This is a genomic window from Streptomyces sp. NPDC041068 (assembly GCF_040647455.1).
Lineage (GTDB): Bacteria > Actinomycetota > Actinomycetes > Streptomycetales > Streptomycetaceae > Streptomyces.
Window position 1 is genome coordinate 1 of sequence record NZ_JBEZCG010000008.1, and the last position, 57,671, is coordinate 57,671.

General features: G+C 70.4%; 41 protein-coding genes and 1 pseudogene (1 of these 42 running past the window's edge). 21 read left to right on the forward strand and 21 right to left on the reverse strand.

What is annotated here, in order from left to right:
• Together AB0B50_RS19260 and AB0B50_RS19265 are read right to left on the reverse strand one after the other, a co-directional pair.
• A partial coding sequence (locus tag AB0B50_RS19260; RefSeq protein ID WP_362332842.1) for a condensation domain-containing protein occupies nucleotides 1-1,178 on the reverse strand: 1,178 nt, incomplete at its 3' end.
• A 73-nt stretch (nucleotides 1,179-1,251) separates the two neighbouring features.
• Nucleotides 1,252-22,326: a non-ribosomal peptide synthase/polyketide synthase gene (locus tag AB0B50_RS19265; protein ID WP_362332845.1), complete on the reverse strand. Its 21,075-nt coding sequence runs from the start codon at nucleotides 22,324-22,326 to the stop codon at nucleotides 1,252-1,254.
• 323 nt (nucleotides 22,327-22,649) lie between these two features.
• Here AB0B50_RS19265 and AB0B50_RS19270 point away from each other — a divergent pair, with 323 nt between their 5' ends.
• Both AB0B50_RS19270 and AB0B50_RS19275 read left to right on the forward strand, forming a co-directional pair.
• The gene (locus tag AB0B50_RS19270; protein ID WP_362332848.1) at nucleotides 22,650-23,372 is read left to right on the forward strand and encodes a class I SAM-dependent methyltransferase; all 723 of its coding nucleotides are present in this window, start codon (nucleotides 22,650-22,652) and stop codon (nucleotides 23,370-23,372) included.
• The gene (locus AB0B50_RS19275) at nucleotides 23,365-24,948 is read left to right on the forward strand and encodes an MBL fold metallo-hydrolase (protein WP_362332851.1); all 1,584 of its coding nucleotides are present in this window, start codon (nucleotides 23,365-23,367) and stop codon (nucleotides 24,946-24,948) included. Before AB0B50_RS19270 ends, AB0B50_RS19275 begins: the two co-directional genes overlap by 8 nt.
• Nucleotides 24,949-25,041: 93 nt before the next feature.
• On the opposite strand, the gene AB0B50_RS19280 is transcribed toward AB0B50_RS19275, so the two are convergent.
• Nucleotides 25,042-25,656: an LmbU family transcriptional regulator gene (locus AB0B50_RS19280; RefSeq protein ID WP_362333907.1), complete on the reverse strand. Its 615-nt coding sequence runs from the start codon at nucleotides 25,654-25,656 to the stop codon at nucleotides 25,042-25,044.
• A 381-nt stretch (nucleotides 25,657-26,037) separates the two neighbouring features.
• Between AB0B50_RS19280 and AB0B50_RS19285 the strand changes: the two genes are divergently transcribed.
• Nucleotides 26,038-29,253: an amidohydrolase family protein gene (locus AB0B50_RS19285; protein WP_362332854.1), complete on the forward strand. Its 3,216-nt coding sequence runs from the start codon at nucleotides 26,038-26,040 to the stop codon at nucleotides 29,251-29,253.
• Between the two features lie 86 nt (nucleotides 29,254-29,339).
• Here the strand turns inward: AB0B50_RS19285 and AB0B50_RS19290 are convergent, their stop codons facing one another.
• From AB0B50_RS19290 to AB0B50_RS19305, 4 genes are all read right to left on the reverse strand, one after another.
• Complete coding sequence (locus AB0B50_RS19290; RefSeq protein WP_362332857.1) at nucleotides 29,340-29,960, reverse strand: L-threonylcarbamoyladenylate synthase; 621 nt, start codon at nucleotides 29,958-29,960, stop codon at nucleotides 29,340-29,342.
• A gap of 137 nt (nucleotides 29,961-30,097) precedes the next feature.
• Nucleotides 30,098-30,583 carry an SRPBCC domain-containing protein gene (locus AB0B50_RS19295; protein WP_362332860.1) on the reverse strand — a complete coding sequence of 162 codons (486 nt, stop codon included), beginning with the start codon at nucleotides 30,581-30,583 and terminating at the stop codon, nucleotides 30,098-30,100.
• Between the two features lies 1 nt (nucleotide 30,584).
• The gene (locus AB0B50_RS19300; RefSeq protein ID WP_362332863.1) at nucleotides 30,585-30,998 is read right to left on the reverse strand and encodes a metalloregulator ArsR/SmtB family transcription factor; all 414 of its coding nucleotides are present in this window, start codon (nucleotides 30,996-30,998) and stop codon (nucleotides 30,585-30,587) included.
• 90 nt (nucleotides 30,999-31,088) lie between these two features.
• Nucleotides 31,089-31,970: an alpha/beta hydrolase gene (locus AB0B50_RS19305; protein WP_362332865.1), complete on the reverse strand. Its 882-nt coding sequence runs from the start codon at nucleotides 31,968-31,970 to the stop codon at nucleotides 31,089-31,091.
• 249 nt (nucleotides 31,971-32,219) lie between these two features.
• Here AB0B50_RS19305 and AB0B50_RS19310 point away from each other — a divergent pair, with 249 nt between their 5' ends.
• The gene (locus AB0B50_RS19310; RefSeq protein ID WP_362332868.1) at nucleotides 32,220-32,945 is read left to right on the forward strand and encodes a DJ-1/PfpI family protein; all 726 of its coding nucleotides are present in this window, start codon (nucleotides 32,220-32,222) and stop codon (nucleotides 32,943-32,945) included.
• Between the two features lie 30 nt (nucleotides 32,946-32,975).
• Here the strand turns inward: AB0B50_RS19310 and AB0B50_RS19315 are convergent, their stop codons facing one another.
• Nucleotides 32,976-33,323 (reverse strand): DoxX family protein, encoded by a 348-nt coding sequence (locus AB0B50_RS19315; RefSeq protein ID WP_362332870.1) that lies wholly within the window; start codon nucleotides 33,321-33,323, stop codon nucleotides 32,976-32,978.
• A 521-nt stretch (nucleotides 33,324-33,844) separates the two neighbouring features.
• On the opposite strand from AB0B50_RS19315, the gene AB0B50_RS19320 reads away from it, so the two are divergent.
• Nucleotides 33,845-34,555, forward strand: coding sequence for an N-acyl homoserine lactonase family protein (locus AB0B50_RS19320; protein ID WP_362332873.1), 711 nt, complete (start codon nucleotides 33,845-33,847; stop codon nucleotides 34,553-34,555).
• Here the strand turns inward: AB0B50_RS19320 and AB0B50_RS19325 are convergent.
• On the reverse strand, nucleotides 34,548-35,090 hold the full coding sequence (locus AB0B50_RS19325) for a DUF6368 family protein (protein WP_362332876.1): 543 nt from the start codon (nucleotides 35,088-35,090) through the stop codon (nucleotides 34,548-34,550). The two genes, AB0B50_RS19320 and AB0B50_RS19325, sit on opposite strands and share 8 nt — an antisense overlap.
• Before the next feature lie 54 nt (nucleotides 35,091-35,144).
• On the opposite strand from AB0B50_RS19325, the gene AB0B50_RS19330 reads away from it, so the two are divergent.
• On the forward strand, nucleotides 35,145-35,567 hold the full coding sequence (locus AB0B50_RS19330; RefSeq protein ID WP_362332879.1) for a nuclear transport factor 2 family protein: 423 nt from the start codon (nucleotides 35,145-35,147) through the stop codon (nucleotides 35,565-35,567).
• On the opposite strand, the gene AB0B50_RS19335 is transcribed toward AB0B50_RS19330, so the two are convergent.
• On the reverse strand, nucleotides 35,561-36,727 hold the full coding sequence (locus AB0B50_RS19335) for a serine hydrolase domain-containing protein (RefSeq protein WP_362332882.1): 1,167 nt from the start codon (nucleotides 36,725-36,727) through the stop codon (nucleotides 35,561-35,563). The two genes, AB0B50_RS19330 and AB0B50_RS19335, sit on opposite strands and share 7 nt — an antisense overlap.
• A gap of 122 nt (nucleotides 36,728-36,849) precedes the next feature.
• On the opposite strand from AB0B50_RS19335, the gene AB0B50_RS19340 reads away from it, so the two are divergent.
• A complete protein-coding gene (locus tag AB0B50_RS19340) occupies nucleotides 36,850-37,413 on the forward strand; it encodes a hypothetical protein (RefSeq protein ID WP_362332885.1) in 564 nt (187 codons plus the stop codon).
• Nucleotides 37,414-37,448: 35 nt separating this feature from the next.
• On the opposite strand, the gene AB0B50_RS19345 is transcribed toward AB0B50_RS19340, so the two are convergent.
• From AB0B50_RS19345 to AB0B50_RS19365, 5 genes are all read right to left on the reverse strand, one after another.
• A complete protein-coding gene (locus AB0B50_RS19345; RefSeq protein WP_362332888.1) occupies nucleotides 37,449-38,990 on the reverse strand; it encodes a carboxylesterase family protein in 1,542 nt (513 codons plus the stop codon).
• Between the two features lie 211 nt (nucleotides 38,991-39,201).
• Nucleotides 39,202-39,618 carry a VOC family protein gene (locus AB0B50_RS19350; protein WP_362332890.1) on the reverse strand — a complete coding sequence of 139 codons (417 nt, stop codon included), beginning with the start codon at nucleotides 39,616-39,618 and terminating at the stop codon, nucleotides 39,202-39,204.
• A gap of 10 nt (nucleotides 39,619-39,628) precedes the next feature.
• Nucleotides 39,629-40,003: a helix-turn-helix transcriptional regulator gene (locus tag AB0B50_RS19355; protein WP_362333909.1), complete on the reverse strand. Its 375-nt coding sequence runs from the start codon at nucleotides 40,001-40,003 to the stop codon at nucleotides 39,629-39,631.
• A gap of 97 nt (nucleotides 40,004-40,100) precedes the next feature.
• Complete coding sequence (locus AB0B50_RS19360) at nucleotides 40,101-40,652, reverse strand: YciI family protein (protein WP_362332893.1); 552 nt, start codon at nucleotides 40,650-40,652, stop codon at nucleotides 40,101-40,103.
• A gap of 12 nt (nucleotides 40,653-40,664) precedes the next feature.
• Entirely contained in the window at nucleotides 40,665-41,432 is a 768-nt protein-coding gene (locus AB0B50_RS19365; RefSeq protein ID WP_362333911.1) for a maleylpyruvate isomerase family mycothiol-dependent enzyme, read from the reverse strand.
• A 439-nt stretch (nucleotides 41,433-41,871) separates the two neighbouring features.
• Here AB0B50_RS19365 and AB0B50_RS19370 point away from each other — a divergent pair, with 439 nt between their 5' ends.
• Entirely contained in the window at nucleotides 41,872-42,468 is a 597-nt protein-coding gene (locus AB0B50_RS19370) for a vitamin K epoxide reductase family protein (protein ID WP_362332896.1), read from the forward strand.
• Nucleotides 42,469-42,483: 15 nt separating this feature from the next.
• Here AB0B50_RS19370 and AB0B50_RS19375 read toward each other — a convergent pair whose 3' ends face one another.
• A complete protein-coding gene (locus AB0B50_RS19375; protein WP_362332898.1) occupies nucleotides 42,484-43,344 on the reverse strand; it encodes a LysR substrate-binding domain-containing protein in 861 nt (286 codons plus the stop codon).
• A gap of 69 nt (nucleotides 43,345-43,413) precedes the next feature.
• Between AB0B50_RS19375 and AB0B50_RS19380 the strand changes: the two genes are divergently transcribed.
• Nucleotides 43,414-44,316 carry an EamA family transporter gene (locus AB0B50_RS19380; protein WP_362332901.1) on the forward strand — a complete coding sequence of 301 codons (903 nt, stop codon included), beginning with the start codon at nucleotides 43,414-43,416 and terminating at the stop codon, nucleotides 44,314-44,316.
• On the opposite strand, the gene AB0B50_RS19385 is transcribed toward AB0B50_RS19380, so the two are convergent.
• Entirely contained in the window at nucleotides 44,300-44,797 is a 498-nt protein-coding gene (locus AB0B50_RS19385; RefSeq protein ID WP_362332904.1) for a hypothetical protein, read from the reverse strand. The genes AB0B50_RS19380 and AB0B50_RS19385 overlap by 17 nt on opposite strands.
• Before the next feature lie 181 nt (nucleotides 44,798-44,978).
• Nucleotides 44,979-45,974 carry a WYL domain-containing protein gene (locus AB0B50_RS19390; protein WP_362332907.1) on the reverse strand — a complete coding sequence of 332 codons (996 nt, stop codon included), beginning with the start codon at nucleotides 45,972-45,974 and terminating at the stop codon, nucleotides 44,979-44,981.
• 184 nt (nucleotides 45,975-46,158) lie between these two features.
• On the opposite strand from AB0B50_RS19390, the gene AB0B50_RS19395 reads away from it, so the two are divergent.
• From AB0B50_RS19395 to AB0B50_RS19405, 3 genes are all read left to right on the forward strand, one after another.
• Nucleotides 46,159-46,554, forward strand: coding sequence for a RidA family protein (locus tag AB0B50_RS19395; RefSeq protein ID WP_362333914.1), 396 nt, complete (start codon nucleotides 46,159-46,161; stop codon nucleotides 46,552-46,554).
• A gap of 93 nt (nucleotides 46,555-46,647) precedes the next feature.
• Entirely contained in the window at nucleotides 46,648-46,860 is a 213-nt protein-coding gene (locus AB0B50_RS19400; RefSeq protein ID WP_362332910.1) for a hypothetical protein, read from the forward strand.
• A 104-nt stretch (nucleotides 46,861-46,964) separates the two neighbouring features.
• Nucleotides 46,965-48,569, forward strand: a complete 1,605-nt coding sequence (locus tag AB0B50_RS19405) for an amidase family protein (RefSeq protein ID WP_362332913.1) — start codon at nucleotides 46,965-46,967, stop codon at nucleotides 48,567-48,569.
• A 93-nt stretch (nucleotides 48,570-48,662) separates the two neighbouring features.
• Here AB0B50_RS19405 and AB0B50_RS19410 read toward each other — a convergent pair whose 3' ends face one another.
• On the reverse strand, nucleotides 48,663-49,310 hold the full coding sequence (locus AB0B50_RS19410; protein ID WP_362332915.1) for a dihydrofolate reductase family protein: 648 nt from the start codon (nucleotides 49,308-49,310) through the stop codon (nucleotides 48,663-48,665).
• Nucleotides 49,311-49,509: 199 nt separating this feature from the next.
• On the opposite strand from AB0B50_RS19410, the pseudogene AB0B50_RS19415 reads away from it, so the two are divergent.
• Nucleotides 49,510-50,396, forward strand: a pseudogene (locus AB0B50_RS19415) (molybdopterin dinucleotide binding domain-containing protein).
• Here AB0B50_RS19415 and AB0B50_RS19420 read toward each other — a convergent pair.
• Nucleotides 50,387-51,073, reverse strand: a complete 687-nt coding sequence (locus AB0B50_RS19420) for a TetR/AcrR family transcriptional regulator (RefSeq protein ID WP_362332918.1) — start codon at nucleotides 51,071-51,073, stop codon at nucleotides 50,387-50,389. The pseudogene AB0B50_RS19415 and the gene AB0B50_RS19420 overlap by 10 nt on opposite strands.
• Nucleotides 51,074-51,290: 217 nt before the next feature.
• Here AB0B50_RS19420 and AB0B50_RS19425 point away from each other — a divergent pair, with 217 nt between their 5' ends.
• The 8 genes from AB0B50_RS19425 (at nucleotide 51,291) to AB0B50_RS19460 (ending at nucleotide 57,632) form a co-directional block, all read left to right on the forward strand.
• Nucleotides 51,291-52,238, forward strand: a complete 948-nt coding sequence (locus tag AB0B50_RS19425) for an MBL fold metallo-hydrolase (protein ID WP_362332920.1) — start codon at nucleotides 51,291-51,293, stop codon at nucleotides 52,236-52,238.
• Between the two features lie 184 nt (nucleotides 52,239-52,422).
• A complete protein-coding gene (locus tag AB0B50_RS19430) occupies nucleotides 52,423-53,376 on the forward strand; it encodes a PstS family phosphate ABC transporter substrate-binding protein (protein ID WP_362332923.1) in 954 nt (317 codons plus the stop codon).
• A 3-nt stretch (nucleotides 53,377-53,379) separates the two neighbouring features.
• The gene (gene pstC / locus AB0B50_RS19435; protein ID WP_362332926.1) at nucleotides 53,380-54,330 is read left to right on the forward strand and encodes a phosphate ABC transporter permease subunit PstC; all 951 of its coding nucleotides are present in this window, start codon (nucleotides 53,380-53,382) and stop codon (nucleotides 54,328-54,330) included.
• Nucleotides 54,327-55,229, forward strand: a complete 903-nt coding sequence (gene pstA / locus AB0B50_RS19440) for a phosphate ABC transporter permease PstA (RefSeq protein ID WP_362332929.1) — start codon at nucleotides 54,327-54,329, stop codon at nucleotides 55,227-55,229. Before pstC ends, pstA begins: the two co-directional genes overlap by 4 nt.
• 7 nt (nucleotides 55,230-55,236) lie before the next feature.
• On the forward strand, nucleotides 55,237-56,067 hold the full coding sequence (gene pstB, locus AB0B50_RS19445) for a phosphate ABC transporter ATP-binding protein PstB (RefSeq protein ID WP_362332932.1): 831 nt from the start codon (nucleotides 55,237-55,239) through the stop codon (nucleotides 56,065-56,067).
• A 4-nt stretch (nucleotides 56,068-56,071) separates the two neighbouring features.
• On the forward strand, nucleotides 56,072-56,836 hold the full coding sequence (locus tag AB0B50_RS19450) for a response regulator transcription factor (RefSeq protein ID WP_362332934.1): 765 nt from the start codon (nucleotides 56,072-56,074) through the stop codon (nucleotides 56,834-56,836).
• A gap of 50 nt (nucleotides 56,837-56,886) precedes the next feature.
• A complete protein-coding gene (locus AB0B50_RS19455) occupies nucleotides 56,887-57,219 on the forward strand; it encodes a metalloregulator ArsR/SmtB family transcription factor (protein WP_362332937.1) in 333 nt (110 codons plus the stop codon).
• 50 nt (nucleotides 57,220-57,269) lie between these two features.
• Nucleotides 57,270-57,632 carry a hypothetical protein gene (locus AB0B50_RS19460; protein ID WP_362332940.1) on the forward strand — a complete coding sequence of 121 codons (363 nt, stop codon included), beginning with the start codon at nucleotides 57,270-57,272 and terminating at the stop codon, nucleotides 57,630-57,632.
• A gap of 25 nt (nucleotides 57,633-57,657) precedes the next feature.
• On the opposite strand, the gene arsB is transcribed toward AB0B50_RS19460, so the two are convergent.
• A protein-coding gene (arsB, locus tag AB0B50_RS19465) for an ACR3 family arsenite efflux transporter (RefSeq protein WP_362332943.1) crosses the window boundary here: on the reverse strand, nucleotides 57,658-57,671 show its 3' end. 1,060 nt of this gene lie beyond the right edge of the window; 14 of the gene's 1,074 nt are visible here — the last part of the coding sequence; the start codon falls outside the window, past its right edge — the gene reads right to left on this strand; the stop codon is at nucleotides 57,658-57,660.

The window sequence follows — 57,671 nt, forward strand, 5'->3', positions numbered from 1 at the left end:
ACGCCGCTGCCCAGGGGGATGTCGGTGCCGGCGCCGAGGCGGGTGAGGAGCGCTGCCATGCCTGCCTGGAGGACCATGAACACGGTGCTGCCCGACTGCTGCGCCAACTCCACCATGCGCCGATGGAGTTCACCGTCCAGGTCGAGGTCGAGGCGGGCGCCCTCGTAGGTGGGCACGGCGGGCCGGGGGCGGTCGGTGGGGAAGGTGACCTCGGAGGGGAGATCCCGCAGAGTCTCCTGCCAGTAGGAGACCTGCCGTGCGTAGGCGCTCTCGGGGTCCGACGCTTCGCCCAGCCGCTCGCGCTGCCACAGGGCGTAGTCCGCGTACTGCACGGTGAGTTCGGACCACTTGGGGGAGCGGCCCTCGGTGCGCGCGGCGTACGACTCCATGACGTCCCTGGCCAGCGGGGCCATCGACCAGCCGTCGGCCGCGATGTGATGGAGCAACAGCAGCAGTGTGCTCTCGTCGGGACCCGTGTGGAACAGCTGGGCCCTGAGGGGGATTTCGGTCGACAGGTCGAAGCCGTGGCGTGCCGCGTCACGCAGCACCCGGGGCAGTTCGGGGCCAGGGATCCGCTGCTGCTCCCAGTGGAACTCTGCCTTCGCCGCGTCCAGTACGAGCTGGTGCGGCTCACCTTCGACCTCCGGGAAGACCGTGCGCAGCGATTCGTGCCGGGCGACCACGTCGCACAGAGCGGCGTGCAAGGCGGCGGTGTCGACAGTGCCCGACATGCGCAGTGCCAGCGGCACGTTGTACGTGGCGGAGCGGCCCTCCAGCTTGTGCAGGAACCACAGCCGCCGCTGCGCGAAGGAGAGCGGCACCCTGGCCGGACGGGGCACCGGCACCAGCGTGTTGTGGGCCGTGTCCTCCTCCCCACCGTCCGCGCCGCCGCCGAGAAGCATGGCGAGGGCGGCCGCGGTGGGTGCCTCGAAGATCTCCTTGATCTGCAGCGTGACGCCGAACTCGCTGCGGATCCGGACGAGCAGCCGGATCGCCGACAGCGAGTGTCCGCCGAGCTCGAAGAGGTCGTCGTGCGGACCGACCTCCGGCACGTTCAGGACCTCGGCGATCAGACCGCGCAGCACCTGCTCGTACGTGCGGTTCGACTGCTCACCCTCTCCAGGAGCGCTGGGGGAGGGGTTCGACGGAGACGCCTTGGTGTCCAACTTCTTGCTCACTCTCCTGAAAGTGCCGGTTCCGAAAGTGCCGGTTCCGATGCTCGGCGGCTGATGGTGCTCTCGAAGGAACGGGTCAATCCAGGGCGTCCTGGATCGCGACGCGCAGCTTCTCGGCGATGATCGGCCCGATTTCATCGAGCGGTTCGGGGTTGAGCATGTGTGTGTGCTTGCAGTCGATTTCCCGGAAATCGACGGTGCCCTTGACGTACGGAGTCCACTCGTCGGGTTCGAGCCGGCGGTTCAGTTCGTCATCGATCGCGGCGAACACCAGCGCGGACGCGGCAACGGGACGGTGTGTCACGTCCAGCCCGAGGCGGAGGTTGTTGATCGTCACGTGCATCATGGCCCGGGCCTCGGACTCCCTGATGCCGGCCAGCGCCGTGTTCTCCGTGCTGAGCAGCCGAGCCGTCGTCTCGTCGGTGAGCCGAGCGGCCTCCTCGTCGCTCAGCTCGATGTCGAAGATGCCGAGCATGGCGCGGTACACATCGGTCACCCGGGCCTTGCTGCGGGCGTTCTCCACTTCCTGCCTGGTGACGTCGGGCGTCGGATTGCAGTCGAGCAGGGTGAGAAGCCCGACTCGCTCACCGCGCCGCTCCAGGATTTCCGCCATCTTGTGCGCGACGACGCCGCCGAAGGAATAACCGAGGAGGTGGTAGGGCCCTTCGGGCCGGATTTCCGTGATGCGGGCCACGTAGTCCTCCGCCATCTCCTCGACGGAATCCGCCAGTGGTTCGTCACCCGAGAGCCCACGTGCCTGCACGGCGTAGACGGGTGTGTCCTGGTCGATGTGGCGGAGCAGTCCGGAGTATGTCCAGCCGAGGCCACTGCCGGGGTGGACGCAGAAGACCGGCGCGCGGTCTCCCTGGGCCCTGAGCGGCAGGACGACCGCCAGCGCGCTCCCGGCGGAGTCGCCTGCCACGCGCCGCGCGAGACCGGCCACCGTGGGGTTCTCGAGTATGGCCCTGACCGGGAGTTCGACACCCAGCACGGCACGCACCCTGACCAGCAGCTTGACCGCCGAGAGGGAGTGGCCGCCCAGCTCGAAGAAGTTGTCGTCCACGGAGATCCGTGGCGCGTTCAGGAGCTCTTGGAAAAGGGCGCAGAGTTGTTCCTCGACCGGATTCCGCGGCCCCTGGCCGAAGCCCTCGGCCGTCGCGGCGCGGGGCACCGGCAGCGCCTGCCGGTCCAACTCCCCGTGAACGGTGAGCGGAAGGCGGTCCAGCGGGATCACGGCTGCGGGTACATGGTTCTCCGAGAGCCGCTCGGCCACGTACGACCGCAGCTCTTCCGGAGTGGGCCTGTGCTCAGAGCTCTGGTCGGTTTCCGCATTCGTGCGCTTGGTCACCACGTATGCGGTGAGGACCTCGTCTTCCGTGGCGTCCTCCCGTACGAGCGCGACGGCCTGCGACACCGCGGGGTGCGAGGTCAGTGCGTCCGCGGTGTCCCGCGGTGTGCGGCGCGGCCCGCGTGCGACAGAGCAGTCCCTGGCATGCGCGACGAACTCCAGCTCCAGGCCGCGCTCGCCCGCACGATGGCGCACCAACTCTCCTGTGGCATACGTCGATTCGTCGCCGTGGTGCGGATCGCACGTCACATGGAGTTCGCCCACCACTCCGGGCGCCGTGGGGTGCGATGCCGTGTCGAGCACGTATGCCCTGGTCCCGGCTACCGGACGGCCGAGTACGGGTGCCTCGGTGTCCTTGAGGCGGGCGGCGAGCGCCGCTCCGCCGTGGCCGTCGGGGCGATGGATCGCGTACGTCTCGACCTCCTGCCGCTCCGTCAGCCGCCGCCACAGCGCCGTGTCGACCGGGTCCCCGGACAGCACAACCGTGGTCGGCCGGTGCTCACCCGCCGACAACAAGCCGACGGACAGCAGCTCTTGGGCGCGGAGCGGGGTGGTGCCCAGCAGGTCGACACCCGCCGACCGGACGGCCCGCACGGTCTCCTCGGGGCTCTGCTGTTCCTTGGTGCCGAGCACCTGCAGTTCGTGACCGGCGACCAGAGCCGACAGCGCGTCCCAGGAGTGGGCGGTGGAGAGCGGCAGGGTCGTGGCCGCCCGCAGACGCCGACCGGCTCCTCCCGTGGCCCGCTCGCAGATGGTGTGCCGGTGCTCCGCGATCAGCGCGGCCAGCACGGTGTGCGGGACGGGCCGGGCGGAGGGCTCCGCGAAGGCCTGCGCCGGGTGGGTGGGCAGGAGAGGCTGCGAACGCTCCTCGTCGGTCACGTCACCGTGGACCGCGTCTGTCCCGGCAGGCTGCGTGTCGTGAGGCAGCAACGACCGGCTCGCTCCGTCCCCGGTCGGCCCGTAGAGGCCGGCCTCCGTGACGACCAGGAGCGCGGCGGCCGACTCGGCGGTCTCCGGGCACCCCTCCTGTCCCGATGCGACGTCGAGTGCCAGGTAGGCGGCGCCGGTCTTGAGCACCGCGAGCAGGCCGACGACGGCCCGCGCGGACGGCGGCACCGCGAGAGCGACCACCTGGCCCGGTGCGGCTCCGTGGCCGATCAGACGACGGGCCAGTCCGTTGGCCTGCGCGTTCAGCTGCGCGAACGTGAGCGATGCGTCGCCTGCGACCACGGCTGTCTCATCGGGCGTCGCCGCGGCCTGCTCCTCGAACATCTGGACGACGGTTGCGGCCCCGCCGGGGCCGTGGTCCGTCGAGAGCCCGGTCTGTGCCGCGTACGTCTCCAGGGCCCGGTGTTCCTCGACAGTGAGCACATCCAGCCCACTGACTTTCCGCGATGGGTCGACCATGGCCGCGGTCAGCAGCGCGACCAGGCGATCGGCGACGGCCAGTACCGTCGAGTGGTCGAACAGCTCGGTGGCGTAGCGCAGGGAGCACTCGACCCCATCGGGTGTTCCGTCCTCCGCGAGACGTTCGTTGAAGGAGAACTCCAGGTCGAACTTGGCCGTGTCCGCCTCGAGGGGGATCCACTCGGCATCGAGGTCCCCCGAGCCCTGAACCGCGCTCTCACCCCTGACACCGAAGCTCACAAGCACCTGGAACAGCGGGTGCCGTGCAACGGACCGGTTCGGATTGATGATCTCGACGAGTCGCTCGAACGGAAGGCCCTGATGCTCGTACGCGGAAACGTTCGACTCCCGCACCCGCTGGACCAGTTCGTCGAAAGTGGGGTCTCCGGAGAGATCGGTCCGCAGCACCAGCATGTTGACGAAGAACCCGATCAGGTCCTCCAGCGCCTCGTCGACCCGGCCCGCCGTGTCCGTCCCGAGGACGATGTCGTCACCGGCCCCCAACTTGGACAGCAGCACCGCAACGGCGGTCTGGAGCACCATGGCCGGGCTCGCATCGGAGCGCGCCGCCAAGGAGACGATGGCGCGGTGCAGTTCCGCGGGCAGCTCGCGCCGGACGGTCGCGCCTGCGTAACTCGGCTCCGCCGGGCGGGGCCGGTCGACCGGCAGGGGCAGTTCCTCCGGCGCCCCCGCCAGCACCTTGCGCCAGTGGGCGATCTGCTGCCCGGCCGTGCTGTCGGGGTCCTCCTCGTCGCCGAGGAAGTCCCGCTGCCAGAGCGTGTAGTCGGCGTACTGCACCGGCAGGTCGGCCCACTGGGGTGACCCGCCTCCGCGCCGGGCGTCGTACGCCGTGGAGAGGTCACGGAGGAATCGCAGCAGCGACCAGCCGTCGCTCGCGATGTGGTGCATGAGCACCATGAGGACGCGCGAGGACACGGCACCGTCCTCGTCCTCACCGCTGACCTGCCACAGCTCGGCCCGGACCGGGATCTCGCAGGACAGGTCGAACGCGTACCGCGCGGCGCTCGCCAGCCGCTGCGGCAGCTCCGATCCGGTGGTGCGGCGAACCCGCCAGCCGAAGTCGGCCCCGGTGATGTGCCGCACCTCCTGTCGGGGCTCCCCGTCGCTCTCGGGGAAGAGCGTGCGCAGAGCCTCGTGACGAGTGATCACGTCGGTGAGCGCCGCCCGCAGGGCCTCTTCGTCGACGGGGCCCGTGAGGCGCACCGCGAGCGGGACGTTGTACGTGGCCGAACGGCCCTCCAGCTTGTGCAGGAACCACAGGCGCCGCTGGGCGAAGGACAGCGGAACCTCATCGGGCCGCGGGCGAGGCGCCAGCGTCGGACGTACCGCGCCGTCCGCGTTGAACCGGGCGGCGAGACCGGCGACGGTCGGGGCCTCGAACAGCGTTCCGAGCGGCACCTCGACACCCAGCGCTCTGCGCACCCGCACCAGCAGGCGCATGGCCGAGAGGGACTGGCCTCCCAGGGCGAAGAAGCTGTCGTCGATGCTCACCCGCTCCACCCCGAGGACCTCGGCGAAGAGACCGCACAGCGTCTCCTCCTCCGGTGTCCGGGGCCCGCGCGCCGCATCGGAGTCCTCGTGGCCGGGGGCCGGGAGCGCCGCGTGGTCCAGCCTGCCGGCCGGGGTCAGGGGCAGGCTGTCAAGGGTCACGAACGCTGCCGGTACGAGATGCTCCGGCATCCGTCGCCGCAGGCGCTCCCGCAGGTCGGAGAGGTTCGGGCCGATGCCTTGGCGGGCGGGTACGACGTGCGCGACCAACTGCGCCGCGCCGCCGTCCTCCCGCACCTGGACGGCAGCGGCGGCGATGTCGTCCTCCGCTTCGAGGGCGGCCTCGATTCCGCGCAGGTCCATACGGACGCCGCCCACGGTGACGGGCCTGTCCGCCCTGCGGACGAACTCGATGCCGCCTCCGGCCCGCCACTTCACCAGGTCACCTGTGCGGAACATCCGACTGCCGGCACCGTCGTACGGGTTCGCGACGAACCGTGCGGCGGTGAGCCCGGGCAGGCCGAGGTAGCCGCGGCCCAGCAGTGGGCCCGCCACATACAGTTCGCCCACGACACCGTCCGGCACCGGCCGCAGCCGGGAGTCGAGCACGTACACCCGGGCGTCGCCGAGCGGCGTCCCGAGCGTCGGCCGGTCCGTGGCGGCGAGGGCGGTGGCCCCGGGCCGGGCCGGGGCACCGACGGCCACCCAACCCGTGGTCTCCGTCGTTCCGTAGAGACCGACCGCATCGCTCTGCGAGGCGTGCGGGGTCTCGCCGCCGATCAGCAGGCGCAGGCCGGAGAGGGGCGCGAGGTCGTGCCCGAGGTGGTGCGTGGACATCAGCGAGCGATGGACGGAGGGCGTCGTCGGGAAGACCGTCGCGCCGCTGTCCGTGATGAGGCGGCTCAGGGCCGCCGCGTCATGCAGGGCCCCGGCCGGGGCGACGATCACGCTGGCGCCCGAGAGGAGTGCGGCGAAGAGCTCCAGTGCCGCTGTGCCGTGACCGGTCGCCGTGGCGGTCAGGACGCGGTCGTCCTTGCCCACCGGCACGCGTTCGTGCAGCGAGTCGAGCGCTCCGGTCGCGTTCGCGTGGGAGAGCACGACGTGCGTTCGGCTCTTCGATGTGCGCGCGATGTATGCCGCGCTGTGGGGGCGCACCGGTGTGACCCGCTCGGCGTCGCCGAGGTCGTGCGGCGCGTGGGCCGTCAGTTCCGCCTCGGTGTCGGCTGCGCCGAGGCACACGATGACAGGCGGCAACTCGGGGAAGCCGCCGCGGATGTCCGCCGTGGTGATCAGGGCGGCCGGCACGGGGATGCCGAAGCCTTCCAGCGTGCCGGGACGGTCGTCGTCGGCATCGATGCACAGGAAGGCCGCACCTGCCTTGAGGACGGCGAGCATGGCGACGGCCAGGTCCACCGACCGGGGGAGTGCCAGCGCCACGACGTCCTCGCCGCCGATCCCTCGGCCTGCGAGCAGGCGGGCCAGCCGGTTGGCGCGCTCGTTGAGGGCGGTGTAGTCGACCGTCTCGGCTCCGGCGTGCACGGCCTCGGCGGCGGGCGTCAGTGCCGCCTGCAGCTCGAAGCGCTCGTGGAGCGTGCGTGCCGGCGCCGGGGCCGCGGAGGCGTTCGCAGCGTCCAGCGCCCGTACCCGTTCGTCCGCGGAGAGCAGTTCGGCCTCCGAGATCCGCGCGGTCGGGTCGAGTGCCACGGCGCGCAGCAGCCGTTCGTACCGGAGGGCGATCCGCTCCACCGTGGCGGCGTCGAACAGTTCCGTGGCGTACTCCAGGGCGCCGGCGATTCCGGCGGGCCCGCCCTCGTCCGACTCGACCTCGACCAGATGCAAAGAGAGGTCGAACTTCGCGCTGTGGTGGTCGAGGGGGTAGTCGGCGACTTCTTGGTCGTGGAGGTGAAGCGTCGGCATGTCCGTGTTCTGCAGCGCGAACATCACCTGGAACAGGGCGTTGCCGGACCGCGTACGCACCGGGTTCAGCGCCTCGACCAGATACTCGAACGGCAGGTCCTGGTTGGCGTACGCCGCGAGCGAGCGCTCCCTGACGTCTGCGAGGAGCTCGTCGAACCGGGGGTCGCCCGAGGTGTCGGTCCGCAGCACCAGGGTGTTGACGAAGAATCCGACCAGGTCGTTGAGAGCCTCGTCGGTGCGGCCCGCGATGGGCACGCCGACAGGGATGTCGTCCCCGGCACCGAGCCGGCTGAGCAGGGCGGCAAAGCCTGCCTGGAGCACCATGAACATGGTCGAGCGGGAGTCGGCCGCAAGGCCGCGCAGCGCGGCGTGCAGGTCGGCGTCCAGGGCGAAGGAGACGGTGTCGCCCCGGTAGCTCGAAACGGTCGGCCGGGGCCGGTCCGTGGGTAGTTCGATCTGGAAGGGAATACCGTCGAGAGCGTCCTTCCAGTACGCCAACTGCTGCGACATCAAGCTGTCCGGATCGTCGGTGCCACCGAGAAGCTCGTGCTGCCAGAGCGAGTAGTCCGCGTACTGCACCGGCAGCGGCTGCCAGGTGGGGGCCGTTCCCGCGAGCCGTGCCTCGTAGGCCGTCTTGAGGTCTTTCATCAGAGGAGCCCGTGAGGCGCCGTCGCTGGCGGTGTGGTGCATCACGATCACCAGGACGGGCCCTTCGGGTGCGCCGTCCGCGGACTCCGTGTCAGGTACGAACAGCGATGCCCGAACAGGCGGAGTGCTGTGGAGGGAGAACGGGCGGCCGATCTCCTCCTGCACCGCCTGGTGCAGACGGTCCGGCGCCACTTGCTCGACCCGCAGGTCGAGCGGGGCGTCGGCCGCCGCAAGCACTACCTGGTGCGGCTCGCCGCCCACTTCGGGGAAGACGGTGCGCAGCGGTTCGTGCCGCTCCACCAGATCCCGCAGTGCCGTTCGCAGCGCGTCCTCGTCCAGCGACGGCGACATCCGCAGGGCAAAGGGCCAGTTGTAGGCGGCCGTTGGGCCTTCGAGGCGGTCCAGGACCCACAGCCGACGCTGTCCGAAGGAGAGCGGCACCATATCGGGACGGGCCATGGGCGCCAAGGGCGTGCGGGCGGTGCCGCCCAGCTCCAGGTGGGCCGCGAGCCCGGCCACGGTCGGGGTGTCGAACACCACGCCGATGGGGATCTCCACGCCCAGCTCCGTGCGGATGAGACTGACAAGGCGGGTCGCCAGGAGCGAGTGCCCTCCGAGGTCGAAGAAGCTGTCGTCGATGCTCACCCGGTCCAGATGCAGGACGTCGGCGAACAGAGCGCAGAGCGTCTCCTCCTGCGGCGTGCGCGGCGCGCGCCCACCTGCCGTGCCGAAGTCCGGGGCGGGCAGCGCCCGTCGGTCCACCTTGCCGTTGGGCGTCAGCGGCACGGCGTCGATCGCCACCACAGCCGCCGGGACCATGTGCTCGGGCAGGCGGCCGGCGAGGTACGCGCGCAGTGCGGCGTTGTCGACGGTGCCCTGTTCCGCGGCTCCGTGCGCGTCCGCGGCCACCACGTAGCCGATCAGCTGGGCATTCGCTTCGGTCTCCCGGGCCACGACGACGGCCTGGTCCACCGCGGGGTGCGTCAGCAGGGCCGCGGCGATCTCGTCGGGCTCGACGCGGAACCCTCGTATCTTGACCTGCTCGTCGCTGCGCCCGACGTACTCCAGCTGGCCGTCGGGGCGCCAGCGGGCCAGGTCGCCCGTCCGGTACATGCGCGCGCCGGGCTCGAAAGGGTTCGCCACGAAGCGCTCGGCCGTGAGGCCCGCACGGCCCAGATAGCCCCGTGCCAGCTGCCCGCCGGACATGTAGAGCTCGCCGACTGCGCCGGTGGGCACCAGGTTCAGGTGGGCGTCGAGGACGTAGGCCCGCATGTTCCAGAAGGGACGGCCGATCGGGACCGGCCCGGACGGCACCTTGTCCCGGGGGCCGATGCGGAACTCCGTGCAGTTGACGGTGGTTTCGGTCGGTCCGTAGGCATTGACGATCGTGACCCGCTTGTGGTCCTTGCGCCACTGGGCGATGGCTTCGCCGGTCAACGCCTCGCCGCCCAGGATCAGCATCTCGCCGGGCGACCACGCCTTCGGCAGCTCCGCCAGCATCGGCAGGTGCGAGGGAGTCGCCTTCAGCAGGGCCACGGGGACGTCGGCGTTGTTCGACGGGGCGTCCTGCAGCGTGGACAGGTAGACGCGCCCACCCACGGTCAGTGTGGTGTACAGGCCGGTGACCGTGAGGTCGAACGCCATGGACGTCGGCACCAAGGTGGCGCCACGAGCCGCGGGGTAGTGGTGGGTGGACCAGTTGAGGTAGTTGACGACGGACCGGTGCTCCACCACGACGCCCTTGGGAGTGCCCGTGGAGCCCGAGGTGTAGATGACGTACGCCGAATGCTGTGGCTCGATGTCGCGCTCGGGGTCGGTGTCCGGGAACGAGGACACGTCGCGGCGCATCGTCTCCTCGTCAAGGACGACGACCGGTGCCGAGTCGGCGAGGACGAACGCGCGGCGCTCGGCCGGGTAGTCCGGGTCCACGGGTACGTAGGCACCACCGGACTTGAGCACCGCGAGGGCGGCCACCACCATGTCGGCCGACCGCGGCAACACCACCGCCACCAGATCCTCGGGCCCCACGCCCTGAGCCATCAGCCAGTGGGCCCAGCGGTTGGCGCGGGCGTTCAACTCGCCGTACGCAAGGACGTCTTCGCCGCATACCAGGGCCACGGCGTCGGGCGCTCGCCGCACCTGGATCTCGAAGAGCTCGGCCAGCGTCGCCTCGGGCACCTCGACGGCCGTGTCGTTCCACACGGTCAGCATCTGCCCGCGCTCGGCGTCGCCCAGCAGGTCCACCTGCCCGATGCGCAGTGAGGGCTCCGCGGCGACCTGTTCCAGCAGCCGCACCCACCGCGCCAGCAGCCCCTCGACCGTCGAACGGTCGAACAGGTCCGTCGCGTAGCGCATCGCGCCGGAGATGCCGGCGGGCCGACCCGCCTCGTCGTGCTGCTCCATCAGGTGCGCGGCGAGATCGAACTTGGCCGTCTCGGTGTCCGCCTGTTCCGCGCCCACCCGCAGGCCGGGGACGTCGAACTCCGAGGCGAGATCGGGCTGGAGGACGAGCATGATCTGGAAGAAAGGGTGCTGAGAGGCGGAGCGCGGCGGATTGAGGAGCTCCACCAGGTGATCGAACGGCACGTCCTGGTGCGCGTAGGCGGCCAGGTTCGTGCTGCGCACGCGTTCGAGGAGCTCCTCGAAGCAGGGGTCGTCGGAGGTGTCGGTGCGCAGGACGAGCGTATTGGCGAAGAAGCCCACGAGGTCGTCCAGCGCATCGTCGAGCCGACCCGCGATGGAGGAGCCCAGGGCTACGTCGGTGCCCGCGCCGAGCCGGGTCAGCAGGGCGGACAGCCCTGCCTGCAGCACCATGAAGAGGGTGGTGTTCGTCCGCCGCGCCAGTGCCACGAGCCGCTGGTGCAGCTCCGCGTTCCACTCCAGACGCACGGAGTCCCCCAGGTGCGAGGGGGTGGCGGGACGCGGCCGGTCCACGGGAAGGCTGAGCTGCTCCGGAAGACCGGCCAACTGCTCGCGCCAGTAACCGACCTGGCTGTTGTAGATGCTGTCCGGGTCGTGCTCGTCGCCGAGCAGTTCGCGCTGCCAGAGCGTGTAGTCGGCGTACTGGACCGGCAGCGGGGCCCACGAGGGGGCCTCGCCCTGTGCACGGGCGGTGTACGCGGTGAGGACGTCGCGCACGAGTGGGCTGACCGACCAGCCGTCGCCGCCTATGTGGTGGAGCAGCAACAGAAGGACGCCGTCGTCGGGCCCGACGTCGAAGTAGCAGGCCCGCACGGGGACTTCGGCTGCCAGCTCGAACCCGTACCGGGCGGCCTCCGCCAAGGCCGCGGGCAGCTCCGCCTCCGCCACGGAGCGACGTTCCCAGGCGAGCTCTGCGTCCTCCGCGTCCATGACGAGCTGGAACGGCTCGTCGTCGAACTCGGGGAACACCGTGCGCAGCGACTCGTGCCGGTCAAGCACGTCGAGCAGCGCCGCGCGCAGCGCCTCGATGTCCACAGGACCGGTCATCCTGAGCGCCACCGGCATGTTGTAGGTCGCCGTCCGGCCATGGAGCTTGTGCAGGAACCACAGACGGCGCTGCGCGAACGACAGCGGCACGATGCCCGGCCGTTCGGCGGGGGCCAAGGGCGCACGGCGCCTTCCGCCGTCGCCCAGGCGCTCGGCCAGCAGGCGCACCGTCGGCGCTTCGAAGACGGCCTTGATCGGAAGTTCCGTGCCGAGCACCGTGCGGATGCCGCTGACCAGGCGGGTGGCGAGGAGTGAGTGTCCGCCGAGGTCGAAGAAGCTGTCGTCGGCTCCGACCCGATCCACCCCCAGTACGTCGGCGAAGAGTCCGCCGAGCAGTTCCTGTTGCTCGGTGCGCGGGGCGTCGCCGTCGGCGTCCGTGGCGTACTCGGGCATGGGCAGGGCCCTCCGGTTCAGCTTTCCGTTTTCGGTGAGCGGCAGTCGGTCCAGCACGACCACGGCCGACGGCACCATGTACTCGGGGAGTTGTTCGGTCAGGCGGGCCAGCAGGTCAGCCGGCGCGATCGGGTCCGGTTCTCCGGACCCGTGTTCGTCTGTGTCTTTGCCCCTTTTGTCTTTGTCTCTGTGCTCGGGTCCGACGACGTACGCCGTCAGTCGCTGACGGCCCGAAGGGTCCTCGTGGAGGACGACGACGGCCTGGCGCACTCCGGGGAGTGCGGTGAGCCGGGCCTCGATCTCTCCCGGCTCGACGCGGAAGCCGCGCACCTTCACCTGGCCGTCGGCGCGCCCGAGGTACTCCAGCGCGCCGGAACCGTCCGGCTGCCACCGGACGACGTCCCCGGTGCGGTACATCCGGGCTCCGGCCGGGCCGAAGGGGTCTGCCACGAAGCGCTCACTCGTCGAACCCGGCCGTCCGAGATAGCCCCGGGCGACTCCCGAACCGCCGACGTACAGTTCGCCCGCGACACCGGCAGGCACGGGGCGCAGCCATGCGTCCAGGACGTACGCGCGGGCACCGTCCAGCGGCTTTCCGATCGGCACCTGGTCCGGCACCGGGTCGGCGGCCGTCATGCGGTGGCAGGAGACGAAGACGGTGGTCTCGGTCGGGCCGTAGCCGTCGATCACCGTTGTCGCCGGGCACGCCACAAGCAGCCGCCGCACGCTCGCGGACGGCACCACGTCGCCGCCTGTGTACACCTCCCGCACCGTTGCGAAGAGGCTCGGACGCTCGTCCACCACCAGTCGGAACAGCCCGGCCGTCAGCCACAGCCCAGTGACGCGGTGCGCCAGGACGGTCCGCTCCAGGTCCGCGACGCTCAGTTCACCGGGGGGCGCCACCACGACGGTGCCGCCCTTCAGGAGCGGCGCCCACACCTCGCGGGTCGACGCGTCGAAGGCGTGCGGGGAGTGCATCAGGAAGCGCATGTCCTCGTCGGCCGCGAAGCCGCTGTCGAGGGCCAGTGATGCCACGTTGCGGTGGGTGACGGCCACGCCCTTGGGGATGCCCGCCGAACCGGAGGTGAACATCACGTACGCCAGACCGTCCACCGAAGCGGGACCCCGGACAAGGCCGTCCGTGGGCCGGTCCTCGTGGTTCTCCTCCTCGCGCACGGCCAGTTCCCGCACGCCCGGGAGACTCTCCGTGCCGCTCGTGCCGTGGTCGACCAGCAGCAGTTGCGTCCCGGTGTCCCGCAGCACCGCGTCGCGCCGCTCGGTGGGCCAGCGCCCGTCGAGCGGCACATAGGCAGCTCCGGCCGCCGTCACCGCGAGCAACGCGGTGACCAGGTCGGCCGAGCGCTCCATGGACAGCGCGACCCGGCTCTCCGGGCCGACTCCGTGGGCCGCGAGCCGTCCGGCCAGCTGTTCAGCCCTCTCTGCCAACTCTCCGTATGTCAGCGACAGTTCACCGTCCACGACGGCCGTGCGCTCGGGAGTGCGTGCCACCTGGGCCGCGAACAGCTCGGGGAGCGTCGCTGTCACCGGCTCCCCGGGGACGGTCGGGGCGTTCCACTCGACGAGCACACGCTCGCGCTCGTCTTCGGAGAGAAGGTCGATCTCGCCCAACCTGGTCCGGGGTTCGGCGACCACGACATGCAGCAGTCTGCGCAGCGCCACCGTGAACTGCTCCACCGTCCGGTGGTCGAAGAGGTCGGTGCGGTACTGGAGCAGGCAGGCGAAACCCGAAGGCACACCTTCGTCCGTGCGCCGTTCGGCCAGGATCAGTTCCAGGTCCGTCTTGGCCGCTTGGAGGCCGGTCGCGTGCTGTGCGACCTGCAGGCCGGGCAGTTGGGCCCCGTCGGCGCGCGCGTGGTTCTGGAAGGCGATGATCACTTGGAACAGGGGGTGGTGGGCGGTGGAGCGCTGCGGGTTCAGCAGCTCGACCAGGTGCTCGAACGGCACGTCCTGGTGGGCGTAGGCCGCCGAAGCGGTCTCCCTGACCCGGCCGAGCAGCTCCTCGAACCGGGGGTTGCCGGAGGTGTCGGTACGCAGGACCAGTGTGTTGACGAAGAATCCCACGAGGTCGTCGAGCGCGTCGTCCATGCGGCCTGCGACCGGTGTACCCAGGGGGATGTCGGTGCCCGAGCCCAGCCGGGTCAGCAGCGCGGCGAGGGCTGCCTGCATCACCATGAAGACGGTGGTGTCGGACTGCCGGGCGAGCTCCACCACACGGCGGTGCAGTTCGGCGTCCAATTCGAAGTGCACGGAGGCGCCTTCGTGGGAGGCGACGGCGGGCCTGGGGCGGGCCGATGGTAGGGGTATCTGCTCGGGGAGCCCGTTCAACGCCTCCCGCCAGTAGGCGATCTGCCTGCCGTAGAGGCTGCCCGGGTCGCTCTCCGAGCCCAGCATGTCGCGCTGCCACAGGGTGTAGTCCGCGTACTGCACGGGCAGTTCGAGCCAGTTCGGGGCACCGCGGTCCACACGAGCCGTGTAGGCGGTCGCCAGGTCCCGCGTCAGGAGGTCCATCGACCAGCCGTCGGCCGCGATGTGATGCAACAACAGCAGCAGAACGCTGTCCTGCGGGCCCACCTGGAAGAGGCAGGCACGCAGCGGGACTTCGGACGCCAGGTCGAACTCGTGGCATGCCGCCTCCGCCAGCGCGTCCTGGAGCTCCGACCGGGAGAGCGCGCGACTTTCCAGGACGAGCAGAGCATCCTCGGCGTCCAGCACCGATTGGCACGGCTCTCCGTCGCTCTGCGGGAAGACGGTGCGCAGCGACTCGTGGCGGGCCAGCACGTCGAGCAAGGCCGCACGCAGCGCCTCTTCGTCCACCACGCCCGTGAGGCCGAGCGCCATCGGCACGTTGTACGCCGCGCCGCCTTCCAGCTGCTGCAGGAACCACAGGCGGCGCTGGGCGAAGGAGAGCGGCATCACGTCCGGGCGTGTCACGCGCACCAGTGCGGGCCGCGCCGCGCCCTCGTCCGTGAGGCGCGCCGCCAGAGCGGCGACGGTCGGAGCCTCGAACACGGCGGCGATCGGGAGCTCCGCTCCCAGCTCCGTGCGGATGCGGCTGATGAGGCGGGTGGCGAGGAGTGAATGTCCGCCGAGGTCGAAGAAGCTGTCGTCGACACCGACGCCTTCGACGCCCAACACCTCGGAGAAGAGGCCGCACAGCCGCTCCTCGCGCGGACTGCGCGGGGGGCGGGAAGCGGCGACGGAGGCATACGCGGGGGCGGGCAGCGCCTTCTGATCCAGCTTCCCGTTCGAGGTCAGAGGCAGCCGGTCCAGCGGAACCACGGCGGACGGCACCATGTACTCGGGGAGGCGCTCCGTCAGGAATCCGCGCAATGCCGCAGGATCCAGCGACGGCCCTGCCGGGACGACATAGGCGACCAGGCGCGTGTCCCCCGGGCGGTCGCGGCGAACCACCACCACGCTCTGGGCGACATCGGGTCGGGACGCCAAGGCAGCCCGTATCTCGCCGAGTTCGAGGCGGAACCCTCGGATCTTGACCTGATCGTCGGAGCGGCCCGTGTACTCCAGGACTCCGTCGGCGTTCCATCTGGCGATGTCGCCCGTGCGGTACATCCGCGAACCCGCCGGGCCGAAGGGGTCGGCCACGAACCGCTCCGACGTCAGACCGGGCCGCCCCAGATAGCCGCGGGCCAGACCCGGTCCGGCCACATACATCTCACCGGGCACACCCGGAGGCAGCAGGTTCAGGAAGTCGTCGAGAACGTGCACCCGAAGGTCGGGAAGCGCGCGGCCGATGAGGCAGGCCGTCTGGTCGGACACCGTCTCGGCATCGAGCGTCAACTCGGTGACGTGCACCGTCGTTTCGGTGATGCCGTACATGTTGACCAGCGTCGGAGCCTCGCAGGTACGCCGCGCGTACCAGCTGCCGAGCTGCCCGAGGTCCAGGGCTTCGCCGCCGAGGACCACGTACCGCAGCGTGTGCCACGGGCCGTTCCCCGGCTCCTCCTCGTCCGCCCGCATCAGCTCGTAGAACGCGGACGGAGTCTGGCTGAGCACGGTGACCCGTTCATCGGTCACGAGCCGCAGGAAGTCGGCCGACGAGCGGGTCACGTCCCGCGGGACCACGACGAGGCGTCCGCCGTGCAGCAGAGGGCCCCACACTTCCCACACCGAGAAGTCGAAGGCGTAGGAATGGAACGCCGTCCATACGTCGTCAGGCCCGAAAGACAGCCGCTGCGCGGCCGAGGTGAGGAGTCGGGTGACGTTCCGGTGAGAGACGAGCACGCCCTTGGGTTCCCCTGTGGAACCCGAGGTGTGGATGACGTACGCGGGGCTGTCCGCGAGCCGTGCGGTGGGCCGCTCGGTGGCGCTGATGCCGGACGCGGGCAAGGCGCCGATTTCTCGTGCTGTCTCCGGCGCGTCCAGCAGCACCCGTTCCACCGATGATTGCGGGAGGCGGTCCGTGACGGTGCCGACGGTCAGCAGCAGGAACGGCGCGCAGTCCGCGAGCATGTACGCGATGCGATCCATCGGCTGCTCGGGGTCGATCGGGACGTACGCGGCCCCCGACTTGACCACGGCAAGGAGCGCCACGATCTGCTCCGCCGAGCGCGGTATCGCGAGGGCGACGAACTTCTCGGGACCCGCTCCTTGCGCGATCAAGTGCCGTGCGAGCCGATTGGAGCGCTCGTCGAGTTCGGCGTACGAGAGTGTGGACCCCTCGAAGGTGAGGGCGGGGGCGTCGGGTGTGCGTGCCGCCTGCGCCGCGAACAGGTCGGGGAGCGTGGTGGCGGAGGGCACGGGCGCGGCGGGTGCGTCGACGTTCCAGTCGGTGAGCAGCGTGTGTCGCTCCCCCGGCAGGAGGAGGTCGATTCCACTGAGGGCGGTGTCCGCGGAGGCGACGACGGAGGCCAGCAGCCGTGCGAGCCGGGAGCAGAGCTTCTCGGCGGTGGCGGCGTCGAAGAGGTCGGTGCTGTACTGCAGCACGCCTTCGACACCCGCCGGGGTGCCGTCGGGTGACCGGCGTTCCGCGAGCGCGAACTCCAGATCCACCTTGGCGGAGGACAGCCCCGCCTCTTCCTCGGCCACGGTCAGGCCAGGCAGTTCGATGGTGGTCCGCGTCTGGTTCTGGAAACCCAGGATCACCTGGAAGAGGGGGTGGTGAGCGGTGGAGCGCCGCGGGTTCAGCAGCTCGACCAGGTGCTCGAACGGCACCTCCTGATGCGCGTAGGCCGCCACCGTCGTGTCGCGTACGCGACCGAGCAGTTCCTCGAAGGTGGGGTCGCCGGAGGTGTCCGAGCGCAGCACGAGCGTGTTGACGAAGAACCCGACCAGGTCGTCGAGCGCGTCGTCGGTCCGGCCCGCCACCGGCGAGCCCACCGGGATGTCCGTGCCGGCGCCCAGCCGCGTCAGGAGTGCGGCCAGACCCGCCTGCAGGACCATGAACAGCGTCGTGTCCGTCCGGCGTGCCAACTCCACCAGGCCCTGGTGCAGTTCGGCGCCCCACTCGATGTGCACGGTGCCTCCCGCGTGGGAGGCGACCGCGGGGCGGGCGCGGTCGGCGGGCAGGGAGATCTGTTCGGGCAGACCGCCCAGCGCCTGGCGCCAGTAGTTCACCTGGCGTCCGTACAGGCCGTCCGCGTCGGCGTGGTCGCCGAGAATGCCGTGCTGCCACAGGGCGAAGTCGGCGTACTGGACGGGCAGTGGGGACCACTGCGGCGCGGCACCCTGCGTACGGGCCGTGTACGCCGTGACGACGTCACGGGCCAGCGGGCCCATGGACCAGCCGTCGGCGGCGATGTGGTGCAGCAGGAGCAACAGCACGCTCTCGCCGGCGCCGACGCGGAAGAGCCAGGCCCGCACGGGCGCCTCGCGGGACAGGTCGAAGACGTGTCCCGCCGCCTCGTCCAGGACCTGCGGGAGCTGTGATTCCGCAACCTGCCGCTGCTCCCACGCCAGGCGGACATCCGCCTCGTCCAGGACCAGCTGGTGGGGTTCGCCCCCGGTCTCGGGGAAGACCGTGCGCAGTGACTCATGGCGGGCCATGACATCGGTCAGCGCGGTGCGCAGCGCATCCGCGTCCAGTTCGCCGCTGAGCCGGAGCGCCAGCGGCATGTTGTACGCCGCCGAATGGCTCCGGAGCTTGTGCAGGAACCACAGACGGCGCTGCGCGAACGACAACGGCACCAGGTCCGGGCGCACGGCGGGGGTCAGCGGGGCGCGGCTGTCCGCGCCGAATCCCAGCCGCTCCGCCAGGAGGGCGACGGTGGGGCTGTCGAAGACGTCCCGGATCGAAAGCTCCGTACCGAGGACGGTCCGGATACGGCTGACGAGCCGTGTGGCGAGAAGGGAGTGTCCTCCGAGGTCGAAGAAGCTGTCGTCGACACCGACTGTCTCCACGCCGAGCACCTGGGCGAAGATGCCGCGCAACGCCTCTTCCTGCGGGGTGCGCGGGGCACGACCGTCCGCGGACGCCGCGTAGTCCGGCATCGGCAGCGCTCCGCGGTCCAGCTTGCCGTTGACCGTCAGGGGCAGTCGGCCGAGCACCATCACCGCGGACGGCACCATGTGCTCGGGCAGGCGCTCGGCCAGGCGCCGACGTGCCGACTCCATGAGCGCGCCGATGCCGCGTGCGAGGGCCGGGTTGTTCGTCCGAGGAGCACGCGTGGCGCTCGGCACGTATACGCCCGTCAGCGGGGCATGGCGGCTGTCCGGAGGGAGGACCACGGCGTCGAACAGGTCGGGGGAGTGGGACGACCAGGTGGTCACCACCTTCAGGCCGTGCTCGGCTCCCAGGGCGATCAGGTCCTCGGGGTCCGAGCCGGTCTCCGGCGCTCCCGCCTCGAGTCCGTCGAGTCGTTGCTCCAGGGCGATCTCGGCCACCAGGCGCGCGTTGGGGATTCCCGTGACGCGCAGGGGGAGTTGCGCGGTGTCGAAGAGGTCGGTCAGGTCGGTGGACGGGGTCCAGGCGGTCTGGGGCGCGCCTGCCACGTCCACGGCCGTCGAGGGCGCTGTGTGGAGAACGACCTCGTAGCGGTGGCGGGTGAGTTCGTTGTGGTAGGTGCCGCGCTTGAGCTGGATGTCGACGGCCGTGATGCGTTCGTCGTCCCGCGCGACGTGATCGAAGAACTCCGGGGCGACGACCAGCTCCTTCTCGAGCATGACCGCGCGGTCCACCGCCGCGCGGGCTGTCGGCCCCTGTCCCTGGTGGACCGAGGCGTGCAGGGCGCGCAGTGTTCCGGCGTGGCGCACGTCGCCGATCACGATGCGGCCGCCGGGGGCCAGGGAACCCAGGGCCTGGTCGATCACACGGGAGAGATAGGCGCTGTCGGGGAAGTACTGGATGACCGAGTTGATCAGCACCGTGTCGAAGTGCCCGACCGGCAGCCCCTGGAAGGAATCGGCCGCCTGGCAGCGCAGCCGGACACGGTCGGAGAGACCGGCCCGCTCCACTTCGTCGCGCAGCCGGTCGATGACGGCGGTGGACAGGTCGGTGCCCCAGTACTCCGTCACCTGAGGTGCGAGGTGAGCCATGAGCAGTCCCGAGCCGAGACCGATCTCCAAGATGCGTTCCGCGCCCAGGCCCTTGACCTGCTGGACCGCCGCGTCGCGCCAGGCCCGCATCTCGCTCGGGGCGATCGGATCGCCGGAGTACGAGCTGTCCCAACCGGAGAAGTCCTCACCGAACGCGAAGCCAGCAGCCCCGGACGTCGATGCCGGCTTCGGCTCCGAGTAGACGGAGTCATAGATCTCCTGCCACTCCGCCACCTGGGAATCCCCGCCGACCTGCGGCTCATCCGCGGCGATGGTCTCCAGGTCGGGCACCAGATAGGCGACGAGGCGTTGGTCGCCGGGTGCGTCTTCGCGCAGCACCACGGCTGCCTGCCGCACCCCCGGATCCTCTGCGAGGAGTGCTTCCACCTCGCCGGGCTCGACCCGGAAGCCGCGCAGTTTGACCTGCTCGTCGGCGCGCCCCACGAACTCCAGTTGGCCGTCGCCGCGCCAGCGCACCAGGTCGCCGGTGCGGTACATGCGCTCACCCGCCGCGAACGGACAGGCGACAAAGCGCTCGGCGGTCAGGGCGGCACGGCCCGCATAGCCGCGTGCCAGACCGGCTCCCGCCACATACAGCTCACCCACCACACCCACCGGGACCGGCTCAAGCGCCGGGTCCAGCACGAACACTTCGGTGTTCGTCACCGCACGCCCGATCGGGACGACGCCCTGCGCGGTGCCCTCGCCCATGGACACGCAGACGGTCGACTCCGTCGGCCCGTAGGCGTTCACGACCCGACGGCCCGGCACCGACCATCGCGCCACCAACTCGGGCGGCACGGCCTCGCCCGCCAGGACGAGGCACTCCAGCGCGGGCAGCCCCGACTCACGGCCGCGCGCGATCCCGCCCAGCACCGAAGCGGGGAGCGTCACATGGGTGACGGCCTCGTCGGCCAGCACCGAGGCCAGCGCATCACCTGCCAGGCGCCCCGCACCCGGCACGACCAACAGGGCACCGGAGGAGAAGGCCATCACCAGCTCCCACACCGACGCGTCGAAACTCGGCGACGCGAACTGCAGCACGCGGCTGGTCTCGCTCACCCCAAGTCGCCGCGCCTGCACGTGAGCCAGGCTCGCGATGCCGCGGTGGGACACAAGAACACCCTTGGGTGTGCCGGTGGAGCCGGACGTGTAGATCACATACGCCAGACGGTCCTTCGGGGCGTCGATTCGGGGGTCCGTACTGGGAAAGCCGGACATGTCGCGGGCCATGGCGTCCTCGTCCAGGACGACACGGGGCGCCGCGTCGGAAAGGATGAACGCCCGTCGCTGTGCCGGATAGTCGGGGTCCACCGGAACATGGGCGGCACCCGCTTTGAGAACCGCGAGCACGGCGACCACCATCTCCAGCGACCGCGGCAGCATCACCGCCACCCGGTCCTCGGGGCCCACTCCCTGCGCGATCAGCCCATGCGCCAGCCGGTTGGCCCGGGTGTTCAGCTCCGCGTACGAGAGCCGGTCGCCGCCGACGACCGCAACCGCCGGCGCGTCGGGCGACGACCGCACGTGCTCCTCGAACAGCTCGGCCAGGTCTGCCCGCGGGACGTCGACGGCGGCATGGTTCCACTCCGTCGTCAATCGATCACGCTCGGCGTCGTCGAGCAGTTCCAACTGCCCCACGCGCACTGAGGGGTTGGCTGCGGCCTGCTCCAGCAGCCGGGTCCAGCGGCGCACGAAACCCTCGACCGAAGCACGGTCGAACAGGTCCGTGGCGTACTCCACGACGACCTCGATCCCGGCCGGGCCCGTAGCCGGGTCGTGGGATTCGACGAGCGACAGCAACAGGTCGAAGCGGGACGTTCCGGCGCTCACCACGTCCGCGTCCACCTGCACGCCGGGAAGGTCGAAACGTCCGCTCGGGGCGTTCTGGAGGACCATGGCGACCTGGAAGAGGGGGTGATGCGCGGTCGAACGCCTCGGGTTGAGGCGCTCCACCAGATACTCGAACGGCACGTCCTGGTGCTCGTAGGCATCCAGGCATGCCCGGCGTACGCGCTCCAGAAGTTCCCGGACGGTGGGATCGCCCGAAGTGTCCGTACGCAGCACGAAGGTGTTCACGAAGAACCCGACCAAGTCGTCGAGCGCCGCATCGGTCCGGCCCGCCACACCGCTGCCGAGCGTGATGTCCTGCCCGGAGCCCAGCCTCGTCAGCAGTGCGGCCATGGCCGTCTGCAACACCATGAACACCGTGCTGTCGCTGTCGGACGCGAGGGCCACCAGCCGCTGGTGCAGCCCCGCGTCCAACTGTGAGGTCAGTCGGCTGCCGCTGTACGACGCGACGGCGGGGCGCGGCCGGTCGGTGGGGAAGGACACCACTTCGGGCGTGCCCGCCAGCTGCTGCTGCCAGTACGCGACCTGCCGGGAGAGGGGGGAGTCCGGGTCGGACTCGGCACCGAGCAATTCACGCTGCCACAGCGTGTAGTCCACGTACTGCACCGGAAGTTCGGGCCACTGCGGTGCCGAATGCGTGGTGCGTGCCGCGTACGCGACGACCAGGTCTCGCGAGAGGGGGCCCATGGACCAGCCGTCGCCGGCGATGTGGTGGATCAGCAACAGCAGCGTGTGCTCGTCCTCGCCCTGCTCGAACAGCCAAGCACGGAGGGGCACTTCGGAGGAGAGGTCGAATGCGTGGCGAGCAGCCTCTTGGAGAGCGAGGGGCAGCTCTTCGCGGGAGGTGTGCCGGTGCTCCCACCGCACGTCGACATCGGCCGGGTCGAGGACCAACTGGTGTGGTTCGCCATCCGCTTCGGGAAACACCGTTCGCAGCGACTCATGCCGGCCGATCACGTCATGCAGGGCCAGGCGCAGTGCATTCGTGTCGACTTTCCCCGTCAACCGCAGGGCCAGGGGCATGTTGTAAGTGGCCGAAGGGCCTTCAAGCTTGCGCAGAAACCATAGCCGACGCTGCGCGAAAGACAACGGGATCATGAACTCATTCCTTCTTCGTGCCCCGCACACAACGGGCTGAGTCGCTGATCGGCAGGCCAGAACCGGATGTGTCCCACCGTAAGACCAAGGAGGGCTGCTGCTGTTTCCGAATTCGACACGATGCGGTCGAAGCTTCGACGGGCCTGCCCGTACGAGACAGCAAGGTAGCCGATGTGACTGTCTCGCTAGCGAGACAGATTTGACCTCGCCGCCAACGGGCCCGACTCCTCTTGCGGTTGGGTTAAGGTCGCCGTGCGCCGCCGGACTCATCTGTTGTCCCCCGGTGCGGCTCCACAGCGTTTCATTCCCCCGGAAGAGGGCTCATGACAGAAGGAGACAGCCGCCTGCGCGGCCTTCAATCCCTGGAATTCAAGAAGCGGTTCGACTCCAGGCTGGCGGAGATCGACGCACTGGCCGGATTCGATACCACTCATGGCGTCGAGACAGGTAGGCCCATTGAGCCGTGGGAGATTCCGGAGGCCGACGACGAGACACTGAGATCCCATTCTCGGTACTCGCCCACGCCGATCCGTACGATTCTCCAGGCCATTGCGGCGGCACCCGTCGACCACCAGGACGTCTCCTTCGTGGACTTCGGCTCCGGCAAGGGGCGAGTCCTGCTTGCCGCTGCAGACTTTCCTTTCAAGAGGGTCATCGGTGTCGAGTTCTCGGAGTACCTGTGCGGCATGGCAAGGGCGAACATCGAGAAGTACCGGGCCAGTAGCCAGAGGTGCCACGACATCGAGGTCCGCTGCGAGGATGCCAGGGATTTCGCGATCCCGGCCGACGCGGCCTTCTTCTATCTGTACGAGCCGTTCAAGGGGGACATCGCCGGCCGAGTCTTCGGCAATATCGAGGAGTCCCTGCGCGAGCACCCTCGACCGGTGATCGTCTGCCTCGTGGGCGAGCGGCTGTTGCCCACGGTGGCGGAGAGGACCGCCTGGCAGCAGGTCGGCGAGACGTTGGTGTCACCGGACGACCCCTACTTCGACGCCAGGCTCTTCACCGTGAACCAGACCCATGTGGAAAGAGGCATGAATGCCTGACGAGCAGGTTTTTCTCAAGTCGAAGGCCATAGTCGAGCCGTTGGTGGACCGGTTCTACGCCTGGCTGCACACCCTCGCGCCGGCACAGGCGGCACTGAACCTGGCGAACCGTCAAGTTCCGATGCTCGAGTCGTACCTGCAGTCGCCGCAGGTGCACATGGCGGCCAGTGTGAATCCCACACTGCGTGGTGGCTTCTTCGTGAACATCCACAAGAACCGGCGTGACGAGGTCCAGGACCTGCTCGACTCGATCAAGCGGGATCGCGCGGACATGCTGCGCTTCGCATCCGCGATCGCCCAAGGGCATGAACTGCTGCGGCAGGCCGAGACCGGATTCGACCTCACTCCGCTCTACCCGAAGCTGCCGTCCGAGCTGGCTGGGCTGGTGGAACTCGTCTACGACACCGAGAACCAGGCGGCGATGCGCTTCATGGAGCCGCTCCTGTACAAGAGTACGGTGTACGCGGAGGACCGGCAGTCGGTGCAGCTGTCGCTGGAACCGGGCACGGAGCGGCCCTTCATCCTGAGCACGCCTCGGCTGCCCTCTCCGGATGTGCTGGAACTGCCGATTCCGTTCCGCCACAGCGGCCTTGAGGAGCTGTTCAAGGCGCGAGTGAGTCCCACGACGCCTGCCCGGTTGCGCGAGGCGCTGGAGCTGGACGACACGCAGGCGGCCCAGCTGTCCGGGCTCCTGAGCGACAGGCCGAGCCTGGCCGAGGACCGGCACATCGAGGGCGGAGGACGCATCCGGTACTTCGGACACGCCTGCCTGGTGCTGCAGACGCCTCAGGGGTCCGTCGTGACCGACCCGTTCATCAGTGCGGACAGTTCCATGGCCGGCCGCTACACGCTGGACGACCTTCCGGACTTCATCGACCTGGTCCTGATCACGCACGGCCACCAGGACCACATCGTGCTGGAGACACTGTTGCAACTGCGCGGCCGCGTCGGCGCGATCGTGGTGCCGCGGCCCTCGCGCGGCAACCTCTCGGATCCGTCGATCGCGCTGGCGCTCAGGCATCTGGGCTTCCCTGTGGTGGAAGTGGACGACTTCGACGAGGTGCCGTTCCCCGGCGGCAAGGTCGTGGCGACGCCGTTCCTGGGCGAGCACTGTGACCTGGACATCAGGAGCAAGTCGACGTACTGGGTCGAGCTCGCGGGCAAGAAGGTGTTCGTCGGGGCCGACTCGTCGGGCATCGAGCCGACGCTCTACCGCTATGTACGGGAGCACTTGGGAGCGGCCGACATGGCGTTCCTGGGCATGGAGTGCGACGGCGCCCCGCTCACCTGGCTCTACCAGGCGTTGTTGACCACGCCGGTGACCAAGGCGATGAGCAACTCTCGCAAGCTCTCCGGGTCGAATGCGGAACAGGCCGGGGCGATCACGACCGAGCTCGGCGCCCGCGAGGTCCACATCTATGCCATGGGCGAAGAGGAGTGGCTGGGCCACGTCATGGCGACGACGTACAACGAGGACACCTATCAGATCAAGCAGATCGAAGAATTCATGACATGGTGCACCGATCGCGGAATCAAGGGAAGCCATCTCTTCGGCCAGCAGGAATGGCGCTGGTAAGGCATCCTCGACATGAGGCAGTCCGCATTCAATGAGAGTTTCCCTCCGCCCGCTGAAGGGGCAGAGGGAACCCCTTACGCGAGAATCTGAGAATTAGACGGCACTGTCAACGATGGACCTTATCCAGTCCTTCAAATCCTGGTTGCTCTTCTTGGCTGCGGCCCGCCATCGCTCCAATCGGATCTCGTCCAGCTGTAGGTTCAATTGGACCGGAGGGGTGTCGGGCTGATCTCGCGCGGGGGAAATGCTGGCTCGGATCTGGCGTCGCAACTCGTCCCGAGTCCAATTCAGTCGAGCGGCGAAGTCGAGCCAATGGTCCTGTTCCTCCTTGGTGAGTGCTGCGACTTCCATGTGGTGATGGAATGTCAATTCCTTGCGGCGGCGGCCCGGCTCAAACTTGCGAGCCACCCATGCGTAGTTCCGCAGGGTCTGGTAGTGGAGCGACGTCCCCTCCATGGCTCGTCGGTATCGCCCTGCGTAGTGCGTCTGCCCGTATACAAGCCAATCTCCGATCCACCAGGCCGACGAATCCACGACGGTCTGAATCCGCTCGCCCACTTGGCACCAGGATGCGATCGAGAGGTTGTCAGGAAGGTGGAGATAGGTCCGTCCGGAGAGCATCTCGGAATCCAGAAGGGCAACCCCCTCTGTTGCCTCGACATGCAACGTTGAAGTCGCGCTTCGATCTGGCATTGGTCGCATAGCCATCCCCCTGTCATCTCGTGTGGTCACACGCCAACCCGATGCAACTTACATGGGTATTCGCGCAATCGGCGTCGGGCCCCTTGGTCGGCTCGCGGGATCCGTGCCGGTATTGGGGCGAAGCCCATGATGCCATGGCGGCGCCATAATGATGCCACGTGCAGGCTTTGGCTCATCTTTGCCGGGTTGGCTTGAATTAGCCCTCACTGACCTGCTGGTATGTATTGCGGGCAAGTTGAGTCGCAATGAGTGCCGGGCCCGTCTTTTACTCCTGGAGGGATGGAACGGCGCCGAGTGGCGCTGTACGGTGCCATGCCGTCACCCCTCGGCCGCTCGTCGTCGTGTGGTGTTGTCCGAGGCCTCGGTGATGGGTGAGTGTGCTCTGTCATGGACTGTGACCGGAACAACGCTGTGTTGCCTCTGTCTCGTCGTCAACTGTTCGTCGCCGCGGGCGCTTCCGGGGCGCTCGTGGCGCTGGGGGCCGCCGCTCCCGCGCCGGCCCGGCCGCGCACGACGGTTCCCGTGTCGTTCACCCGGGTCACCAACGGCGCGGCGACCCTCTCGCCCGCCGCGGACCGGCTGGTCGTCGAGGCGCAGGCCACTCTGTGGTCGCTGCCGCGCGGCGGTGGTGAGGCGGTGCCGCTGACTCCTGCCGGGCTGGAGCCGAACCGGCCGGTGTTCGCTCCGGACGGCAAGTCGGTCGTGTTCGGCGCCTATCAGGGCGGCGGCTTCCACCTGTGGACCATGCGTGCCGACGGAACACGGCTGCGGCAGCGCACCGAGGGGCCGTGGGACGATCGCGGTCCGGCCTGGTCGCCCGACGGAACCCGTATCGCCTTCGCGTCGGAGCGCGGCGGCGATCCGGTCAAGGGCGGCTCGTACCGCATCCATGTGCTGGACCTCGCGAGTGGTGCCATCGTCCGCGTCACCGGCCGTCCTGGTCAGGACGGGCCGCTCCAGGACGGGTCCTGGGAGGACTTCGACCCGACCTGGTCGCCGGACGGCAAGCGGATTTTGTTCGTCCGGGGCAAGGTCGTCACCAGACCGCAGGGTCTCGCTCTCGACGCGCGTACCGTCGCGGCCGTCCAGGCCGAGGGAGAGGGGCCCGTCGCCGTCGTCCACACCGAGACCGACGTCGAGACCGCGCAGGTCATGACCCCCGCCCTGGCCGCGGACGGCAAACGCCTCGCCTACCTGCGCACCACCGCCTCCCCCAACGGCTCCTGCACCCTCGTCGTCGACGCCAAGGCCGTCGCGATCGATGGTGACGTGGCTCCCGTGCCGCCGCGCTGGACCGGGAAGGGGCAGCTCCTGCTCACCGTCGACGGCCGCTTCGCACTCGTACGCCCCGACGCGCCCGACCGGATCGAGGCGATCCCGTTCGATGCCACCCTGCCGGTCGAACGGCCCCAGTATCGGGTCAAGGAGTACGACCTCGGCCTCGGGCGGGCCCGGCCCGCGCGCGGCATCCACCTGCCCGCGCTCTCTCCGGACGGCCGGCAGATCGCCTACGCCGCCCTCAACTCCCTCTGGCTGGCGGACACGTCCGGCAAGCGCCCGCCCCGGAGACTGCGCCGCGCGGCCGTCACCGCCTATCTGCTCGGCCCGACCTGGGCCAGGGACGGCAAGTCCCTGGTGTACGCCGACGACCGCGACGGACTGCTCGGCGTCTACCGCCGCGACCTCGCCACCGGCGCCGAGACCTCCCTGGCGACCGGCGGCCGTGTCCACCCGGCGCTCTCGCCCGACGGCGCGCGGCTCGCCTGTCTCGACATGAACGGACGTCTGATGGTCCGTGACGTCGACTCCGGCGAGGAGCGCGCGCTGGTGGCGCCGCTCGGCGGCGGGGGACTGCCGGGCCGGCCGAGCTGGTCGCCCGACGGCCGGTACATCGCGCTCTGCGACCGCAACCGCCTCAACTTCCGCTTCCGCGAGGGCTACAACCTCGTCCGGATCGTCGACGCCGCCACCGGCAAGGACCGCCTGCACGCCGTGGCGCCCCACGCCTCGCTCTCCGACCGGTACGACTCCGGGCCCGTCTGGTCACCGGACGGGCGCTGGCTCGCGGTCATCGTCGAATCGGCGCTGTGCCTGCTGCCCGTCGAGCCCGACGGCACCCCGCGCGGCGCGCTGCGCGTGCTCTCCTCCGAGCCGGCCGACCACCCGTCCTGGTCGGGGGACTCGAAGTCGCTCCTCTATCTGTCGGGCGCCGAGCTGCGCCTGGTCGACGTCGACGGGGGCCGTTCGCGCACGGTGCGCATGCGGGTGGACGCGCGCAGGCCCGCGCCCGCCGACCTCGTGGTGCACGCGGGCCGGCTGTGGGACGGCACCGCGGATACGGTGCGCGAGGACGTCGACATCGTCGTCCGCGGTGGCCGCATCGCTTCGGTCGAGCCGCACCGCGCCGCCCACCGCACCCCCGCGGACCGCCGCATCGACGCCTCGGAACGCACCGTCGTCCCGGGCCTGTGGGACACCCACACACACCCCTGGCAGACCACGTACGGCGGCCGTCAGACGGCGGGACAACTCACGTACGGCATCACGACCGCGGTCTCGCTGGGCGGTTTCGCCTACGAACAGGCGCGGATCCGAGAAGCCGTCGCCTCGGGCGAACTCGCGGGCCCGCGCCTCCTGACGACAGGCGAACTCCTCGACGGCTCCCGTGTCGCGTACAGCATGGGCCGTGCCCATCGCAGCAAGGCAGCCCTGAGGCGCTCCCTGGAGCGGGGTGAGGCGCTCGACTGGGACTTCGTCAAAACCTATGTACGGGCACCGAGTTGGGTGATGCAGGAGGCGGCACGCTTCGCGCACGAGCGGCTCGGAGTGCGCACCGGCGGCCATCTGCTCTCGCCCGGAATCCAGCTGGGCCAGGACCTGACGACCCATCTGCAGGCCACCCAGCGCGCCGAGTTCGGGCACGCGATCACGGCGACAGGCCGCGCGTACGAAGACGTCGTGGAGATCTACAGCGCACGCGGCGCGACCTTCTCCCTGATCGCCACGCCCTTCACCTCCTCACCGCTGCTCGGCGCGGACCCCGACCTCGCGGACGATCCCCGCGTCACCGCGGTGATGGCGCCGTGGGACGCCGCGTCGGTGAAGGCCTCGGCAGGAACACCGCCGAGCGAGGCCCAACTGGCCACGCTGCGCACGGAGATCGACATCTACCGGCGCATCCTCGCCGAGGGCGGCCAGGTGGCACTCGGCACGGACCAGCCCATCGTTCCGGTGGGCCTCGCGCTCCACCTGGGCCTGCGCGCCCTGCACCTGGGCGGCTGCTCCCCGGCGGAGGCGCTGCGCACGGCGACCCTGCTGCCGGCCCGTGTGTTCGGCCTCGACCGGGAGTTGGGCACCATCGAGGAGGGTAAGGTCGCGGACGTGACGGTGGTCGACGGCGACCCGTTCGAGGACTTCGACACGATGGTGCGGACGGTGGCGGTGCTCCGGGGCGGAACCCCGTACGCGACCAAGGATCTGATCTCGGCGTTCGAGCGGCTGCCCAGGTCCGGGGCGGGAGCCGGGTCCCGGACGGAGCATGAGCACTGGCTCGAGGTGGGGCGGCTGATGCGCAGGGACGGCTGTTGCAACCCGCTGATCTGACCCCTGTCCGAGCCGCCCCACCTGTCTGGTCGGTGAGGCGGCTCGGGAGGCCAGGTCCATTAGCGTCCACTCGCGCCTGCTCGCAGCTACTCGAAGCGCGAGGTGTCGCCCGCTCCCCGGCGTACGATCTCGGCTTCCCCGTCGGAGAAGTCGATGACGGTGGTGGGCTCGGTGCCGCAGTCGCCGGAGTCGATGACCGCGTCCACCACGTGGTCCAGGCGCTCCTTGATGTCCCAGCCCTGCGTCAGCGGCTCGTCCTGGTCCGGCAGGAGCAGCGTGCTGGACAACATCGGCTCGCCGAGCTCGGCGAGCAGCGCCTGCGTGACGGTGTGGTCGGGGATCCGGACGCCGACGGTCTTCTTCTTCGGGTGCAGCAGCTGGCGCGGCACCTCTTTGGTGGCGGGGAGGATGAAGGTGTAACTGCCGGGCGTGGCGGCCTTGATGGCGCGGAACACGTCGTTGTCGAGGTGCACGAACTGGCCCATCTGCGCGAAGTTCTGGCACATCAGGGTGAAGTGGTGGCGGTCGTCGAGGTTCCGGATCGACCGGATGCGGCCGATGCCGTCGCGGCTGCCGAGCTGACACCCGAGCGCGTAGCAGGAGTCCGTCGGATAGGCGACGAGCGAACCGGAGCGGATGCCGTCGACCACGCTGCTGATGCTGCGTCGCTGCGGGTTGTCGGGGTGCACGTCGAAGTACTTGGCCATCCGGCGAGTCTAGGTGACCAAGGCGGCGGTGGCGGTACTGCCGGGCCGGGGGCTCCCGAGCCGACCGCACCGCCACCGCCACCGCCACGAGGCGTCCGCGAGGCGTCCGTGAGGAATCCGCGAGGAAACGCGTCGCGTCAGCCCGCCAGCAGCGCGTCCATCTGCCCCACGGCCTGGCTCAGGCCCTCGGCGACGCCCATGTCGAGCACCTGCTGCATCTGCTCGCGGGAGTCGTAGGCGGAGTGCATCTCCATGCGGGTCCCGCCGTCGTGCTCGGTGAGCCGCATCCGTACCGTCGTGACCGGCAGGTCGGCCGTGGGCTTGCCGTCCTGATCGGCGAACCCGTCGGTGAAGTCCAGGGCCGTCGGAGGCTCGATCGAGGTGATCCGCCACCATCCCCGGTGCTTGTCGCCCTCCGGTCCGGTCATGTAGTAGGTGACGTCGCCGCCGGGAGTCAGGTCGTGCTCCTCGAAGGTCGCCGGGTAGGTCGGCGGGCCCCACCAACGCTCCAACTTCCGCGGGTCGGCCCACAGTTGCCACACCTGATCGACCGGCGCGGTGAAGTCGGCGATCAGTGTCAGCGTGAGCCGGTCGAGATCCTTGTCGATGCTGGTGACGCTCATGTCAGTGTCCCTTCGGTGGATCGTTTTCCTCGGTGGTGGCGGCGACGGGGGTGAGGGCGGGGGTGGCGGTGGGAGCGGAAGCGGGGGCCTCCGCCAGGAGCTGCGACATCCGGTCCACGCGCCCCCGCCACACCGTTTCGAGCTGGTCGAGTGCCAGCCGTGCCCGACGCAGGGCGTCGGGGTCCGTGTGCACCAGCTGCTCCCTGCCGTGCCGCTCCTTGGTGACGAGCCCGGCTCGCTCCAGGACCGCGACGTGTTTCTGCACCGCGGCGAAGCTCATCGGGTAGGCCTCGGCCAGCCGCGACACCGACGTCCCGTCCCGGACGCACCGGCGCAGGATGTCCCTCCGCGTCGTGTCGGCCAGGGCGTGGAACAGCCGGTCCACGGCTTCGTCGTTCACTTCACGTACAACCATTTGGTTGTACGTTAGCGCGGGTGGGGCCCCGCGTCGACCGGGAGCGGCCATCCGGGCGCGCCGCTCGCTCTCCCAGGGTGCGCGGGCACCTCAGCGGTGGGCGTCCAGGGCGTGCCGCAAGGCCTTGGCGAAGGGCTCCGGCGCCCCGTGCTGCCCGTATTCGCCACCGAGGAAACCGGCGTGGTGGCTGGGGAACAGCGCGAGCGCGCTGCCGAGTCCCTCGGCGATCCGGGCCGCGGCGCGGGCGGCGAACTGGCCATCGGACTCCTGTCCCGCCGCGAGCACGACGTGCGTGGACGCGGTGCGCAGGGCGGCGAGGTCGAGCCGGTGATGGGTGCAGCCGATCATGTTCTGCCCCAGCAGCGCGTCGTCCCGCGAGCCGTCGTCCTCGGTCGGCAGCCCGAAGTCGGCGGGCGAGGGGACGGGCTCGTCCGCCCAGGTGGCCGGGAACGGCCCCGTCCGGCTGGTCGCCGCGATGAACTTCGCCATCCCGGGCCCCAGGCCCTCGCGCAGATAGGTCGCGTGGATGTCCGCGCAGACCGCGAGCGCCGCCTCCCGGTCGGGAAGCACCTGCGCCGCGGGCGGCTCGTGGGCGACGAGAGTGTGTACGAGATCTCCGTGCCGCTCCACCAGGGCGAGGGAGTTGACCGCGCCGCCGCTGGAGGCGAAGACGTCCACGGCTCCCGCGCCGAGCGCCTCGATGATCTGCCGCAGGTCGTCGGCGTGCTCTCCGGGCGTCGTGGCCGATGCGCCGTCGGTGCGGGGGCTGCGGCAGACGCCGCGCGGGTCGTAGGTGACGACGGTCCGGTCGGTGAAGTGCGAGGCCAGGGTGGCGAACCCGGCGGCGTCCATCGGCGAGCCGATCAGGAACAGGAAGCGGTCGTCGGCCGCGCCGCCGGTGAGGGGGTGGTGGATGTCGTACGTGAGGGTCGCCCCGGTCGCGGTCAGTGTGCGGGTCTCTGCCTCGGACATGGATGTCTCCTTCGGTGATGGCGTTCTCGCAGGGGTGGACCGCCGGCCCGGCCAGGACTCATCGCTCTCGTGGGAACAATTTCCGGGAGCGGGCGGGAACTCCGGCATGCCGCCGCGCGACCAGTGAAGAGTCAACTACTGGACACGTGAGGGGTGTTGGCGATCATGAGTGGTGTGAGGCCGAAGGGTGCAGGTGCCGGTGGAGGTGCAGGACGGGAGCCGAGCCGACGCGGGGTGCTGCGGGGCGGAGTGTCGGGAGCGGTGGGCGCGGGGCTCGCCATGGCGGTCGGTACGAGCGGCGGCTCCGCGCACGCCGCGTCCGGTGACGAACGCCTGCAGGTCGCGATCCTGCTGTACGACGGGTTCACCGCGCTGGACGCGGTAGGGCCGTACGAGGTGCTGTGCCGGGTGCCGGGCGTCCGCGTGACGATGGTCGCGCGCGAGGCGGGACCCGTGCGCACCGACACCGGGGAGTTGTCGCTGGTGGCCGAGCGGGCCATGAAGGACGTACACCGCGCCGACGTCCTGCTGATTCCCGGCGGCGGAAATCGGGGCACCACGGCGATGATGGGCGAGGCGGAGGCCCACGCGTGGATCCGCCGCATTCACCGGCGGTCGCTCTGGACGACATCGGTGTGCACGGGCTCGCTGATCCTGGGATCCGCCGGGCTGCTGCGCGGTCTGCCCGCCACGACGTACTGGGCGTCCCGGCCGTACCTGAAGGAGGTCGGCGCGACGTACACGCCCGGACGTTTCGTCGAGACCGGGAAGATCATCACGGCCGCCGGGGTCTCCGCCGGGATCGACATGGGCCTTCACCTGGCGGCCCGGCTGTCCGGCGAGAAGGTGGCGCAGGCGATGCAGCTCGCGGTCGAGTACGACCCGGACCCCCCGTTCGGCACGGGGAGTCCGGAGAAGGCGGACGCGGAGACGGAGGCGCTGGCCCTGAAGCTGATCGACGACGCGGCCGTCTGACGTCGGCATCGGCCAACGGGGCCCGCGCGCTCAGGCCGCGAGCCCCAGCGCGAGGGCGCCGACGACCGGAGCGGCGTACACCAGCGGGAAGGGGATGTGGGCGTACCAGCGCGCTCGGGCCACGGTGACGACGGCACCGGCGAAATAGAGCACTAGGCAGATGCCGGCCGCGACGCCGATGGCCGGCACGAGCAGCCCGACCAGCAGGCCAACGGCGCCCGCGGCCTTGGCGGCGCCGAGCCAGGGCAGCCAGGAGACGGGGATGCCGTAGTCGGCCAGGGGCTGGGTGACCCACTTCGCGCGCAGGAAGGCGGAGGCGGCCGAGAAGCCGGTCATCGCGGCGGCGACGACGGTGACGACGACGTGGGTGGTGGACATGGGGGGAACGCTCCTCACCAGGCGGTCACCGGCGGCGTGTGGAGGCGCCTCCGGCCGGGCCTTCGTGGCCCGTTGCTCCCATGACGGGTCGCGCCGCGGATGTGTGACGGCTGGGCGGCATCAATTCTTCCGGCAGGAAGCCGACGACCGCTTCGCTGAGGCCTCCGGTCGTCGCGGCCGGCAGGACGTCCCAGCCGACGCCGAATTCGGCGAGCTCCGGGGGCGCCGTGACGAAGCACTCCGGGGGCGCCGTGACGAAGCACTCCGGGGCACCGTGACGAAGCAGCCGAACCCGCTCAGGAGAAGCGCCCCGTGCCAACGGAGGCGCAGGCTGGGCCGGTTCCAGTGCCAGTTCCAGTTCCTCCCCGGCCTCACTGCCGGATGCCACCGCCTCTCCCGCTCTTGCCGCCTGCCGCCTGCCGCCTGCCGCAACGCCTCGGCTCGCTCTGCTGTCGGCAGAGGGGCCTTCCGGGACAGCTGATGCCTGCAAGCATGGCCTGATGGAGCTGAAGGGGGCAGAGGTGGAGAGAGGGAAGGCAGAGACCGTGCGTCGGCTCGACCTCGGATACTTCGTCCGGCCCGCGAAGGAGGCCGGGGGACCGCAGCCGCGCGTCGAACCCGCGCTCGCCTATCTGGTGCGGCGGGACGAGGGCCTGCTGCTCTTCGACACCGGGATCGGCGCCGCCGATCCCGGGACCGAAGCGCACTACCGCCCCCGGCGCAGGCCGCTCCAGGAGGCCCTGGCTGGCGTGGGGGTCACCTGCGCCGACATCTCCGTGGTCGTCAACTGCCATCTGCACTTCGACCATTGCGGTGGGAACCCCTTGTTCGCGCACACGCCGATCGTGGTGCAGGCGCGGGAGTTGGCCACGGCCCGCCGCGGCGGGTACACCATCGACGAGCTCGTCGACTTTCCCGGTGCCGAGTACGAGGAGATCTCCGGGGAGGCGGAAATCTGGCCCGGAGTGAGGATCGTCCCTACTCCCGGGCACACCGAGGGTCACCAGTCACTGGTCGTCCAGCAGCACGACGGCACGGTGGTCCTCGCGGGCCAGGCCTACGACTTCGCCACGCACTTCGCCTCGGACCACTTGGCGCTCCGGGCCGCCTCGGACGGAGTCGAACCGCCGCTCCCCTCCTACCGCCCTTGGCTGGAGCGGCTGTTGGCGTTCGATCCGCGCAGGGTGCTGTTCGCGCACGACGGCTCGGTCTGGGAACCCACGGCTATGTGAGCAGCCGAAACCCGGGAGCCCCGACCCAGGCCCGCAGGAACTCTGCCGAGCCGTACGCGACCGCCCCGGGATCGGCCGTCGTGGCGAGAACTCCCGGCAGACTCACCACGATCGGCACTTGGTCCGCCCGGAGTTCGGCGTTGGCCACGCCCCCGATCACATCCATGACGGCAGCGGTCAGCAGCGCGGTGACAGCGTGGTCGACCTCGCTGTCGCAGAAGGCGATGACGTCCACCGCATGGGTCGGCGCGAAGCCGATGAGCCGCTCCTGATCGGCCTCGTCGGCGTGCTCCGCCTCGAAAGTCGATTCGTCGCCGAACCCGGGCCCCATGAGGGAGACCAGGATCGGGCGCGGCCCTTCGAGCAGGCCCGCGCCCGTGACACCCAGGCGCTCGGCCCGAACGTGGAGGTCGTACTCGCCGACGCGCTTCTCCTCGAAGCCCGCGGAGACGTCGACCAAGAGATCACGCAGCCACCGGACGGCCTCGGCGGGCACCGCCCGTGCCAGCTCGATCACCGATACAGGGCCGCTCATCCACCGGACACTATCCCGGCGCCATCTCGGGCCGCTCGGCCTACGCTGAGACTCATGGCGGACCTGCAACGGCATCCCCACATCGAGACGGCGGTCGACTACCACCACGCTGTTGCCCGTGGTGCGGTCGGCGAGGAGCTCGCCCGGTTCTTCCACGACGAAGCCGTCCACGTCGAGCACCCCAACCTGTTCTTCCCCGAGGGAGCGGTGCGCGATCTGACCGCCATCCTCAAGTCGGCCGAACAGGGGCGTCATACGCTCAGGGACCAGACCTTCGAAGTGCTCAACGCCGTGGCGGCGGGCGACCAGGTGGCCCTCGAAGTGGCCTGGACCGGCACCTTGGCGGTTCCGCTGGGCGACCTGCCCGCGGGGCACGTGCTGCTCGCCCACATCGCGGCCTTCCTGGAGTTCCGCGACGGCAGGATCATCGCTCAGCGCAACTACGACTGCTACGACCGTCCCCCCTCCGCTCAGTGACGCCGACGCCCGGCGTCGACCCGCTCCGCGATGCCCAGGGTCAGCTCCTGCGCCTGCTCCTCCAGGTTCCATTTCCCCTTCTGGCAGGCGTGGTTGCTCACCCAGTAGACCAAGGTGTCGTCGTCCGGCCAGCGGGCCAGGAGCCCGAGTGACCACCCGTTGCCGCCGTCGTGCCAGGCGAGGCGGCCGTCCGCGGTGTCGCGGACGTTCCAGCCGTATCCGTACGCCTCGTCGGTCCCCGGAACACGGACCTGCGGCGCGAACAGTGCTCGGCGGGCGCGGTCGGGCAGGACGGTGTCGTCGGAGAGCGCGCGGTGCCAGCGGAGCATGTCGTGCGCGGTGGAGAGCATGCCGCCGTTGCCCCGCAGGTTCCAGTACGGCCCGTCCGCGGCCCACGGATGATCGACGGGACGGCCTTGGCCGCGCCCCTTGTCGTCGTACTCCACCGCGATCAGCTTCCGCGGCCAGTGCGGCAGTACGTACCCGGTGTGCTTCATCCCGGCCGGTGCGAACAAGTGCCGGGCGAGGAAAGGCTCGTACCCCTCTCCGGAAGCCTTCTCGACGATCGCGGCGAGCAGGCTGTAGCCCGTGTTGGAGTAGTGGAACCTCTTGCCCGGGGCCGAGAGCGGCTTCGATGCCAGGGCCCGGCGGACCAGGTCCTCGCGCGAGACGCGGTCGTAGTCGTCGCCGAGGCCTTCGACCAGGCCCGAGGTATGGGTGAGCAGGTGCTTGATGGTGATGTCGCTCTTGTCCTGCGGTACGGGGCCGAGGAACCGGCTGATGCGATCGCCGACCCGGAGCCTGCCCATGACCTCCAGCTTCAGGATCGCGGCCGCGGTGAACTGCTTCGTGATCGACATGACGTCGTACACCGTGCCGCAGCTCGCGGGAGTGCCTGCGGCGCGGTCCGCCGCCCCGAACCCCCCGCAGTACGCGAGGTGTTCGCCGCGCGCCGCGATCACCGTGCCGCTGGAGCCCTTGGGGAGGGCGCGTCGCAGGAAGTCGGGGATCGGTTCCTTCCCCTGCCTTTCACCCCCCTGCCTTTCACCGCTTGCCTCCGCTGCCGGGGAGCGCGCGACACGCTCCTCGGCGCAGCCGCCGGCCAACGACAGCGGCAGCAGTGCGGCGAGCGCGGCGGCGGTCGTTCGGGAGCAACCCATGAAACCTCCAACGTCGGGAATCTGCGCCGAGGTTGACCGCCGCCGGTTGCGTTCCTCAACCTGTGGAGGTGTTCGAGCTTGTGCGAGACCGTGTACGTCCAGCTCAACGGGGGGAGACCAGCATGACCACCGCACCGCCCACGCCACGCACACCGTCCGTGCCGCCTGCGCCGCCCACGTCGCCCGGCACGGACGCGGCCGCCTTCGTGGCGGCGCTGCGCCGGCTCAAGGCATGGTCGGGCCTGAGCTACCGGCAGTTGGAGCGCCGTGCCGTGGAAGTCGGCCACGTCCTGCCCTACTCCACGGCGGCGACCCTGCTCGGTAGGGATCGGCTGCCCCGCAAGGAGCTCGTTGCCGCGTTCGTCGCGGCCTGCGGCGTGGAGGACGGCGACGCACAGGCGTGGGTGGACGCGCGCAGCGACATCGCGTGCCGGGACGCGGCCGCGCCCCCGAAGAGCGAGGAGAAGCCACCGCAGCCGCGCCGATCTCTGCGGCCTGGTAGGTCCCGACCGCACCGACCGTCCCGACCGTCCCGACCGCACCGACCGTCCCGATGGGCCCGACCGTCCCGATGGGCGTCCGCCGGCGCCGCCGTACTCCTCGCCGCGATCCTGGGCGGGGCCGCGGCGCAAGGAGCCTTCACCGAGACCGAGGAGGTACGCGTGACGCAGACGGTTACCCGTTGATCACCGAACGACCAACCCCGTTGATCACCGAGTGACTACCCGCTGATCAACGGCAGCGACGGAAACACGTGATGCCGCCAGATCCGGCGGGAGGCATCCTCCGGATAGGCGGCCACAGTCGGCCGGGAGTCGAAGAGTTGGGCCAGGCGTCCGTCGGTGTCGTAGGGCGGCCAGCCGGGGTCGCCGTGGACGGCGAACGACGTCCAGGCGGCGCGCATGCGGGCGGACAGGGCCTCGGCCTCCGGGGAGGGAGTCCCGCCGATCAGCATGGCGGGCTGGCCACGGTCCAACGTGCCGAAGACCAGAGGGACATCCAGGCCGTGGCAGGCGCCGAGGCCGCCGCCCATGCCCGGCGCCGTCCAGGTCAGTTCGTAGACGTACGCACGACCGCCCGCGGCCACCTGCGCCTCGGCGAGGTGGAGCGAGGGCATGCGGAACAGCCAGTCCCCGTGGACCAGTTCGTACAGCTCGTCGGGGCTCGCCTTGGGGAACGCCTCGCGGTAGCGGTGCGCACCCTCCGGGCCCGGGGCGAAGACGCGGAGTGCGGTCTCCGCCTGCTCCTCGGTCACCTCGCCGAGCAGGCCGTTGATCGCGCTGAACAGACGGTGCTCGTGGCGGGTGTGGCCGACGAGGAGGTCGATGCCGCGGCCCGCGCCGTCCGCCAGGGCCCGCCACGGCGTGACGGGCAGGACGTCGCCGTCCACCACGGGCGCGAAGGGGATCGAGCGGTGCGCGGGCAGACCCCAGCGTTCCGCCCACTGTTCCGTCCTGGCGGACACGGCGTCACCGGCCGCGGACAGCTCGTGCGGGGCGACGCCGGACAGGTCGGCCGCGGTGGGCCGCAGCCCCAACTCGGCGGCGCAGGCGGCGGTGACGTCGGCGGCGAGCTCCGGAGCGAAGAAGGTGCCGGGCACGCTCTGGGCGACGGCCCGGTGGAAGAGCCCGGCCGCGCGGTCCATCGCCATGAGCGAGGCGATGGAACCGCCGCCCGCCGACTGGCCGAAGAGCGTCACCCGGCCCGGATCGCCGCCGAAGGCCCGGATGTTGTCGCGCACCCACTCCAGGGCGACGACCTGGTCGAGCAGCCCCCGGTTGGGCGGAGCCCCCTCGATCTGCGCGAAACCCTCGATGCCCACGCGGTAGTTGAACGTCACCACGACGACACCGCCGTCCCGCGCGAGCAGGCCGCCGTCGTACTCGGGGAGGCAGGACATGCCGATGGTGTAGGCGCCGCCTTGGATCCACACCATCACCGGCAGCCCGGCGTCCGGTGCGGGGGCGGGGGACCAGACGTTGACGGTCAGCCAGTCCGCGCTCGCGGCGTCCCGCGCCAGCGCGTCCATGCCGAAGACGCCGGACTGCGGGGGAGGAGGACCGTACGACACGGCCTCCCGCACCCCGCTCCAGGTCCGGACCGGCCGAGGCGCGGCGAACCGCAGGGCTCCGACCGGGGGTTCGGCGAAGGGGATGCCACGGAAGACGGCCGTGCCCGCTTCGCGGCTGCCGCGCACGGACCCGGCTGCGAGGTGCACCTCGGGCCGGTCATCGAAGGCCCAGGACGACTGTGCAAGGGGCATGACGGATCCCCGTCGGAAGAAGGGTTCGGAAGAGAAGTCGGAAGAGAAGTCGGAAGAGAGGAAGGGTTCGGAAGAAGAGGGGAGAGGACCGCCCGCGGCGGCCCCGGACTCCACGCATCATCCGCCGCCCCCGCCCGCCGCGCGAACCATTTACGGCCGGTCCGCCCCCCTGGGGTTCCGGGGCCCTTACTGCCCGCGGGTCTGCGTAAAGCTACCGCCCGCGGGTCTGCGTAAAGCGCAGCATGTTGCCCGCCGGGTCGCGGAAGGCGCAGTCGCGCACGCCGTACGGCTGGTCGACCGGTTCCTGAAGCACCTCGCCGCCCGCCAGGCGGATGCGCTCGAAGGTGGCGTCGCAGTCGTCGGTGGCGAAGATGACGGCGCGCAGCAGGCCCTTGGCCAGCAGTTCGGCCATGGCCTGTTTGTCGGCGGCGGAGGCGTTCGGGTCGGCGAGGGGCGGTTCGAGCACGATGCTCACATCGGGCTGCGAGGGTGCGCCGAGAGTGACCCAGCGCATCCCCTCGAACGCGACGTCATTGCGTACTTCCAGGCCCAGGGCGTCCTGGTAGAAGGCGAGCGCCTTGTCGTGGTCGTCGACGGCGATGAAGCACTGGGAGAGTTTGATGTCCATGGGCTCCACGCTAGGAGCGGGGTGGCCGTTTCGCTTCTCCGTTCCTGACCGGTCGCGTATGGATCTTGGCGATGCAGGCCGGGATGGCGGCGCCCTCCTCGTGGCCACGGGCGCGGTACGCACTGGGGCTCTCGCCGACCAGCTCGGTGAAGCGCGAGCTGAAGGACCCGAGCGACGTACAGCCGACCTCGAAGCACACTTCCGTGACCGTGAGGTCCCCGCGCCGCAGGAGCGCCTTGGCGCGCTCGATCCGGCGCGTCATGAGGTAGCTGTACGGGGTCTCCCCGAAGGCGGCACGGAAGCTGCGGGAGAAGTGGCCCGGCGACATGAGGGCGGTGCGCGCCAGCGCGGGGACGTCGAGCGGCTTGGCGTAGTCGCGGTCCATCAGGTCACGTGCCCGGCGGAGCCGGACGAGGTCTTCCAGCGTCGTCACCTGTCCACCATCCCACAGCGGGTCCTGACCGGCGCGAGGTCCAGGAGCGTCACCGGCGGCCGCCGAACTCCCAGTCGTGGACCTCGATGTCGTCGTAGCGTTCCGTGGTCAGCACGGCTCGTGCCGCGTCCGCGTCCGGAGCCCGGACCAGTGTCGCCGTGCCCAGCCAGGCGGCTCCGTCGTCGGAGAGCAGCGGCCCGTACGCGATGAGCTCGTCCCGGCCGGTCGTCGGCACGGCGAGGTCGGCGGGCTGCCCCGAGCCGAGGCCGAGCACCAGATACCGGTTGCCGCCGCTGCGGCCGCCGGGGAAGTCCCACATGGTGCGTCCCAGCAGATTGCGCCACCGCCGCAGCAGGACGTCCCGGTAGGCGCCGGCCTGGTGGCAGGGCTCGTCGAAGGCGAACGCTCGGGCGGCCGCGGGGTCCGGCAGGTCGACGATGTGCACGCTCCCGCTGGGCGTCTCACCGTCCGCGCCGAAGGTCGGACCGCGGGCGATCAACTCCTTTGCGTAGCCGTCCATGTAGGACCAGTGCTCCTCGATCATCGCCTCGCGCAGGGGCAGCGAGCCGGGCCGGTCGCGGTGGTAGCAGAAGAATTCCATGGCTTCGGACTCCTACTCGTCCGGGTCCCAGGCCCAGAGCAGGTCGAGCAGACGCCGGTCGCCGTCGACCTTCAGGGACTCCACCGGTATGCGGCCGTGGAGGGCCAGAACCAGTTCATCGGCCGTGCCTTGGACGCAGGCGTCGGCCGCGGTGCCGGGCGCGGAGACAGGGGTGATCCGTGCGCCGTCGGCGGAGAGCGAGACGTGCCAGGTGCGGCCCTCGGCGGCGTGGACGTCGACGGCGGCGGGCGCGTGCGGCCAGGCGCTCGTCGTCGCGCAGCAGGTGGAAAGGAACTCCTCGACACCGTCGAGTGCCACCTCGTCCGGCAGCGGTTGCCCGGCGCCCAGGGCGAGTTGGGCGTCGTAGGTGTGCACCGCGACCTCCTGGAGCTGGTGCCGGGCGACGGCACCACAGGTCTGCGGCGACTGCGACGTACCCCACCACGTCCAGCAGCCGCGCTCGGGTCCGGACTCGCGCAGTGCGTCCAGGAGTTCCTGCGTCGATGCGGCAAGCCAGGCCAGCAGGGCCGCGCGCTCCCGAGGCGCGGGTGGCGCGCCCTCCGCTGCGGACTTGGCCGTGGCGGCAGGACCCGCGGCGACGGTGGCGGCCCAGGAGCGGCGCCCTTCGCCCAGGTGCCGGGCCAGATCGAACAGCGTCCACTCGGGGCAGGTCGGCACCTGTACGTCGAGACTGGGCGCGGCGGCGATCGCGGCGCGGAAGGCAGTCGATCGTTCGTCGATCAGACGCAGCAGGTCGGTGAAGTCCGGTGGCCGCAGCAGGTCGGTGAAGTCCGGTAGCGACAGCAGGTCGTGGAAGTCGGGAGTCTTTTGCACTCCGGGTGTCTATCAGCACGCTTAGGCATCAGGACACCGATTTTCACCGCACCACCGACGCGAACGGCGACGCCTGCGCGGAACCGGCCGTCCCCCACACGGAACTTCCGGGGCCAGTCCCCGAAGGACCTCGTGTGGATCGTCCCGCGGAGCGCGAAGGGGCCTGTCACGTCCCGGGCGGTGCGCCTCGACCCCGCCCGCGTCGGGCGAGGCTGACGGCTGGTGGCGGAAGGCGGAAGGCGGAAGGCGGAAGACGGAAGGCAGCAGTCGGCAGTCGGCAGTCGGTTCAGGACGTACGCCCTGGACCGCCGGGCCGGAATGCGGGCCGCGCACGGGACCATCGGCCCTGCCCCGCCCGCGGAGGGCGGACGCAGGCTTGAGGATCATGTCCGAGCCCTCCGCCTCCGCCCGGGTCCCCGCCGGTCGCGCCCTGAGCCTGCTGATGCTGTGCGCGGGCATCCTCGGTGCCGTCGCGTCGACCGTGCTCACCTACGACCGTCTCGCCTCGCTCGCCGACCCCGCCTTCTCGCCGGGCTGCAACATCAACACGGTTCTCAGCTGCGGCGACATCATGGACGCCTGGCAGAGCGACGTGCTCGGCATCCCCGGCACGCTGCTCGGCTCCGTCGGCTTCGCGGCCCTCGCCATGCTCGGGCTCGTCCTCGCGACCGGCGCCACCGTGCCGGTGTGGCTGTGGTGGGGCGTGCAGGCGGCGGTCACCGCGGCGTTCGGCTTCGTGGTGTGGCTGATCAGCCAGTGCCTGTACGTGATCGGGGCGCTGTGCCCCTGGTGCATGCTCGTGTGGGCCGTGGTCCTGCCCCTGTTCTGGTACGTCACGCTGCACTCCCTGTGCCGCGGCATCCTGCCCGCCCCGCGCGGGCTGACGTCCGCACTGTCCCGGTACGCGTGGGTGGGCCCGGTGTTGATGTACGGAGTGGTGGCCGTGCTCATCGTGACGCGGTTCGGTGCCAGGCTCTGGTGACCGGCGGCCCGCCCGTCAGGTGCCGGTCGCGAAGACCTCCTGCGCGAGGGCCAGCAGGTCGGGCACGGCGGGGTGGGCCAGGCCCTCGGACCAGGCGAGGACGACCGGGACCGCCGGAGCGTCCGCGAGCGGGCGGTAGACCAGCAAGGGATGCGCGTGATTGCTCGGCGTGGCCACGGTGGAGATCCCCACGGCGCGGCCCGCGGCGATCGCGATGAGCCACTCGTCGGTGTTGGTGACCTCGATGGACGCGACCGGGCGGTCCTTCGGCGGCCACAGGTCCAGGGTCGTCGTGCCGGAGACGGTGTTGAGGGCGATCGGGTACGCGGCCAGATCCGCCAACGTGACGCGGGGAAGCGCCGCCAGGGGGCTGTCCGCGGGCATGACCGCCACCCGTTCCTCCGAGGCAAGGAGCTCCGTGCGGAGGCCGGGCGTGGCGATCTCACCGCGCAGCAGGGCCGCGTCGACCTTGCCCTGGGTGAGTCCTGCCGTGCGGTCGTCGACGCGGAGCAGCCGCAGCGGAGTCCCGGGGTGCGTCTCGTCCCAGCGGCGCAGCAGCGGGACGGTGTGGTTGCCCAGCGCCGCCCAGGTGTGCCCGAGGCGCAGCGGCCGGGCGCCCAGAGCGCCCGGGTCGAGCGCGCTGTCGACGGCGGCGAGGGCGGCGGCCGCCTTGTCGCGGAACGCGCGTCCCTCGGCGGTCAGCTCGAAGTGGTGCGTGGACCGGTCGGCGAGGCGTGCCCCCAGGTGGTCCTCCAACTGGCGCAGGGTGCGGGAGAGCGCGGGCTGGGCGACATGGAGGCGAGCGGCGGCGCGCGTGACGTTGCCTTCCTCGGCGATGGCGAGAAATGCGCGCAGATGCCGCAGCTCGATGGTCATGCTTCAGAAGCATAATCGCCCTGAATTCGGCATTTCACATGCGGCGGCCGGGTTCCTAGCGTGGAACCCATGACCTCCACAGCGCAGAACCCGCCAACGACGACGGCTGCGCCCGCCGTCGTCCGGCACGCCCCGGGCCGCGGCAGCATCGGCGGCGTCGGCCTGGTCCTTGCCGGGGCGGTGTCCGTCCAGTTCGGGTCGGCGTTCGCCGCGCTGCTGTTCCCCCGGGCCGGGGCGCTCGGCACGGTCGCGCTGCGGGTGTCGCTCGCCGCGGTGCTGCTCCTGCTCGTCACCCGCCCCCGGGTACGGGGATACACACGTGCCGACTGGGCCGTGGTCGGCGGATACGGCCTGGCCCTCGGCGGCATGAACATCCTCTTCTACCAGGCGATCGACCGTATCCCGCTGGGCGCGGCGGTCACCCTCGAAGTCCTCGGCCCTCTGCTGCTCTCGGTCGTCGCGGCCCGCCGCGCGGCCAGCCTCCTGTGGGCCGGGCTCGCGCTGGCCGGGGTGTATCTGCTGGGCAGCGGCGGCTTCGGGCAACTGGACGCCGTCGGCGCGGCCTTCGCGCTGGGCGCCGGAGCGATGTGGGCGGCGTACATCGTGCAGGGCTCCCGGGCGGGCGCCCGCTTCCCGCGCCTGGACGGCCTCGCGATCGCCATGGCCGTCGCGGCGCTGGTCAGCCTGCCGTTGGGTGTCGGGGCCGCGGGCGGAACACTCCTCGAACCGGGGGTGCTCGCGCTGGGCCTCGCGATCGCGGTGATGTCCTCGGGCGTGCCCTACACCCTGGAGCTGCTCGCCCTGCGCAGGCTGCCCGCCGCCACGTTCGCGGTCCTGGCCAGCCTGTCGCCCGCCGTCGCGGCCCTCGCCGGCTACCTGGTCCTCGGCCAGGGGCTTTCGCTGCCGCAGTGCGCCGCGATCGCGATGGTGGTCGCGGCGAGCGCGGGAGCGGTGCTCACCGGGAAGCGCTGATCTCCCGGGCGAGCGCGACGACCTCCTGCATGGTGGCGACCATGCCGGGCTGCTCGCTGCCGTCGATCCCGCGGTACTCGCTGCCGATGGTGACCAACAGCCGCTCAGGCAGACCCGGTTCGGGACGGCGCCGCTCGGCGATGACGCGCCGGGCCGCCTCGGCCACGGTGAGCCCGTCGGCATGGAAGGCGTGGGCGCGCTCGTGGACGTACTCCAGGTTCGCGATGTGCCCGCGCATGCCCGCGCATGCCTGCGGCGTCGAGCACCGGCCCGTGACCGGGACGAAGGCCTCCGCTCCGGTCGCCAGCATGCGGTGGGCGGGCAGTGGGGCGAACAGGTCGCCCTGGGTGTGCCCGGACGGCAAGGCGTACAGGCGGACGGGGTAGGCGCCCACGGTCAGTTCGAGCTCCTCGGTGAACGTCGTCGACACGGCCACGGGCCGCACCGTCGACCAGTCGTAGCCACCGAAGTGCTCCACCACGTACGCACCCCATGGCGTCGTGGGATCGACGGCGCCCAGCTGCTCACCGCTGCGCGCGAGGAACTCCCCGGCGCGGCGGCAGCCAGGCGTGCACGTCCTGCGTGATGGTGCGGAGTTCCCCGCTCATGCCCGTGATCGTCATGGGACGTGATGATGCGGTGCCGAGCGCGGTGCTCTGCGCTCAGCGGGCGGAGTCCGGTTCGGGCGATGCTCCGTAGCGAACGGCGATCGCGGCGGCACGGTGGCGCAGCGAGGCGCGCAACCACTGCGGGGCCAGGGCTTCCCCGTCCGTGGCGAGCTGCCACAGCGCCCATTCGGCGTGTCTCGCGTCCTGGAAGGTCATCTCCAGGCGCAGCCAGCCCTCTTGGGCGTCGGCCTCCTCGGAGAGGACGGCCAGCGCGGTGCCCACCAGCTCCTCCCGCCGCGCCGCGTCCAGCCGTACCAGCACGGTGACTTGGTCCCCGCCGGTCCGGAACCGCGTGCTGCGTTCCCGCCAGGCCCGGTCCAGATCGACCCGGTCCGGTCGCTGCGCGGGTTCGACGAGTTCCTCGGCGGCCAGAATGCGGGACAGCCGGTAGGTACGGTCGGCGCCGGACCGCGTGGCCAGCAAGTAGCCCTGGTCGCGCACGGTCACCAGGCCGATGGGGTCCACCGTGCGCCACTTCGGGGTCTGGTCCACAGCCGCGTAGTGGATGCGCAGCTTGTGTCCGGCGACCACCGCGCGCAGGACCTCGGCCACGATGCCGTCCGGCGTCTCCTCGGTGACCAGTCGGCGCGCGAGGAGGTCGGTCTCCGGGTCGATGAGCAGTCGCTCGGCCGCGCCGGCCGCCGTGTCCCGGTAGCTCTCGGGCAGCGCGTCGACCACCTTGAGCATTGCCGAGGCGAGCGCCGAGCCGAGCCCGAACGCCTGCGCGCCACGCCGCGATCCGGCGACCAGCAGGGCTAGGGCCTCGTCGTGGTTCAGCCCGGTGAGCTCGGTGCGGAAACCGGGCAGCAGCGCGAAGCCGCCGTTCCGGCCGCGTTCGGCATAGACCGGGACGCCTGCCGCGGACAGCGCCTCGATGTCGCGCAGCACGGTGCGAGTGGTGACCTCCAGCTCGCGGGCCAGCGCGGTGGCGGACAGCCGACCGTGCTGCCGGAGCAGGAGCACCAGCGATACCAACCGGTCGGCGCGCATGCGAGGACCTTCCAGAGAAGCGACAGGGATACGTGACAAAGGATGTCGTGTATCTGCTGCGAAGGTCATTTCCGCGACGAGAAGGCCGGTGGCGACCGAGCCGATGGACGGACGCATGGAGGTACGCATGGACATAGGCATGGGCATAGGCCATGTCGACGAATCGAATGGAGCTGATGTGGCAATGCGGCGAACGGCCGTCAACCCGTGGGCATGGTCGGCGGAGTTGGGCTACAACCAGGGCGAGATCGTCTCCGGGGAGTCCCGGACCCTGTACTGCTCCGGGCAGACCGCGATGAGCGGCGACGGCAAGCCCCAGCACATCGGTGACATGGCGCGGCAGTTGGCGCTGAGCCTCGACAACGTGGAGGCCGTGCTGGGCGAGGCGGGCATGACCCTCGCGAACCTCGTGCGGCTCAATGTCTACGCCACCGACGTCGACCGGCTCTTCGAGCACTACGGCGTGCTGGCCTCGCGATTGGGCGCCGCCGGGGCGGCGCCGTCCACCACGATGCTCGGGGTGACACGCCTGGCGATCCCCGACCTGATGGTCGAGCTGGAGGCCACCGCCGTCGCGTGATGCGACCGAGCCGGGGCGAACGTCCGCAGCACCATCACTGTCGACGAGCGCCTCGGCGAGCGGTGCCTCCAGGGTCTGGAGGACTTCTCCCGCGTGGAGGTCCTCTTCGTCTTCGACCAGTTCCCGGAGAGCGACGACTTCCGTGTCGCATCCGTCGACGGCCGCGAACTGACGGTGGTGGGCCTCGGCGCGGACTCCGGCACCCCGGTCATCGATCTGAAGCCGACGATGGCGGAGTTCCGCGCGGTGAACGTCGCACAGCCGGAATGGGTCAGCGACATGATGTCCGCGTACTTCCAGCCGTAAGGATGGATCAACCGGCCGTAAGGATCGATCAACTGGCCTCCGGCCGAAGAGACATGCCCTGAGCCCCTTGCGCCGGACGGTTCCCGTGTAGTCCGCTGATCCGCATGGGAAAGAGGAGCATTGCCGCAATGACCGCCGCCCTCGTCGCGGGGGCCCTTTTGACGGGCGTACCGAATGCCGGTGCGCAAGCCGCCGACGGTTCGTCGCCCAGTGGGTCATCCAGCGGATCATCCGGTGGGTCATCCGGCGAGCCATCGCTCACACCCGGCGTCGACCTGGACACCGTCACGATCCCGCAGTTACAGGCACGCATGGCGAACGGTTCGCTGACCTCGGCGTCGCTGACCCGGGCCTATCTGCGGCGGATCGAGAAGGTGGATCCCAAGATTCACTCGGTGCTGCGCACCAGCCCGACTGCCCTGCGGGAAGCGGCCGCCAGCGACGCCAGGCACCGGAGCGGCAAGACCCTCGGGCCGCTGGACGGCATCCCCGTCCTGCTCAAGGACAATGTGAACACCCGTGACATGCCGACGACGGCCGGGTCGCTCGCGCTCGCCGGGAGCCCGCCCGACACCGATGCCGAGCTGGTGACCCGGCTGCGGAAGGCAGGGGCGGTGATCCTCGGCAAGACCAACCTGTCCGAATGGGCCAACTTCCGCAGTGCCAAGCCGACTTCGGGATGGTCGGCGGTGGGCGGTCAGACCAACAACCCCTACGTCCTCGACCGCAACCCGTGCGGTTCCTCCTCCGGCTCGGCCGCCGCGCTCGCCGCGTCGCTGTCGCAGGTGGCGATCGGCACCGAGACGGACGGCTCCATCGTGTGCCCGGCCGGGATGAACGGCGTGGTCGGCCACAAGCCGAGCCTCGGCCTGGTCAGCCAGTCTGGCGTGGTGCCGATCTCCGCCGAGCAGGACACGGCAGGGCCCATGGCGCGCAACGTCATCGACACCGCGCTCACGTTCTCGGTGCTGAACGAGGGCAAGGCCGAGGAGACGGCGGCGGACCACGGCGGCAGCCTCCGCGGCAAGCGGATCGGCCTGTGGCGCCTGCCCTCGCTGGGACCCGACGTGGACGCGCTGATGACCCGCACGGCGAAGAAGCTGCGCAAGGCCGGAGCCGTGGTCGTCGAGGTGACGCCCCCGTACCAGGCGCGGCTCGCCGAGCTCGAATTCCCGGCGCTGCTCAGCGAGTTCCACCGGGACATCGACGCCTACCTCGGCACGCGCAAGGGCCCCAAGGACCTCGCCGAGCTGATCGAGTTCAACCGCTCCCACCCCGAGGAGCAGAGCTGTTTCGCCGGCCAGGAACTCTTCGAGCAGGCACTCGCCGCGCCGTCCACCTCTGACCCCAAGTACCTGGCCATGCGTGCCGAGTTGAAGGACCTCTCCCGGCGCTCCATCGACGAGACCATGGCCGACCGTCACCTGGACGCCATCGCCTCGCCGACGAACCCGCCCGCCTGGACGACCGACTGCGCGCGCGGCGACAACGACGTCATCCCGTCCTCCACGCCGGCGGCCGTCTCCGGATATCCGTCCCTCTCGGTGCCCGCGGGGTCCGTGGGCGAACTGCCGGTCGGCGTGCTCCTGATGGCCGGTGACCGTCAGGACGCCGAGCTCCTGTCCCTCGGGGCCGCGGTGGAGAAGCGGCTGAAGGCCTGGCGGGCACCGCGCTACCTGCCGACGGTCGGGTCCGGCGCGCAGCGCTGAACAAGCCGAACAAGGGGTTCGGCACCCACCTGTGACCGACCGAGCGCGCCGTCCGTCATATGACGACGGACGGCGCGCCGGGCCTCGGCCCTTTCAGTCCTTCCGCCAGAAGAGGTGGTGCGTCACGCCGCTCGGGCTGGGCACGACGTCGAGGTGGAAGCGGTCGAGCAGCTCGTCCGGGGACTTCCACAGGCGGACCCCGGATCCGAGCTTCGTCGGTGAGACCGCCACGTGCAGGGTGTCGACGAGGTCGGCGTCGAGGAACTGCCGGATGGTGGTGGCCCCGCCGCCGAGCCGTACGTCCTTGCCGTCCGCGGCCTCTCTGGCCTGCTGGAGCACCGTGGCCGGGTCGCCGTCGACGAAGTGGAACGTGGTGTCGGAGAGCGTGAACGACGGGCGTGTGTAGTGGGTCATGACGAACACCGGGGTGTGGAACGGCGGCTCCTCGCCCCACCAGCCCTGCCAGTCGTGGTTCTCCCAGGGCCCCCGCTGGGGCCCGAACTTGTTGCGGCCCATGATCTCGGCGCCGATGTTGTGTGCGAAGTCCCGTGTGAGGTAGTCGTCCAGGCCGCGGCTGCCCCCGGGGTCGGTGCGGTTGGGCCAGCTCGCCGTGGCCCCTGCCCAGGTGAACATGGTGCCGGGATCGGCGTGGCCGAAGGGCCGCTCCAGGCTCTGGCCCTCCCCGGCGCCGAATCCGTCGGACGAGACGGTGAAGTTCTGGACTTTCAGCAGCTGACCCATGGGTGTCCTTCCGCGTTGCGTTGACAGCAGTGAGACTGCCCGTCCGGGGAAAACTCATCGCTGCGGGGACCGAAGGGATCCCCCGTTCAGCGCGGAGCCTGCGCACCACCGGCCGAGGGTGCATACGATCGGCGGGCGGTCCGGCTGTCCGGGTGCCGCGTCCGGGGGGATCGGGATTCCGGGACGAAAGGCGGCGGCCATGCCGAAGAACCCCTCACACGCCACCCGCGAGGACGCGGCAGGCGACGGGCCCGAACCCGAGGGGAAGCCCGTCCGGTCCGACTACCGTCACCCGGCCGCCGGGTGGGGCGCCGCCAAGAGCGTGGGCGAAGTCATCTGGCGTTCCCGCGAGCCGGTGACCGCGCTGCGCGCGATGCCGGTGATGAACCACCCCGGCAAGGGGTACGACTGCCCCGGCTGCGCCTGGCCCGACGACTACAAGGGCCTCACGCTCGACCTGTGCGAGAACGGCATCGAGCACTCGACGTGGGAGATGACGCACAAGCGCGCGGGACGCGAGTTCTTCGCGGCGCACACCGTCGCCGAGCTGCGCACCTGGAGCGACTTCGCGCTGGAGGACCAGGGGCGCCTGACCGAGCCGATGGTGTACGAGGCGGAATCCGACCGCTACGTGCCCATTTCCTGGAGCGACGCGTCTTCCTCACGCCGTCCGGCAGGGCCGAGTTCTCCCTCGCCCCGCTGAACGCCCCCGCGCCGCCCGCCGGGCTGCTCACCCTGGCCACGGTCCGCTCCCACGACCAGTGGAACACCACGATCTACTCCGACAACGACCGCTACCGCGGGGTGGAGAACCTCCGCACGCTGCTGTTCATGAACGCCGCCGACATGCGGGAGCGCGGCCTGGTGGACATGGACGAGGTGGACATCACCTCTCTCGCGAAGGACGGCTCACGCCGTACGGTGCGCCGCTACCGGGCGATCGCGTACGACGTGCCGAAGGGCTGCGCGGTCGGCTACATGCCGGAGCTCAACGTGCCGTGTCCGGCGGGGGACTTCAGCCCGCAGAGCGACCAGCCGCTGATGAAGCACCTCACGGTGGAGGTGGTGGGCTCAGGTCAGGCCTGAGGCCCGGCCGTCGGCCGGAGCGCGCTTGCCAGGCGGTCGATGGAGGCGTCGTCGACGGGCGTCGTCCCCGTGAGGGTGCCGACCAGCGCCTGCGCGAGGACTGTCGCGCTGCTGATCCGGGTGTCCTCGCGCTCGTCGCCGGTGACCTTGCCGATCACGGCGTCGCGTACGGACTGCGAGATGTCCAGGCCCCCGAACAGCTCGGGGAAGGACAGCGCCATCAGGCACACGCCCACGTTGGCGGAGAGGATCGACTGCCCGGCGAGCTCGGGGGACGTGCGCAGTCGGCCTGCCTCGCGGCAGCGCTCCACGGCGGACAGGAGCAGGGCCTGCGCCTCCTTGATCGCCTGCGGCTTGGCGTCCCCGGTGGGCGTGAACATCAGCCGGTACAGGTGGGGGTTGCGGAGCGCGAACGCGACATGGCTGTCCCAGGCCGTGCGCAGGTCCGCCACCGGGTCGTCGGTGAGCGGATTGCGCCGCTTGTTGGCGAGGAAGCGTTCGAAGCCGAGGTCGGCGACCGCGGTCAGGAGCCCCTGTTTGTCGCCGAACTGGCGGTAAATCTCGGGCATGCCGACCTTGGCCCGGTCGCAGATGGCCCGGGTCGAGATCGCCAGTGCGTCCTTGGTGGCGAGCAGTTCGGCGGTGGCTTCCAGGATGCGCTCTCGTGCCGTCGACATGGCATCCACGATAGCAGCGCTAACAGATCTGACCTGGACGTATCCGGAGTGAAGAGGGTATCGCGACGGATTGGCGTTATCGATGATTACGCAATGTGTTAGCGTTCAAAACGTCCTGGGGGTGCGCCGGACTCAACCACCCCGAGGCGTCTGACCGTTCGTCCGTATCGGCGTACGTCCCCAGTCGGCGTACGTCCTGAGAGAACCGGTATTGCTCATGAACCGTTCGACGTTCCTCCGTGCCGCCTCGGCCGCCGTCGCCGCCACCGCGAGCGTGGCCCTGCTCGCCGCCTGTGGCGGCGGTGACGGCGACGACGCCAAGCCCGCGCAGGCCGCGGGAAACGCGAAGACCGAGCCGAAGGGGGGCGCCGAGGCCTCCGGCACCGAGGCGTTCACCGCCACGCACGTCGGCGGGCCGACCACGGTCCTGGAGATCGGCGGCGCGCGCTTCCTGCTCGACCCGACCTTCGACGCTCCGAAGAAGTACAAGAGCGGCCTGGAGAAGAAGCAGGGGCCCGCGTTCGGCCCGGAGAAGCTCGGCAGGATCGACGCCGTCCTGCTCTCGCACGACCAGCACGACGACAACCTCGACGACAAGGGCCGCGCGCTGCTCAAGGGCATGCCCGTCGTGCTCTCCACGCCGGGCGCGCACAAGCGCCTCGGCGATCACGTCACGGGCATGCGGAGCTGGACCTCCCAGGAGGTGAAGACCTCGGGCGGCGCCATCAAGGTCACCGCGGTGCCCGCGCTGCACGGCCCCGACGAGGTGGACCGCGGCGCGGACGGCGAGGTCACCGGGTTCGTGCTCAGCGGCAAGGGCGTCCCCACCACCTACATCTCGGGCGACAATGCCTCGGTGAAGGTCGCCGAGAAGGTCGGCGACCGCGTGAAGAAGGAGATCGGCCCCATCGACACGGCCGTCCTCTTCGCCGGTGCCGCCCGCACCCCCGCGATCCTCGACAACGCCCCGTTGACCCTCACGTCGAAGAACGCGGCCAAGGTGGCGAAGGACCTCGACCCCCGCAAGGTGGTCGCGGTGCACACCGACAGCTGGAACATCTACTCCGAGGACATGAAGTCCCTGGTGAAGGCGTTCAAGAAGCGGGGCGTCGACGACAAGCTCGTCGACCTGCGGCCGGGCGGCGAGAAGAAGGACCTGTCGTAGCGGGGCGGGGCGCTTGGCGGGGTGTGCCTGTGGGCTCGTTCGCAGACCTCTGCCCCTGTTCAGGCACAGGTCACCTTCGCTTCGCGCCCCGTTAACATAGACGTACTTCTATCTATTGGGTCGGTTGCGGCCAACGGCCGTCTGGCAGCCCGAAGTTGACGGGCCGAAAGATAGAAGGTGCGTCGTGGATCGTGTGCGCAAGGGACTGGCGGGGCTCTCGGCCATCGGGCTGACGGCGGTGACGCTCGCGGGCTGCGGCGGGGGTGACGGCGGCAGCGGGGACGGGCTTTCGGGCACCGTGAAGGTGGACGGGTCCTCGACTGTCGCCCCGCTGTCCACGGCCGCCGCCGAGCTGTTCGGCGAGGACGAGCCGAACGTCCGCGTCACGGTGGGAACTTCGGGCACCGGAGGCGGCTTCGAGAAGTTCTGCAAGGGTGAGACCGACATCTCCGACGCCTCCCGGCCCATCAAGGACGAGGAGAAGAAGGCCTGCGCGGAAAACAAGATCACGTACGACGAATTCATGGTGGCCAACGACGCGTTGACCGTCGTCGTGCCCAAGACGAACGACTGGGCCGAGTGCCTGACGACCGCTCAGCTCAAGAAGATCTGGGAGCCCGGATCCGAGGTCGACAACTGGAACCAGATCGACTCGGACTTCCCCGACCAGCCCCTGAAGCTGTTCGGTGCGGGCACCGACTCCGGCACCTTCGACTACTTCACCGAGAAGATCAACGGCGCGGAGGGCAAGTCCCGCACCGACTACAGCCCCAGCGAGGACGACAACGTCACCGTGCAGGGCGTGGCCGGCTCCAGGGGCGGCCTCGGGTACTTCGGTTACTCCTACTTCGAGGAGAACACCGACAGGCTCAAGGCCCTGAAGATCGACGGCGGCGACGGCTGCGTCGCGCCCAGCGTGAAGGCCGCACAGGACAGCACGTACAAGCCGCTCTCGCGGCCGCTGTTCATCTACCCCTCGAAGAAGTCCCTGGAGCGGGACGAGGCCGAGGCGTTCGTCGAGTACTACGTCGAGAACAACGCCGAGGTCGCCGAGGACGCCAGGTTCATTCCGCTCAACAGCGAGCAGGAGAAGGAACTCAAGGCCACCTTCGACAAGTTCAAGAGCGGCAAGGAGTAGTCCGTGCCCGCCCGGAAGAGGGAGGCCGTCCCGGACGCGGGCGGGAGCCCGCGCCTGGGACGCTCCCGCCCCCGCCACGGCGAGCGCGTCATCCGGATCGGCCTGATCGCCGCCGCGCTCGTCTCCATCGCCACCACCATCGGCATCGTCGTCTCGCTGATCGAGCCGAGCGTCCGCTTCTTCGGCGAGGTCTCCGCCAAGGAGTTCTTCACCGGCACACAGTGGACACCGCTCTTCGAACCCGCCCGATACGGCGTGCTCCCGCTGGTCGCCGCCACCCTGCTGATCACAGTGATCGCCCTGCTCGTCGCGCTGCCGCTGGGCCTGGCGAGCGCGATCTACCTCTCCGAGTACGCGACGCCACGCACCCGCGGCGTCCTCAAACCGGCGCTCGAACTCCTCGCGGGCATCCCGACCGTCGTCTTCGGCTTCTTCGCCTTGAAGTTCCTCACCCCGCGCCTGCAGGGCATCTGGCCGTGGGGCGAGGGCCCCGACATCTTCAACGCCCTCTCCGCGGGCCTGGTGATGGGCATGATGATCATCCCGACGATCGCGTCGCTCTCCGAGGACGCCCTCTCCGCGGTGCCCCACTCGCTGCGTGACGGCGCGTACGCGATGGGGGCGAGCAAGCGCGTCGTCGCGACGACCGTCGTGGTGCCCGCGGCCCTCTCCGGCATCGTCGCCGCGTTCGTCCTCGGGGTCTCCCGCGCGGTCGGCGAGACGATGATCGTCGCCATCGCCTCGGGCAACCGGCCCAACCTGACGTGGAATCCGCTGGAGGCCATGCAGACCATGACGGGCTTCATCGCCCAGGCCGCGAGCGGCGACGTGCCGGTGGGAACCGTGGACTACCACACCCTCTTCGCCGTCGGGCTGCTCCTGTTCACGCTGACGTTCGCGATGAACGCCGTCTCCATCCGGCTGGTCCGCCGCTTCCGGGAGGTGTACGAATGACCGCCCCCACGCCCGTCATGACCGAGCCCGTGCCACCCACACCACTGGGCCACAGGCGTCGCCGCCCCGCCGACACCGCCTTCCGTCTCGTCCTGCTCGCCTCCCTCGCGATCGCGCTGATCTTCCTGGCCGTGCTCATCGGGTACGTCATCCACGAAGGCGTGAGCCGTCTGGACAGCCGCCTGTGGAGCAACTTCCCCTCGATCCGCCACCCGGAGCGGGCCGGCGCGCAGTCCGCGATCTGGGGCTCGGTGTGGGTGGTGGGCCTGACGGGTGCGCTGTGCCTGCCGGTCGGTGTGGCGGCGGCCATCCACCTGGAGGAGTACGCGGACCCCACCCGCTGGTACAACCGCTGGCTGGAGCTGAACATCCAGAACCTCGCCGCCGTGCCCTCGGTCGTCTACGGCATCCTCGGGCTCGGCCTGATCGCCCGCGGCATGGGCCTGGGCACCACCATCCTCACCGCGTCCCTGACCCTCGCGCTGCTCGTGCTGCCCGTCGTGATCATCGCCTCGCGGGAGGCGATCAGGGCCGTGCCGAACTCCATCCGGCTCGGCTCGCTCGCCCTCGGCGCGACCAAGTGGCAGACCGTGTGGCGCCAGGTTCTGCCCGCGGCCCTGCCCGGCATCGCCACCGGGTCGATCCTCGCCCTGTCGCGCGCCATGGGCGAGGCCGCGCCGCTGCTGCTGCTCGGCGGACTCACGTACGTCGCGTTCAACCCGGACGGCATCAACTCCGCGTTCACCGTCCTGCCCATCCAGATCTTCAACTGGACCAGCCAGTCCCGCGAGGAGTTCGCGGCGCTCGCCGCCGCGGCCATCGTCGCCCTGCTCGTGCTGCTGCTCGCGATGAACTCCCTCGCCATCTTCATCCGCAACAAGTACGGAAAGCGCTGGTGACCCCGCCATGTCCGGAACGGCCCTGAACGACGCGGCCCGCGTCGACTTCGCGCCGAGCGGCTCCGTCTTCGACCTCAAGGACCTCTCCGTCTTCTACGGCGACTACGAAGCCGTGCGCGAGGTGAACCTCGCCGTCCGACAGCGTCAGATCACCGCCCTCATCGGCCCCTCCGGCTGCGGCAAGTCGACGGTGATCCGCTGCCTCAACCGCATGAACGACCTCATCCCCGGCGCGCGCGTCGCGGGCAAGGTCGCCTACCACGGCGAGGACCTGTACGCCGAGCACGTCGACCCCATCGAGGTCCGGCGCCGCATCGGCATGGTCTTCCAGAAGCCGAACCCCTTCCCCAAGTCCGTCTACGACAACGTCGCCTACGGCCCGCGCGTGAACGGCGAGCGCCGTCGCGCCGCCCTCGACGACATCGTCGAGAAGGCCCTCAGGGACGCCGCCCTGTGGGACGAGGTCAAGGACAAGCTGGGCGGCAGCGCGCTCGCCCTCTCCGGCGGACAGCAGCAGCGGCTGTGCATCGCCCGCACCATCGCCGTACGCCCCGAGGTGATCCTGATGGACGAGCCCTGCTCGGCGCTCGACCCCATCGCCACGGCCAAGATCGAGGACCTGATGGCGACGCTGACCGCGCAGTTCACCATCGTCATCGTCACGCACAACATGCAGCAGGCGGCCCGTGTCTCGCACCGCACCGCCTTCTTCACCGCCGACGTCGACGGCAAGGGCGAGCGGCACGGGCGGCTCGTCGAGGTCGACGACACCGAGAAGATCTTCGAAGGGCCCAGCGACCAGCGGACCGAGGACTACATCTCCGGCCGGTTCGGATGACGTCATGGCCTCCGAAGCGGGCGCCGAAGCGGAAACCGAAGCAGAGCGGGGGCGGCGCGAGAAGGAGAAGGAGCCCGGCGCCTTCCCGAGGCTCCTCGTCGCCGACCGCGACCGGCAGCTCCTCTCACGGGTCCAGCACGAACTGGCGGACAAGGCCGTGGAGATCACCGTCTGCCAGACCCTGCCGGAGCTTCTGGTGGAGGCCGCCGCCACACGACCCGACACGGTCCTGCTGGACATCGGCCTGCCCGGCGGTGAACTCCCCTCCACCGTGCGCCTGTTGAGCCGTCGTCTCGACCTGTCGGTGGTGCTGGCCGCGGGGCCCGACCAGGGGGAAGAGATCTCGCTGGGCCTCGCCGCGGGAGCCGCCGCGTGCCTGCCCCGCCCTTATGGCCCCCTCGACCTGCTGCGCCTGGCCACCGCGGGCATCACGTCGGCCGCCCCGCAGCCGCTCCTCGTGACGTCCGTGCCCTTGCGGGCGGGGGATCTCGAACTCGATCCGGTCGGCTACCAGTTCCGCCGTCACGGCACCGCGACGATGCTGCCGCTGCGCGAATTCCAGCTCCTTGCCTGCCTCATGGCCAGGCCCAACCAGGTCGTCAGCCGCGAGGCCCTGCTCGACCAGGTCTGGGGCAGTTCCCACGTCCCCGAGAGCAATACGCTCAGCGTCCACATCGGGCGCCTGCGCAAACGCCTGGCCCAGCCTCCCGCCAGCTGCTGCACCATCGACGCGGTGCGCGGGCTCGGCTACCGGCTCGTTTGCCCCTGATCGACCGCACGTTCGTCGCTTCGTAAACTGACCCCGTGGACGATGCAACGGTGAGCGCTGTCAGAGCCTCGGACGATACCTCGGAGAGCACCGTCACCGGCCGTCCCCTCGGCCGTGCGGAGGCCGAGGAGCTGGCGCGTTCCCTCAAAGCGGTCGCCGACCCCACCCGGCTGCAACTCCTGAGCCTGATCGCGTCCGACCCGGCGGGCGAAGCCTGTGTCTGCGACCTCGCCGACACCCTGGAGTTCACCCAGCCGACCGTCAGCCATCACCTGAAGATCCTGGTGGACGCGGGACTCCTGACACGCGAGAAGCGCGGCACCTGGGCCTGGTACGCGATCGTGCCCGAGCGCCTGCGCACCGTAGGAAACCTCCTCACCTGACCATGTCCCCGTTCATGGACAGCCGTCTGTCAGGCTGGAAGTCTGGGGTCATGCCGAACCAGCAGGCACCGGCGGCCGCCACCAGGCGCCCGCCCGCCCGCGGCACCGCACTGGACCGCGCGAAGGCGATCCGCACGGCCGAGGTCCTGGCCGCCCTCGCCGACGCCGACCGACTGCGCCTGTTCAGCCTGCTCGCCACGGCGGGCGCGGGGCAGGTGCGCGTGTGCCGCCTGGTGGAGGCCCTGGGCCCGCACGACCCGGGGCAGTTGGACACCCACCTGGAGCACCTGCGGAAGGCCGGCCTCCTCACGCGCCACGAACACCACGGGCGGATGTACTGCCGCCTCACGGAGGACGGCCGAGCACGCGCAAGGGCCTTGTTCGGCCCCGCCCCTGCGCCCTGCCGGGCCTGAGCCGCCTCGGCACAGCCTCGGCGTGTCAGCGCACTGCGC

Bases quoted from the DNA above. Each gene is read 5' to 3' on its own strand.
- AB0B50_RS19265 (WP_362332845.1), bottom strand. From the start codon at position 22,326: ATGATCCCGTTGTCTTTCGCGCAGCGTCGGCTATGGTTTCTGCGCAAG.
- AB0B50_RS19270 (WP_362332848.1), top strand. From the start codon at position 22,650: ATGACAGAAGGAGACAGCCGCCTGCGCGGCCTTCAATCCCTGGAATTC.
- AB0B50_RS19275 (WP_362332851.1), top strand. From the start codon at position 23,365: ATGCCTGACGAGCAGGTTTTTCTCAAGTCGAAGGCCATAGTCGAGCCG.
- AB0B50_RS19280 (WP_362333907.1), bottom strand. From the start codon at position 25,656: ATGGCTATGCGACCAATGCCAGATCGAAGCGCGACTTCAACGTTGCAT.
- AB0B50_RS19285 (WP_362332854.1), top strand. From the start codon at position 26,038: ATGGACTGTGACCGGAACAACGCTGTGTTGCCTCTGTCTCGTCGTCAA.
- AB0B50_RS19290 (WP_362332857.1), bottom strand. From the start codon at position 29,960: ATGGCCAAGTACTTCGACGTGCACCCCGACAACCCGCAGCGACGCAGC.
- AB0B50_RS19295 (WP_362332860.1), bottom strand. From the start codon at position 30,583: ATGAGCGTCACCAGCATCGACAAGGATCTCGACCGGCTCACGCTGACA.
- AB0B50_RS19300 (WP_362332863.1), bottom strand. From the start codon at position 30,998: ATGGTTGTACGTGAAGTGAACGACGAAGCCGTGGACCGGCTGTTCCAC.
- AB0B50_RS19305 (WP_362332865.1), bottom strand. From the start codon at position 31,970: ATGTCCGAGGCAGAGACCCGCACACTGACCGCGACCGGGGCGACCCTC.
- AB0B50_RS19315 (WP_362332870.1), bottom strand. From the start codon at position 33,323: ATGTCCACCACCCACGTCGTCGTCACCGTCGTCGCCGCCGCGATGACC.
- AB0B50_RS19325 (WP_362332876.1), bottom strand. From the start codon at position 35,090: ATGAGCGGCCCTGTATCGGTGATCGAGCTGGCACGGGCGGTGCCCGCC.
- AB0B50_RS19330 (WP_362332879.1), top strand. From the start codon at position 35,145: ATGGCGGACCTGCAACGGCATCCCCACATCGAGACGGCGGTCGACTAC.
- AB0B50_RS19335 (WP_362332882.1), bottom strand. From the start codon at position 36,727: ATGGGTTGCTCCCGAACGACCGCCGCCGCGCTCGCCGCACTGCTGCCG.
- AB0B50_RS19340 (WP_362332885.1), top strand. From the start codon at position 36,850: ATGACCACCGCACCGCCCACGCCACGCACACCGTCCGTGCCGCCTGCG.
- AB0B50_RS19345 (WP_362332888.1), bottom strand. From the start codon at position 38,990: ATGCCCCTTGCACAGTCGTCCTGGGCCTTCGATGACCGGCCCGAGGTG.
- AB0B50_RS19350 (WP_362332890.1), bottom strand. From the start codon at position 39,618: ATGGACATCAAACTCTCCCAGTGCTTCATCGCCGTCGACGACCACGAC.
- AB0B50_RS19355 (WP_362333909.1), bottom strand. From the start codon at position 40,003: ATGGACCGCGACTACGCCAAGCCGCTCGACGTCCCCGCGCTGGCGCGC.
- AB0B50_RS19360 (WP_362332893.1), bottom strand. From the start codon at position 40,652: ATGGAATTCTTCTGCTACCACCGCGACCGGCCCGGCTCGCTGCCCCTG.
- AB0B50_RS19370 (WP_362332896.1), top strand. From the start codon at position 41,872: ATGTCCGAGCCCTCCGCCTCCGCCCGGGTCCCCGCCGGTCGCGCCCTG.
- AB0B50_RS19375 (WP_362332898.1), bottom strand. From the start codon at position 43,344: ATGACCATCGAGCTGCGGCATCTGCGCGCATTTCTCGCCATCGCCGAG.
- AB0B50_RS19380 (WP_362332901.1), top strand. From the start codon at position 43,414: ATGACCTCCACAGCGCAGAACCCGCCAACGACGACGGCTGCGCCCGCC.
- AB0B50_RS19390 (WP_362332907.1), bottom strand. From the start codon at position 45,974: ATGCGCGCCGACCGGTTGGTATCGCTGGTGCTCCTGCTCCGGCAGCAC.
- AB0B50_RS19395 (WP_362333914.1), top strand. From the start codon at position 46,159: ATGCGGCGAACGGCCGTCAACCCGTGGGCATGGTCGGCGGAGTTGGGC.
- AB0B50_RS19405 (WP_362332913.1), top strand. From the start codon at position 46,965: ATGGGAAAGAGGAGCATTGCCGCAATGACCGCCGCCCTCGTCGCGGGG.
- AB0B50_RS19410 (WP_362332915.1), bottom strand. From the start codon at position 49,310: ATGGGTCAGCTGCTGAAAGTCCAGAACTTCACCGTCTCGTCCGACGGA.
- AB0B50_RS19420 (WP_362332918.1), bottom strand. From the start codon at position 51,073: ATGTCGACGGCACGAGAGCGCATCCTGGAAGCCACCGCCGAACTGCTC.
- AB0B50_RS19425 (WP_362332920.1), top strand. From the start codon at position 51,291: ATGAACCGTTCGACGTTCCTCCGTGCCGCCTCGGCCGCCGTCGCCGCC.
- pstA (WP_362332929.1), top strand. From the start codon at position 54,327: ATGACCGCCCCCACGCCCGTCATGACCGAGCCCGTGCCACCCACACCA.
- pstB (WP_362332932.1), top strand. From the start codon at position 55,237: ATGTCCGGAACGGCCCTGAACGACGCGGCCCGCGTCGACTTCGCGCCG.
- AB0B50_RS19450 (WP_362332934.1), top strand. From the start codon at position 56,072: ATGGCCTCCGAAGCGGGCGCCGAAGCGGAAACCGAAGCAGAGCGGGGG.
- AB0B50_RS19460 (WP_362332940.1), top strand. From the start codon at position 57,270: ATGCCGAACCAGCAGGCACCGGCGGCCGCCACCAGGCGCCCGCCCGCC.